Annotated in this window: 50 protein-coding genes, 10 tRNA genes, 4 rRNA genes and 2 other annotated features (2 of these 66 cut by a window edge); all 64 genes read right to left on the bottom strand. The window is 53.1% G+C overall.

Annotated features, from left to right (window positions below; genetic code table 11):
* Positions 1–459 carry the 5' portion of a 50S ribosomal protein L10 gene (gene rplJ / locus GHH_RS00605; protein ID WP_011229610.1) on the bottom strand. It extends 42 nt beyond the left edge of the window, so 459 of the gene's 501 nt are visible here — the first part of the coding sequence; the start codon lies at positions 457–459; its stop codon lies beyond the left edge, outside the window.
* A gap of 47 nt (positions 460–506) precedes the next feature.
* Positions 507–670 (bottom strand) — a sequence feature (ribosomal protein L10 leader region).
* 47 nt (positions 671–717) lie between these two features.
* Positions 718–1,419 (bottom strand): 50S ribosomal protein L1, encoded by a 702-nt coding sequence (gene rplA / locus GHH_RS00600; protein WP_012820483.1) that lies wholly within the window; start codon positions 1,417–1,419, stop codon positions 718–720.
* Between the two features lie 181 nt (positions 1,420–1,600).
* On the bottom strand, positions 1,601–2,026 hold the full coding sequence (rplK, locus tag GHH_RS00595) for a 50S ribosomal protein L11 (protein ID WP_011229608.1): 426 nt from the start codon (positions 2,024–2,026) through the stop codon (positions 1,601–1,603).
* Positions 2,027–2,260: 234 nt separating this feature from the next.
* Positions 2,261–2,794, bottom strand: a complete 534-nt coding sequence (gene nusG, locus GHH_RS00590) for a transcription termination/antitermination protein NusG (protein ID WP_012820482.1) — start codon at positions 2,792–2,794, stop codon at positions 2,261–2,263.
* Between the two features lie 112 nt (positions 2,795–2,906).
* Positions 2,907–3,089, bottom strand: coding sequence for a preprotein translocase subunit SecE (gene secE, locus GHH_RS00585; protein WP_012820481.1), 183 nt, complete (start codon positions 3,087–3,089; stop codon positions 2,907–2,909).
* 40 nt (positions 3,090–3,129) lie between these two features.
* Complete coding sequence (gene rpmG / locus GHH_RS17780) at positions 3,130–3,279, bottom strand: 50S ribosomal protein L33 (RefSeq protein WP_075261442.1); 150 nt, start codon at positions 3,277–3,279, stop codon at positions 3,130–3,132.
* A 92-nt stretch (positions 3,280–3,371) separates the two neighbouring features.
* Positions 3,372–4,001: an RNA polymerase sporulation sigma factor SigH gene (gene sigH, locus GHH_RS00580; protein WP_020278980.1), complete on the bottom strand. Its 630-nt coding sequence runs from the start codon at positions 3,999–4,001 to the stop codon at positions 3,372–3,374.
* Between the two features lie 90 nt (positions 4,002–4,091).
* The gene (locus GHH_RS00575) at positions 4,092–4,604 is read right to left on the bottom strand and encodes an NYN domain-containing protein (RefSeq protein WP_012820478.1); all 513 of its coding nucleotides are present in this window, start codon (positions 4,602–4,604) and stop codon (positions 4,092–4,094) included.
* A gap of 3 nt (positions 4,605–4,607) precedes the next feature.
* Positions 4,608–5,345, bottom strand: a complete 738-nt coding sequence (rlmB, locus tag GHH_RS00570) for a 23S rRNA (guanosine(2251)-2'-O)-methyltransferase RlmB (protein WP_011229602.1) — start codon at positions 5,343–5,345, stop codon at positions 4,608–4,610.
* Positions 5,345–5,770 carry a Mini-ribonuclease 3 gene (locus GHH_RS00565; protein WP_012820476.1) on the bottom strand — a complete coding sequence of 142 codons (426 nt, stop codon included), beginning with the start codon at positions 5,768–5,770 and terminating at the stop codon, positions 5,345–5,347. Before GHH_RS00565 ends, rlmB begins: the two co-directional genes overlap by 1 nt.
* Positions 5,771–5,776: 6 nt before the next feature.
* Positions 5,777–7,177 carry a cysteine--tRNA ligase gene (gene cysS, locus GHH_RS00560; protein ID WP_014194590.1) on the bottom strand — a complete coding sequence of 467 codons (1,401 nt, stop codon included), beginning with the start codon at positions 7,175–7,177 and terminating at the stop codon, positions 5,777–5,779.
* Positions 7,155–7,892, bottom strand: coding sequence for a serine O-acetyltransferase (gene cysE / locus GHH_RS00555; protein ID WP_020754402.1), 738 nt, complete (start codon positions 7,890–7,892; stop codon positions 7,155–7,157). The genes cysS and cysE overlap by 23 nt, the downstream gene beginning before the upstream one ends.
* Positions 7,890–8,125, bottom strand: a binding site (T-box leader). (Overlaps the previous gene by 3 nt.)
* A gap of 72 nt (positions 8,126–8,197) precedes the next feature.
* Positions 8,198–9,670, bottom strand: coding sequence for a glutamate--tRNA ligase (gltX, locus tag GHH_RS00550; RefSeq protein ID WP_011229598.1), 1,473 nt, complete (start codon positions 9,668–9,670; stop codon positions 8,198–8,200).
* Between the two features lie 201 nt (positions 9,671–9,871).
* Entirely contained in the window at positions 9,872–10,348 is a 477-nt protein-coding gene (ispF, locus tag GHH_RS00545) for a 2-C-methyl-D-erythritol 2,4-cyclodiphosphate synthase (RefSeq protein WP_013143976.1), read from the bottom strand.
* A gap of 14 nt (positions 10,349–10,362) precedes the next feature.
* Complete coding sequence (ispD, locus tag GHH_RS00540) at positions 10,363–11,049, bottom strand: 2-C-methyl-D-erythritol 4-phosphate cytidylyltransferase (protein WP_015373720.1); 687 nt, start codon at positions 11,047–11,049, stop codon at positions 10,363–10,365.
* Positions 11,050–11,070: 21 nt separating this feature from the next.
* Positions 11,071–12,165 (bottom strand): PIN/TRAM domain-containing protein, encoded by a 1,095-nt coding sequence (locus GHH_RS00535; protein WP_012820471.1) that lies wholly within the window; start codon positions 12,163–12,165, stop codon positions 11,071–11,073.
* A 308-nt stretch (positions 12,166–12,473) separates the two neighbouring features.
* Positions 12,474–13,847, bottom strand: coding sequence for a DNA repair protein RadA (gene radA, locus GHH_RS00530; protein ID WP_015373719.1), 1,374 nt, complete (start codon positions 13,845–13,847; stop codon positions 12,474–12,476).
* 77 nt (positions 13,848–13,924) lie between these two features.
* Positions 13,925–16,357 carry an ATP-dependent protease ATP-binding subunit ClpC gene (gene clpC / locus GHH_RS00525; protein ID WP_011229593.1) on the bottom strand — a complete coding sequence of 811 codons (2,433 nt, stop codon included), beginning with the start codon at positions 16,355–16,357 and terminating at the stop codon, positions 13,925–13,927.
* Positions 16,354–17,445, bottom strand: a complete 1,092-nt coding sequence (locus tag GHH_RS00520; RefSeq protein ID WP_011229592.1) for a protein arginine kinase — start codon at positions 17,443–17,445, stop codon at positions 16,354–16,356. Before GHH_RS00520 ends, clpC begins: the two co-directional genes overlap by 4 nt.
* 5 nt (positions 17,446–17,450) lie before the next feature.
* Positions 17,451–17,999 carry a UvrB/UvrC motif-containing protein gene (locus GHH_RS00515; protein WP_011229591.1) on the bottom strand — a complete coding sequence of 183 codons (549 nt, stop codon included), beginning with the start codon at positions 17,997–17,999 and terminating at the stop codon, positions 17,451–17,453.
* 15 nt (positions 18,000–18,014) lie between these two features.
* Positions 18,015–18,476, bottom strand: a complete 462-nt coding sequence (gene ctsR / locus GHH_RS00510; RefSeq protein ID WP_011229590.1) for a transcriptional regulator CtsR — start codon at positions 18,474–18,476, stop codon at positions 18,015–18,017.
* A gap of 264 nt (positions 18,477–18,740) precedes the next feature.
* A 5S ribosomal RNA gene (gene rrf / locus GHH_RS00505) occupies positions 18,741–18,857 on the bottom strand.
* 470 nt (positions 18,858–19,327) lie between these two features.
* Positions 19,328–22,257: ribosomal RNA gene (locus tag GHH_RS00500) — 23S ribosomal RNA — on the bottom strand.
* 808 nt (positions 22,258–23,065) lie between these two features.
* Positions 23,066–24,623, bottom strand: a 16S ribosomal RNA gene (locus GHH_RS00495).
* Positions 24,624–24,969: 346 nt separating this feature from the next.
* Positions 24,970–25,042, bottom strand: a tRNA-Ala gene (locus GHH_RS00490).
* Positions 25,043–25,054: 12 nt separating this feature from the next.
* Positions 25,055–25,128 (bottom strand) — tRNA-Pro (locus GHH_RS00485).
* Positions 25,129–25,132: 4 nt separating this feature from the next.
* Positions 25,133–25,206 (bottom strand) — tRNA-Arg (locus tag GHH_RS00480).
* Positions 25,207–25,209: 3 nt separating this feature from the next.
* Positions 25,210–25,295: transfer RNA gene (locus tag GHH_RS00475), tRNA-Leu, on the bottom strand.
* Between the two features lie 16 nt (positions 25,296–25,311).
* Positions 25,312–25,386: transfer RNA gene (locus GHH_RS00470), tRNA-Gly, on the bottom strand.
* An 11-nt stretch (positions 25,387–25,397) separates the two neighbouring features.
* Positions 25,398–25,482: transfer RNA gene (locus GHH_RS00465), tRNA-Leu, on the bottom strand.
* A gap of 10 nt (positions 25,483–25,492) precedes the next feature.
* Positions 25,493–25,568 (bottom strand) — tRNA-Lys (locus GHH_RS00460).
* 546 nt (positions 25,569–26,114) lie between these two features.
* A tRNA-Val gene (locus tag GHH_RS00455) sits at positions 26,115–26,190 on the bottom strand.
* 8 nt (positions 26,191–26,198) lie between these two features.
* Positions 26,199–26,315: ribosomal RNA gene (rrf, locus tag GHH_RS00450) — 5S ribosomal RNA — on the bottom strand.
* The 16S, 23S and 5S rRNA genes sit together here with 8 tRNA genes alongside, the layout of an rRNA operon.
* A gap of 289 nt (positions 26,316–26,604) precedes the next feature.
* Positions 26,605–27,972, bottom strand: a complete 1,368-nt coding sequence (locus GHH_RS00445; RefSeq protein WP_015373718.1) for an ISLre2-like element ISGsp3 family transposase — start codon at positions 27,970–27,972, stop codon at positions 26,605–26,607.
* Between the two features lie 282 nt (positions 27,973–28,254).
* On the bottom strand, positions 28,255–29,739 hold the full coding sequence (lysS, locus tag GHH_RS00440; RefSeq protein ID WP_015373717.1) for a lysine--tRNA ligase: 1,485 nt from the start codon (positions 29,737–29,739) through the stop codon (positions 28,255–28,257).
* 329 nt (positions 29,740–30,068) lie between these two features.
* The gene (gene dusB / locus GHH_RS00435; RefSeq protein WP_011229588.1) at positions 30,069–31,070 is read right to left on the bottom strand and encodes a tRNA dihydrouridine synthase DusB; all 1,002 of its coding nucleotides are present in this window, start codon (positions 31,068–31,070) and stop codon (positions 30,069–30,071) included.
* A gap of 16 nt (positions 31,071–31,086) precedes the next feature.
* Positions 31,087–31,308 carry a helix-turn-helix domain-containing protein gene (locus tag GHH_RS00430; protein WP_011229587.1) on the bottom strand — a complete coding sequence of 74 codons (222 nt, stop codon included), beginning with the start codon at positions 31,306–31,308 and terminating at the stop codon, positions 31,087–31,089.
* Positions 31,260–31,787, bottom strand: coding sequence for a 2-amino-4-hydroxy-6-hydroxymethyldihydropteridine diphosphokinase (gene folK, locus GHH_RS00425; RefSeq protein WP_015373716.1), 528 nt, complete (start codon positions 31,785–31,787; stop codon positions 31,260–31,262). The genes GHH_RS00430 and folK overlap by 49 nt, the downstream gene beginning before the upstream one ends.
* On the bottom strand, positions 31,788–32,177 hold the full coding sequence (folB, locus tag GHH_RS00420; RefSeq protein WP_014194586.1) for a dihydroneopterin aldolase: 390 nt from the start codon (positions 32,175–32,177) through the stop codon (positions 31,788–31,790). It abuts the gene before it with no gap.
* Positions 32,140–32,991, bottom strand: coding sequence for a dihydropteroate synthase (gene folP, locus GHH_RS00415; RefSeq protein ID WP_015373714.1), 852 nt, complete (start codon positions 32,989–32,991; stop codon positions 32,140–32,142). Before folP ends, folB begins: the two co-directional genes overlap by 38 nt.
* On the bottom strand, positions 32,991–33,866 hold the full coding sequence (pabC, locus tag GHH_RS00410) for an aminodeoxychorismate lyase (protein WP_015373713.1): 876 nt from the start codon (positions 33,864–33,866) through the stop codon (positions 32,991–32,993). Before pabC ends, folP begins: the two co-directional genes overlap by 1 nt.
* Positions 33,867–33,871: 5 nt before the next feature.
* Positions 33,872–34,447 (bottom strand): aminodeoxychorismate/anthranilate synthase component II, encoded by a 576-nt coding sequence (gene pabA, locus GHH_RS00405; RefSeq protein WP_015373712.1) that lies wholly within the window; start codon positions 34,445–34,447, stop codon positions 33,872–33,874.
* 5 nt (positions 34,448–34,452) lie between these two features.
* On the bottom strand, positions 34,453–35,874 hold the full coding sequence (pabB, locus tag GHH_RS00400) for an aminodeoxychorismate synthase component I (RefSeq protein ID WP_015373711.1): 1,422 nt from the start codon (positions 35,872–35,874) through the stop codon (positions 34,453–34,455).
* Positions 35,875–35,989: 115 nt separating this feature from the next.
* Positions 35,990–36,916, bottom strand: coding sequence for a cysteine synthase A (gene cysK, locus GHH_RS00395; RefSeq protein WP_011229580.1), 927 nt, complete (start codon positions 36,914–36,916; stop codon positions 35,990–35,992).
* Between the two features lie 86 nt (positions 36,917–37,002).
* Entirely contained in the window at positions 37,003–37,893 is an 891-nt protein-coding gene (gene hslO / locus GHH_RS00390; protein WP_015373710.1) for an Hsp33 family molecular chaperone HslO, read from the bottom strand.
* Between the two features lie 8 nt (positions 37,894–37,901).
* Positions 37,902–38,678 carry a type III pantothenate kinase gene (locus GHH_RS00385; protein WP_011229578.1) on the bottom strand — a complete coding sequence of 259 codons (777 nt, stop codon included), beginning with the start codon at positions 38,676–38,678 and terminating at the stop codon, positions 37,902–37,904.
* A gap of 126 nt (positions 38,679–38,804) precedes the next feature.
* Positions 38,805–40,703, bottom strand: a complete 1,899-nt coding sequence (ftsH, locus tag GHH_RS00380; RefSeq protein WP_015373709.1) for an ATP-dependent zinc metalloprotease FtsH — start codon at positions 40,701–40,703, stop codon at positions 38,805–38,807.
* 94 nt (positions 40,704–40,797) lie between these two features.
* A complete protein-coding gene (gene hpt, locus GHH_RS00375) occupies positions 40,798–41,343 on the bottom strand; it encodes a hypoxanthine phosphoribosyltransferase (protein WP_012820458.1) in 546 nt (181 codons plus the stop codon).
* Between the two features lie 11 nt (positions 41,344–41,354).
* Positions 41,355–42,749 carry a tRNA lysidine(34) synthetase TilS gene (tilS, locus tag GHH_RS00370; RefSeq protein WP_015373708.1) on the bottom strand — a complete coding sequence of 465 codons (1,395 nt, stop codon included), beginning with the start codon at positions 42,747–42,749 and terminating at the stop codon, positions 41,355–41,357.
* A 67-nt stretch (positions 42,750–42,816) separates the two neighbouring features.
* On the bottom strand, positions 42,817–43,791 hold the full coding sequence (locus GHH_RS00365; protein WP_015373707.1) for a serine/threonine protein kinase: 975 nt from the start codon (positions 43,789–43,791) through the stop codon (positions 42,817–42,819).
* A complete protein-coding gene (locus tag GHH_RS00360) occupies positions 43,754–44,530 on the bottom strand; it encodes a VWA domain-containing protein (protein WP_020754013.1) in 777 nt (258 codons plus the stop codon). The genes GHH_RS00365 and GHH_RS00360 overlap by 38 nt, the downstream gene beginning before the upstream one ends.
* Before the next feature lie 29 nt (positions 44,531–44,559).
* A complete protein-coding gene (spoIIE, locus tag GHH_RS00355; RefSeq protein ID WP_012820456.1) occupies positions 44,560–47,040 on the bottom strand; it encodes a stage II sporulation protein E in 2,481 nt (826 codons plus the stop codon).
* A gap of 197 nt (positions 47,041–47,237) precedes the next feature.
* Positions 47,238–47,309: transfer RNA gene (locus GHH_RS00350), tRNA-Glu, on the bottom strand.
* Between the two features lie 12 nt (positions 47,310–47,321).
* A tRNA-Met gene (locus GHH_RS00345) sits at positions 47,322–47,398 on the bottom strand.
* A 173-nt stretch (positions 47,399–47,571) separates the two neighbouring features.
* Positions 47,572–47,970: a S1 domain-containing RNA-binding protein gene (locus GHH_RS00340; protein WP_011229571.1), complete on the bottom strand. Its 399-nt coding sequence runs from the start codon at positions 47,968–47,970 to the stop codon at positions 47,572–47,574.
* 118 nt (positions 47,971–48,088) lie between these two features.
* Complete coding sequence (locus tag GHH_RS00335; protein ID WP_015373706.1) at positions 48,089–48,460, bottom strand: septum formation initiator family protein; 372 nt, start codon at positions 48,458–48,460, stop codon at positions 48,089–48,091.
* A gap of 16 nt (positions 48,461–48,476) precedes the next feature.
* Complete coding sequence (gene yabQ / locus GHH_RS00330; protein ID WP_012820453.1) at positions 48,477–49,109, bottom strand: spore cortex biosynthesis protein YabQ; 633 nt, start codon at positions 49,107–49,109, stop codon at positions 48,477–48,479.
* Positions 49,106–49,411, bottom strand: coding sequence for a sporulation protein YabP (yabP, locus tag GHH_RS00325; RefSeq protein WP_012820452.1), 306 nt, complete (start codon positions 49,409–49,411; stop codon positions 49,106–49,108). Before yabP ends, yabQ begins: the two co-directional genes overlap by 4 nt.
* A 122-nt stretch (positions 49,412–49,533) precedes the next feature.
* Entirely contained in the window at positions 49,534–49,815 is a 282-nt protein-coding gene (locus tag GHH_RS00320; protein ID WP_012820451.1) for an RNA-binding S4 domain-containing protein, read from the bottom strand.
* A 13-nt stretch (positions 49,816–49,828) separates the two neighbouring features.
* A complete protein-coding gene (gene mazG / locus GHH_RS00315) occupies positions 49,829–51,289 on the bottom strand; it encodes a nucleoside triphosphate pyrophosphohydrolase (protein WP_011229566.1) in 1,461 nt (486 codons plus the stop codon).
* Between the two features lie 6 nt (positions 51,290–51,295).
* Positions 51,296–52,846 (bottom strand): oligosaccharide flippase family protein, encoded by a 1,551-nt coding sequence (locus GHH_RS00310; RefSeq protein ID WP_015373705.1) that lies wholly within the window; start codon positions 52,844–52,846, stop codon positions 51,296–51,298.
* Positions 52,847–53,121: 275 nt separating this feature from the next.
* Positions 53,122–53,658: a stage V sporulation protein T gene (spoVT, locus tag GHH_RS00305; protein ID WP_011229564.1), complete on the bottom strand. Its 537-nt coding sequence runs from the start codon at positions 53,656–53,658 to the stop codon at positions 53,122–53,124.
* A gap of 208 nt (positions 53,659–53,866) precedes the next feature.
* On the bottom strand, positions 53,867–57,400 hold the full coding sequence (mfd, locus tag GHH_RS00300; protein WP_015373704.1) for a transcription-repair coupling factor: 3,534 nt from the start codon (positions 57,398–57,400) through the stop codon (positions 53,867–53,869).
* A gap of 89 nt (positions 57,401–57,489) precedes the next feature.
* Positions 57,490–57,671, bottom strand: the 3' portion of a protein-coding gene (locus tag GHH_RS00295; protein ID WP_011229562.1) for an anti-sigma-F factor Fin family protein. 49 nt of this gene lie beyond the right edge of the window; only the last 182 of its 231 coding nucleotides appear in the window; its start codon lies beyond the right edge, outside the window — the gene reads right to left on this strand; it ends in the stop codon at positions 57,490–57,492.

The raw sequence follows: 57,671 nt of genomic DNA, 5'->3' as shown, positions 1-57,671 counted from the left end.
CGCAAGCGCAAAGTTGCGGATCGGGGCTTGAAGAACGCTAAGCAACATCGAAAGCAACCCTTCGCGGGACGGGAGTTTCGCCAACGCATCGATTTCTTCTTTGCTGGCGATGTTCCCTTCGATGACGCCGCCTTTGATTTCCAATGCTTCATGCGTTTTCGCAAACTCGCTTAAAATTTTTGCCGGCGCCACGACATCTTCATTGCTGAAGGCGATGGCATTTGGACCGGTGAACACTTCATCCAGTCCTTCCAAGCCGACTTCCGCGAGCGCCCGGCGGGTCAAGGTGTTTTTGTACACTTTAAACTCGACGCCTGCCTCGCGCAGCTGTTTGCGCAACTCGGTCATTTCCGCCACGTTCAAGCCGCGGTAATCAACGATGACGGTTGCCTTGCTGGCCCGGAATTTGTCTGCGATTTCCGCGACCACTTGTTTTTTCAGTTCAATCGCGCTCGACACGTCCTGCACCTCCTGTAAGGAAAATGAGAGAATACCACTTATACCGTCTGCTCAATAAAAAACCTCCATGCCGCGTAGACATGGAGGTGTCGTTCAACGCACCGCCGCTCGTCCCCGACGCAGGGCGCGCTGTTCTATCGTCCACATACCTCGGTAGGAAATTAAGCCTCAAACAGGCACCTACTGTCTACGGTACAAATGATATTCATTTGTTCAGCCAAATGGCATTTTAACAGACGGACAAACAAAAGTCAACGGTTATTGTGCAACAGCAACCGTGGACGGGTCAACCTTGATGCCAGGGCCCATTGTCGATGTAATCGTGACGTTTTTCACGTACGTCCCTTTTGCCGCCGCCGGTTTGGCTTTCAAAATTGCTTCATAGACGGCCGCGAAGTTTTCAGCCAATTTCTCGTTGTCAAACGACACTTTGCCGATCGGAACGTGGATGTTGCCCGCTTTGTCGACGCGGTATTCCACTTTACCAGCCTTGATTTCCTGCACCGCTTTTGCTACGTCAAACGTGACTGTTCCGGTTTTCGGGTTTGGCATCAACCCTTTCGGCCCTAAAATGCGGCCGAGTTTCCCGACTTCACCCATCATGTCCGGCGTAGCAACAACGACATCAAAGTCAAACCAACCTTGCTGGATTTTGTTGATATATTCTGTATCGCCGACATAGTCAGCGCCAGCCGCTTCTGCTTCTTTCGCTTTTTCCCCTTTCGCGAACACCAACACGCGCGCCACTTTCCCTGTGCCGTGCGGCAGGACGACGGCGCCGCGAATTTGTTGGTCCGCTTTTTTCGGGTCGACGCCCAAACGGAACGCCACTTCCACCGTGGCATCGAATTTCGCGATGTTCGTTTTTTTCACGAGCTCGATTGCTTCAGCAATCGGGTATGCTTTGGAGCGGTCGACGAGCTTCAATGCTTCTAAGTATTTCTTTCCTCTTTTCGGCATGTGAAAAATCCTCCTCGATTGTGGTTTTAGCGGAAAAACCTCCCACATTGAACGTTCTTCGCTTCTTTCGAAAACGAAGAAGCGGACGGATGCCCATTCATCGGGCCCGTCTTGCTGTTTTTGTTCATGGAGAGAGAGGTTGCCCAATGACGCAACCTCCCCTACAAACGACGCACCGGCTTTAGTCTTCAATCACAATGCCCATGCTGCGGGCCGTGCCTTCGATCATGCGCATGGCCGCCTCAATGCTCGCCGCATTCAAATCCGGCATTTTCAGCTCAGCGATCTCACGTACTTTGTCGCGTTTAATTGTCGCCACTTTGTTGCGGTTCGGTTCGCCGGAGCCCGATTCAATGCCCGCCGCTTTTTTCAGCAATACAGCGGCTGGCGGCGTTTTCGTGATGAATGTAAATGAACGGTCTTCAAAAACCGTAATTTCAACCGGAATGATCAACCCTGCTTGGTCCGCCGTGCGGGCATTAAACTCTTTGCAAAACGCCATAATATTGACACCGGCTTGACCCAACGCAGGACCTACTGGCGGCGCCGGATTCGCTTTCCCTGCAGGAATTTGCAGTTTGACGACCTTGATTACTTTTTTCGCCACGAGACACACCTCCTTAAGTCCGTGATGTGGTATTAGGGATTGCCCCTCCCACTCATCCGGCTCCGGTCTACTGAGCCGTTTTCCTATCTCCCGTTCAGTTGAGAGGATCAGCGTAAAAACAAAACGGCTCCCTTATACAAGTGTATAAGTTCACCGCCATATGTCTCCGTTTAAGAGACATACTGACTTTAAAATAGTATCACTTTTCCCTATCAATTGCAAGTTCTTTATCCATTAGATTTTTTCTATTTGCGAAAACTCAAGCTCCACCCGTGTTTCGCGCCCAAACATATCGACAAGCAGCTTCACTTTATGTTTATCCGGGTCAATCGCTTCAATTTTCCCTGTAAAGTTCGCAAACGGACCTTCTTTGATCCGCACCGTTTCATTTACCTCATAGTCTACGTCAACCTCGGCAAGCGGCATGCCCATCCGCTTCAAGATCATTTTTACTTCTTCCTCCATAAGCGGCGTCGGTTTCGAACCAGCTCCGCTTGAGCCGACAAATCCAGTGACGCCCGGCGTGTTGCGCACGACATACCATGAGTCATCCGTCATGACCATCTCAACGAGCACATAGCCAGGGAACACTTTCTTTTTCGTCGTTTTCCGTTTTCCGTTTTTGACGTCCGTCTCCGTCTCTTCCGGAACGACGACGCGAAAAATTTTATCTTGCATTCCCATCGATTCGACGCGTTTTTCCAAATTGGCTTTCACTTTGTTTTCATATCCCGAATATGTATGGACAACATACCAGTTTTTCTCCATCAACAAGCCTCCCCAAGGCGGTTTTCGTTTTGTTTTTTGCGCAAAACAAAAACCCGTTGCCGGGTTCCATACGCGCACGATTATCTTTCATTATAACATATCCTTCGTCCGCTTATTCAAACACGAGGCGAATCAACTCAGAAATGCCGAGGTCCACAACGGCAAAAAAGACGGTGAAAAACGCCACCGTGGCCAACACGACCGCCGTGTAGTTCACTAACTCCTTCCGGTTTGGCCAACTCACTTTTTTCAGCTCGCGTACGACTTCTTTTAAAAAGTTGATTACTCGCTGCATCACTCGTACCTCCATCATCGTTCAAAACTATCTCCACCGTCTATTTCGTTTCACGATGGATTGTATGTTTGTTGCATGTTGAGCAAAACTTGTTGGCCATAAGGCGCTCACCAAGGCGACGTATCTGTTTTGCTGCCGTATAGTTTCGGCTTCCGCACTGCACGCAAGCCAGCGTCACTTTTTGGCGCATCAGCATTCCACCGTTCCTGCGAGATGTCCATAAAAATTTATCATATTGGCTGTTTCGCTGTCAATGACATCTTTTGATGCGGCGTTGCGATGCTATAAACTGATCTCGCGGTATTCCAAATATTTCTCGAGCTTCCGCTTGACGCGTTGCAACGCGTTGTCGATCGACTTGACATGGCGGTTCAGCTCTTCGGAAATTTCCTGGTATGAGCGTCCATCCAAATACAAAGCGAGCACTTTCCGCTCGAGGTCGCTGAGCAGTTCCGCCATCTTTAGTTCAATATCATCGACTTCCTCGCGGTTGACAATCAATTGTTCCGGGTCCGTCACCTGCGTGCCGGACAACACATCCATCAGCGTCCGGTCAGATTCATCGTCATAAATCGGCTTATCCAAGGAAACGTAAGAGTTGAGCGGAATATGCTTTTGGCGGGTCGCCGTTTTAATCGCGGTAATCATTTGCCTTGTGATGCAAAGTTCTGCAAACGCTTTAAATGAGGAAAGCTTGTCCCCCTTAAAATCACGGACGGCCTTATACAGACCGATCATTCCTTCCTGCACGATATCTTCCCGATCAGCTCCGACTAAAAAATAGGAGCGAGCTTTGGCGCGCACAAAGTTTTGATATTTATGGATTAAAAAATCAAGTGCTTCCCCATCCCCTTCGTGAACGAGCGCAACAAGCTGCTCATCGTCCAGCTGATGATAACCTTTCCCTTTCATTGCTTTCAAGCATTCCCCCACGCTGATCCCCCCGACCGCATCAATCGCTAACATGTATTATACAGGACAAATTTTTACAGCGTCAACCGCTCATTTTTCTCCTCTTCGCCATTTTTCAAAAATTTCAGCAATTCTATCATTTAGCGGAACTTTGGAGATCGGAGTGCGTTGCCGCATCGCTTTTACTTTTTGGGAAATGTCCCGCTCAACCGTCTCGACTTCATCCAATAGCTCGCGCGCCGACTTGCGCAGGGCGCCTTGGCCGAACACCGTCCATTGTTCGGTGTAGTCGGAGGTAGCGACATACACTTTTGTGCGCGCATTCATCAATGTTTTCGCCAACCGTTCAATTCGCTCATCGGCCGTCTCATGTTCCTTTGTAAAAATGACATCGACGTCGTAATGTTTATACTTTTTCTCGTTTCCTTGCACGAGGTGGGCATCGAATACGATCACGACATGGTCCCCGGTGAATCCTTTGTAGTCAGCCATTTTTTCAATCAATAAATCCCTTGCCGCTGCCAGATCGCCCTCTTCTTTCAGCCGGCGCAGCTCCGGCCAAGCACCGATGATGTTATAGCCGTCGACAATCAAAATGTTCATTCGCTATTCTCCCAACGGATACCGCTTCCGGTACACCTCGTACATGAGCAGGCTGGCGGCGACAGAGGCATTGAGTGAGGTGACATGGCCGCGCATCGGCAACCGGAACAAGAAATCGCACTTTTCAAGCACTAGGCGGCTGATCCCTTTTCCTTCGCTCCCGATTACGAGCGCCAACGGCATCGTGCCATCGAGCGAGCGGTAGTCGTCTTGAGCCGATGCATCCGTTCCGGCTACCCACACTCCGCGCTCTTTCAGCTCGTCAATCGTCCGCGCCAAGTTTGTCACACGCGCGACCGGAACGTGCTCAATCGCCCCGGTCGACGCCTTCGCCACCGTTTGGGTCAGCCCGACCGAACGCCGCTTCGGAATAATGAGGCCGTGCGCCCCGACCGCATCAGCGGTGCGCATGATGGCCCCTAAATTATGCGGATCCTCAAGCTCATCCAAGATGAGAAAAAACGGCGCCTCGCCCCGCTCGGCGGCGCGAGCGAACAAGTCATCAATTTCATAGTAGCGGTAAGCCGCCGCCTGAGCGATCACCCCTTGATGAGCTCCTTCAGCCATCTGATCAAGCTTGCGCTTCGGGACATATTGGACGAGCACGCCCCGCCGCTTTGCCCATTCAAGCACAGGTTCGACGGTATGGCGCTGCGCCCCTTCCGCGATCCAAATTTTATTGATGTCGCGCCCGGCTTTGAGCGCTTCAATGACCGGATTTTTGCCGATAATGTAGTCCATCATTCCAACGCCCTTTCTTCCCTTTCAATAATGGCAAACGAACGGCCGATCAGCTCATCAACCCGCTTTTCATTATTAACCAAAAAATGATAACCGATGAGCGCCTCAAAGGCCGTGCTATGCCGGTATGTTTGCACATCCGTATTTTTCGGGATTGTGCCTGATTTGGCATTGCGGCCGCGGCGGACGATGTCCTTTTCCTCCTCGGTCAGGACGCCCTCGTCAAGCAACGCCAAAATCACTCGCGCTTGCGCCCGCGCCGACACATAGCGGACCGCCCGCCGATGCAGCTCATGCGGCCGCACGCTGCCGCCAGCAAGCAAATGGCGTCGCACATACACCTCGTACACGGCGTCGCCAATATAGGCAAGCGCCAGTCCATTTAACTGCTTCACATCGTTGACCGTTTCAAACTCCGCCATCATCGCGTGCTATCCCCGTTTCCATCTCGTTCCTTGCGGCGTGTCTTCCAAAATAATGTTTTTCGCTCTCAACTCGTCGCGAATGCGGTCGGCCAGCGCAAAATCGCGGTTTTTCCGCGCTTCATTGCGCTTTTGGATCAACGCCTCGATTTCCTCATCAAGCAGCTCATCCTGCTTCAAGGTGAGTCCAAGTACGTCCGCCAGCTGTTCGAACTCGCGCAAAAACGCGTGAATGACCTTCTCGGATGTCGTTTTTTCCTGCAAGTACAAGTTGGCCTGCTTCGCCAGTTCAAACAATACGGCAATGCCGTTCGCCGTGTTGAAATCGTCGTCCATTTCACGGATGAACGAGGCGCGGATGTCGGCAATGCGCGAAACCCATTCCTCGTCATTGTCCGTTAAGTTCGTGCTTGCCTGCAGGCGATGCTGCAAATTGCCATACGCCGTCTTCAGGCGCTCGAGTCCGCGCCGCGCACTCTCAAGCAGTTCCTCGCTGTAGTTGATCGGATGGCGGTAATGCACCGACAGCATGAAAAAACGCAGCACTTGCGGGTCGATCTCCCGGATGATATCGTGAACGAGCACGAAATTGCCAAGCGACTTCGACATTTTTTCGTTGTTAATATTTAAATACCCATTGTGCAACCAATATTTCGCGAACGGTTTGCCGGTCAGCGCCTCCGACTGGGCGATTTCGTTTTCATGGTGCGGGAATGTCAAGTCCTGGCCGCCGGCGTGGATATCGATCGTATCGCCCAAATATTTGCGCGCCATCGCCGAGCATTCGATATGCCAACCAGGCCGCCCTTTCCCCCATGGACTGTCCCAACAAATTTCTCCTTCCTTCGCTGCTTTCCAAAGGGCGAAATCAAGTGGATCGTCTTTTTTCTCTCCAATTTCGATGCGCGCCCCAGCTTGCAGCTCATCGATCGATTGATGAGACAGCTTGCCGTATTCGCGGAACTTGCGCGTCCGGTAATACACGTCGCCGTCGACTTCGTAGGCATATCCTTTGTCAATGAGCGCCTGAATGAATTCGATAATCGTATCAATGTTTTCGGTCACCCGCGGATGGATGTCCGCTTTTTTGCAGCCAAGCGCCTGAATGTCTTCAAAATACGCCTCAATAAACCGCTCAGCGATCGCCGGCACGCTCTCGCCGAGCTCGCGGGCCGCTTTGATCAACTTGTCATCAACATCGGTAAAGTTCGATACATACGTCACATCATAGCCGCGGAACTCCAAATAGCGGCGGATCGTGTCAAAAACGATGGCGGCCCGAGCATTGCCGATGTGAATATAATTATAGACGGTCGGGCCGCACACATACATTTTCACTTTATTCGGTTCCAGCGGCTCAAACGGTTCTTTTTTTCGCGTCAACGTATTATAAAGCCGGATGCTGCTCATACTCGTTCTTCCTTTCTTGTTGTTTCAATGCCTCAAGCTCGCTTTTCAGCCGGGCGATTTCCTCTTCAAGCTCCCGAAACCGGTCGGCGATCGGGTCAGGAAGGTCGGTATGGTTTAAATCTTTCTTCACTTTCACCCCGTCGCGCACAACGACGCGGCCCGGAATGCCAACGACGGTCGAATTGGGCGGTACGTCTTTTAACACGACCGACCCAGCGCCGATTTTCGAGTTTTCCCCGATCGTAATCGAACCGAGCACTTTTGCGCCGGCAGCGATCAAACAGTTGTCTTTGATCGTCGGGTGCCGCTTCCCTTTTTCTTTCCCTGTCCCGCCTAATGTGACCCCTTGATAGACGGTGACATTGTCGCCGATTTCGCACGTTTCGCCGATCACCACGCCCATGCCGTGGTCGATGAAAAAGCGGCGGCCGATTTTCGCGCCCGGATGGATTTCAATGCCAGTGAAAAAGCGGCTGATTTGCGAAATCAAGCGGGCAAGAAAGTAAAATTTCCGCTTGTAAAGCGCATGGGCGATCCGATGCGCCCAGATGGCATGCAGGCCGGAATATGTTAAAATGACTTCCAAATAGCTTCTCGCCGCCGGGTCTTGCTCAAAAATGACCTCAATATCCTCTTTTAACGTTTTAAACATCATGTCCTCCCTCCATCCCTCTAAGTTGTCTTGAATAAAAAAGCGTCCCTGTGCCGAAGACACAGAGACGCTTTTGGCGCGGTTCCACTCTGTTTAGCGAAACGGGGCGCCGTTTCGCTCACTCGATTCCGATAACGGAGATGCTCCGCTCCCCTCTACTGCAGAACGTCTCTGTTCCGGTTCGAAAGGAGACTCCGAGGCGCACTTCAGACAGCACCGAACATAAGCCGCTTCCAGCCAAGGCGGCTCTCTCTGGGATGCCGATGCTTCCTACTTCTCCTCGTCAACGCTTTTTCTTTATGCACTTGTTCCATCGAAATTTTATATTATTATACCACATCCATCATGCAAACGTGCATAGAGGCCGATTAAAATTTTTCTTGCAACGCCCGCTCCAGCCGCTCGATCACTTTTTCTTTGCCGAGCAACTGAATGGCAAACGGCAGCTCCGGTCCGTGCGTTTGTCCCGTCACCGCCGCGCGGATCGGCATAAACAACTTTTTCCCTTTTTGCCCGGTCGCCTTTTGCACCGCTTTAATGGCCGCTTTAATCTCGTCTGCCGTAAACGGCTCAAGCTCACGCACGCTCTCAAGGAAGGTGGAAAGCACAGCCGGCACTTGCTCTTCAGCAAGCACTTGACGCGCCTCGTCCTCGTAGTCGATTTCTTCTTTAAAGAACAGCTCAGACAGCGGGACGATCTCCGCCCCGTAGCTCATTTGCTCTTGATACAAAGCAATTAAATCGCGCGCCCATTGCCGCTGTTCGTCCGTCATATCCGCCGGCAGGCGCCCGGCTTTCACTAAATGCGGCAAGGCCAGCTCGACAAGCCGGTCAAGATCAAGCTTTTTGATATATTGGTTGTTCATCCATGTCAGCTTTTTCGTATCAAACATGGACGGCGATTTTGACAGCCGGGAGACATCGAACATGCGGATCAGTTCGTCTTTCGTAAAAATTTCTTCCTCTCCTTCCGGCGACCAGCCAAGCAAAGCGAAAAAGTTGAACATCGCTTCCGGCAAATAGCCAAGTTCTTTGTATTGCGAGACGAACTGAATGATGGATTCATCGCGCTTCGACAGCTTTTTCCGCTGCTCGTTGACGATCAACGTCAAGTGCGCGAACTGCGGCGGCTCCCAGCCGAAGTACTCGTATACCATGAGCTGCTTCGGCGTATTGGACAAATGTTCCTCACCGCGAAACACATGGCTGATTTCCATTAAATGGTCGTCGATGACAACAGCGAAATTGTATGTCGGAATGCCATTCGCCTTGACAATCACCCAATCGCCGCCGACATCTTTCGATTCAAACACCACTTTGCCGCGCACTAAATCGTAAAATTCGTACGTTTTCCCTTCCGGCACCTTCAGGCGGATCGTATACGGCTTCCCTTGCGCCTCGAGCTCCGCGACCTGCTCCGGCGTCAAATGGCGGCATTTGCCGCTGTACTGCGGAGCGGCGATGCCGGCCGCCCGCTGCGCCTCCCGCTCGCGCTCGAGCTCTTCCGGCGTGCAAAAACATTTGTACGCATGCCCTTGCTCAAGCAATTCATTCACATATTTTCGGTAAATATCGAGCCGCTCCGTTTGCCGGTACGGCCCGTAGCCGCCATCTTGATCAATCGATTCATCATAATCAATGCCGAGCCATTTTAAGTTTTCGAGCTGCGACTTTTCGCCGCCTTCGACGTTCCGTTCAATATCCGTATCCTCGATGCGGACGATCATTTTTCCACCGTGATGGCGGGCAAACAAATAGTTAAACAGCGCTGTCCGCGCCCCGCCGATATGCAAATGGCCGGTTGGGCTCGGCGCATAGCGCACGCGCACCTCTTTTGCCATCATCCAAACCCTCCACTTCCATCAAAGCTTGTGCTATTATTGTACCGTTTATCGCGGCAAAGTTCAAAACAGACAGCTCTCACCTAAGCCGCACCACGCCGCCGACGCCCCCCTTTACACCTCCTAGCCAGGACGGCGAACAAAGCGCTTATGTATTAAAGAACGAGGCCTTCCCAAATGATGCTGCCAAAGGCCGCTCCATTAGCTTTTTTGCAGCAAGACGACCGCCTGGGCGGCAATGCCTTCCTCCCGCCCAGTGAATCCAAGCTTCTCCGTCGTCGTTGCCTTCACATTGACTTGCGAGCGCTCGGCTTCCAGCAACCGAGCGATCACCGCCCTCATTTCTTCAATATACGGCGCCATCTTCGGCTTTTGTGCGATGATCGTGCAGTCGGCGTTCACGAGCCTATACCCTTCCTGCCGAGCGAGCGCCCATACGTGCGCCAACAGCTCAGCCGAGTCGGCATCTTTAAAGCGCGGATCTGTGTCCGGAAAATGCCGGCCGATATCGCCGGCGCCGATCGCCCCAAGGCATGCGTCCGCCACCGCATGAAGCAGCACGTCGGCATCTGAGTGGCCGAGCAGCCCCTTTTCATACGGAATGGTGACGCCGCCAATGATCAGCGGACGCCCTTCAACAAGCTGATGGACGTCAAACCCTTGTCCAATGCGAAACATCTCTCCACCCCCATCTATTCGGCCATCCGGCTTGCCAAAATCGCCTCAGCAAACAAAAGGTCCTCCGGCGTCGTCAGCTTAATATTGCGATAATCCCCTTCAATGATCTTCACCGGCTTGCCGATTCGCTCCACAAGGCTGGCGTCATCCGTGCCGAGATAGCCAGCCTGTTTCGCCGCTTCGTGCGCTTCCATGATCAAAGACAGACGAAAAGCTTGTGGCGTCTGCACCGCCCACAAGCTGGAACGATCAATCGTCTGTTCGACAAACAAACCGTTCGCTTTTTTGATCGTATCTTTCACCCGCACTGCCGGGATCGCCGCCCCGTACTGAACAGCGGCGTTCACGAGCTCGTGCAAATGATGGACGCGGACAAACGGGCGGGCGCCGTCATGGATGAGAACAATCTCCTCCCCCGCGAGCGCCTGCAATCCGTTGTAGACGCTATGCTGCCGCTCCTCGCCGCCGTCGGTAAGCGCGGCGACTTTTCGAATGCGAAAGCGGGCGAGCAGCTGCTCAAATCGGCTTCGCTCGGCTGGGTTGACGACGAGCACGATGCGGGTGCACCGCTCATCGCGCTCAAACACGTTCAGCGTCCGAACGATGAGCGGCTCACCGCCAAGCTCAAGGAATTGCTTGTTCATGCCGGCGTTCATCCGCTTTCCCCGCCCGGCCGCCAAGACAATCGCTTCGTAATTCATTGGCCGTTTCCCCTATTCGTTTTACAACGCTTTTTGCAGCAGTTTCAATTTGGCAAAAATCATTCTCCCCGCAGATGTTTGTAACACGCTGGTGACTAAAACGTCAACCCGTTTGCCGATATATTCTTTGCCATCTTCGACGACGATCATCGTCCCGTCGTCCAAATAGGCCACGCCTTGGTTATGCTCCTTCCCATCTTTAATGACGTGTACGTTCAGCTCCTCGCCTGGCAGCACGACCGGTTTGACGGCATTCGCTAAATCGTTGATATTCAAAACACGCACGTTTTGCAGCTCACATACTTTGTTTAAATTGAAATCGTTCGTCACGACAACGCCTTGAAGTTGCTTCGCCAGCTTGACGAGTTTGCTGTCGACTTCCTGGACGTCGCTGAAATCCGCTTCATGGATTTCCACTTTCATCGCCATTTCTTTTTGGATGCGGTTCAAAATATCCAAGCCGCGGCGGCCGCGGTTCCGCTTCAGCACATCGGACGAATCGGCGATATGCTGCAATTCTTCGAGCACAAACCGCGGAATGACAAGCGGCCCTTCCAAAAACCCGGTTTGGCAAATGTCTGCGATCCGCCCGTCGATGATGACGCTCGTATCCAAAATTTTCACAGCACCGCCCTTTGACGGTTCGTTTTCCGCTTCTCCACCTTTTTTCTTCGCCATGCGGTTGGACAAGGAAAATAAGTTCATCAACTCATTCCGTTTCTTTAAACCGACGCGAAACCCTAAGTAGCCAAGCAACACCGTCAAAAAAATCGGCAACACCGTATTCAACACTTGAATGTGAAACGACTGCAACGGCATGACAACGAAAAACGCGATAATAAGACCGAAAATCAGCCCGAGACTGCCAAACAGCACGTCGGCGGCCGGCGCCTTCACGAGCGTTTCCTCCACCCAGCGAATCATGTCGACCACATAATCGACAAGCCAAAACGTCAACAAAAAGAAAACGACTGCCCCCAGCACCGCAAGCGTATAAGAATTATTGAGAAGCGGCATGCCGCTCACATTCATCAGCTTAAGCAAGTCAGGAAAAAACATGGCGCCTAACGTTCCGCCCACGGCGAGGAAAAATAATTGCACAATGCGTTTGACCATCAGCCCATCTTCACCTCCCTATTTAACATTATAAACAGTTTCCAATGTTTGAAACCAATTGGAAGACAATTTTTAATCGTTTTTGAACATTCGACATCTGCTTGTAACAATAGCGAAAAACGCCGGCCAAACGCCATAGTTGTTTCGGATCACCCTACTATTTTTTACGTACATCAGAGCGAAAAGGTTCAATCCTTTTAGGCTGTTTATGCCTCTGCTTAAACACTTAAGAATGAAGAGGCGATGAATTTTTGATCGCTCATATCCCCTTGGGCGCGAAGAACCGGGTTGCGCAGGTGAAAGAGCGATTAACACATTGTATGCTCAAGCGCCTCGGCCACATGCGAAACACCGATCACTTGCACACCTTTTGGCGGCTGCCAGCCAGCTAAATTGTTTTTTGGCACAATGATGCGGGAAAAGCCTAATTTTACCGCCTCCTGCACGCGCTGTTCGATGCGCGAGACGCGGCGCACCTCTCCAGTTAAGCCGACTTCGCCGATAATGACATCCGCCGGATTCGTCGGCCGATCGCGAAAGCTCGAGGCGATGCTGACAGCGACCGCCAAGTCAATTGCCGGCTCATCAAGCTTCACGCCGCCCGCCACTTTCAAATAAGCATCTTGGTTTTGCAACAGCAGCCCAACCCGCTTTTCGAGCACGGCCATCAAAAGCGACACACGGTTATGGTCAAGGCCGGTTGCCATCCGTCTCGGGTTGCCGAAGCTCGTCGGCGAGACGAGCGCCTGGATTTCCACGAGCACCGGCCGCGTCCCTTCCATCGCCGCCACGACCGTCGAGCCAGCCGCTCCGCGCGACCGTTCTTCTAAAAACACTTCTGATGGGTTTTCCACTTCCTTCAGCCCAATGTCGCGCATCTCAAAAATGCCGATTTCGTTCGTTGAGCCAAAACGGTTTTTCACCGCTCGCAAAATGCGATACGTATGGTGTCGCTCCCCTTCAAAATAGAGAACGGTGTCCACCATATGTTCGAGCAGGCGCGGCCCGGCGATCGCCCCTTCCTTCGTCACATGACCGACGATAAAAATGGCAATGCCTTTTGTTTTCGCCAGCTTCATCAGCTCGGCCGTGCATTCGCGCACTTGGGCGACGCTGCCCGGTGCAGAGGAAATATCGGTGCGATACACCGTCTGAATCGAATCAATGATGACACAAGCAGGTTGAACCGTTTCAACCGCTGCCACAATGTATTCCAAATCTGCTTCCGCCAACACGTACAGCCGATCGCACTCCGCACGAAGGCGTCCAGCGCGCAGCTTTACTTGTTTGACCGATTCCTCACCGGAGACATACAGCACTTGATGCCCAGCGGCGGCCAGCTGCGCCGATGTTTGCAAAAGCAACGTTGATTTGCCAATGCCAGGGTCGCCGCCGATCAAAACGAGCGAACCTTTGACGATTCCACCGCCCAACACGCGATCGAGCTCCGCGCTGTTCGTTTTCATGCGCGGCTCTTGCACCGCCTCCACGGCTGTAATCGGGACCGGTTTGGCCGAACCCGCCCGCTCCGAATGAAGAAATGCGCCGCGCACAGTCGGTTTCTCCTGCTCCATTTCCTCAACAAACGAATTCCATGTTTGGCATCCCGGACAGCGTCCAAGCCATTTGGCCGACTCATATCCACACTCTTGGCAAACGAACTTCGTTTTCTTCTTCGCCATCGATCTTAACCCTTTCTGTAACGTTTTCCAACGAAAAAAAGGCATGGGCAGGAAGCTGCCGCATGCCTTTTCTTCCCTCACACGACCGCCTGTTTCGACAATACGACAAACTCCCCGTCTTTGACATCCACGACGACTTTTTGCCCTTTGGCGATCGTGCCTTTTAACAATTCTTCGGACAAACGGTCTTCAACATGCTTTTGCAAGGCGCGGCGCAGCGGACGGGCACCGTATTCTGGATCGAACCCTTCGGCGGCGATTTTCTCAATGGCGGCCTCCGTCAGCTCAAGATCAATGTCTTGCTCTTTCAGCCGCTTCACGAGCGTATCGGCCATCAATCGGACGATTTGTTTCAGATGGTCTTTTTCGAGCGAATGGAAGACGATGATTTCGTCGATCCGGTTTAAAAACTCTGGACGGAATGCTTTTTTCAGCTCATCCATCACTTTGCTTTTCATATCTTTGTATTGCTGGTTCCCGTCTTGAATGTTGAAGCCAACGTACTTATTCCGTTTCAGCGCATCGGCGCCGACGTTGGATGTCATGATGATGATCGTGTTGCGGAAGTCGACCGTCCGCCCTTTCGAGTCAGTCAGCCGCCCATCTTCCAACACTTGCAGCAAAATATTGAACACGTCCGGATGCGCTTTTTCCATCTCATCTAACAGGACAACCGAATACGGCTTGCGGCGCACTTTTTCCGTCAGCTGGCCGCCTTCTTCATAACCGACATACCCCGGCGGCGACCCGATGAGCCGCGATGTCGAGTGTTTTTCCATATACTCGGACATATCGATGCGAATGAGGGCGTCTTCATCGCCAAACATCGCTTCTGCCAAGGCTCGGGCCAACTCCGTTTTCCCAACGCCGGTCGGACCAAGGAAAATGAACGAACCGATCGGGCGTTTCGGGTCTTTCAGGCCAGCACGGGCGCGGCGCACCGCTTTGGCGACCGCTTTGACCGCCTCGTCTTGGCCGACGACACGCGAATGCAAAATTTCTTCCAGCTTGAGCAGCCGCTCCGTTTCCGTCTCAGCGAGCTTCGATACTGGAATGCCGGTCCAACTCGAGACGACCGCGGCGATGTCTTCGACCGTCACTTCCAAATTTTCTTGGCCTTGTTTTTCTTTCCACGCACGTTTCGTTTCCTCCAGTTCTTCGCGCAGCCGCTGTTCCATATCGCGCAGCGATGCTGCTTTTTCAAATTCTTGGCTTTGCACGGCCGCGTCTTTTTCTTTCCGCACTTCCTCGAGCTTTTGTTCAAGTTCTTTCAATTTCGGCGGTGCGGTGAACGAACGAAGGCGCACTTTCGAGCAAGCCTCGTCGATCAAATCGATCGCCTTATCCGGCAAGAAACGGTCGGTAATGTAGCGGTCGGACAATTTGACGGCTTGCACGATCGCCTCGTCGGAAATCGAAACGCGGTGGTGCGCTTCATACCGATCGCGCAACCCTTTTAAAATTTGGATCGATTCTTCCACTGTCGGTTCATCAACGTAAATCGGCTGAAAGCGGCGTTCAAGCGCGGCGTCTTTTTCAATATATTTCCGGTATTCATCGAGCGTTGTCGCGCCGATGCATTGAAGCTCCCCGCGCGCCAACGCCGGTTTCAAGATGTTCGACGCGTCGATCGCTCCTTCTGCCCCACCGGCGCCAATTAATGTATGCAACTCATCGATGAACAAGATGATGTTGCCCGCTTGACGAATTTCATCCATCACTTTTTTCAGCCGGTCTTCAAATTCCCCCCGGTATTTCGTTCCGGCGACGACCGTCCCCATATCGAGCGTCATGACCCGCTTGTCGCGCAGCGTTTCCGGCACTTCGTTATTGACGATTTGTTGGGCTAACCCTTCAGCAATGGCCGTTTTCCCAACGCCCGGCTCGCCGATCAACACCGGATTATTTTTCGTCCGCCGGCTTAATACTTCAATGACGCGCTGAATTTCTTTACTGCGGCCGATGACCGGGTCCAGCCGTCCTTCGCGGGCAATCGCTGTCAAATCACGGGCGAGGCTGTCAAGCGTCGGAGTGCTCACATGCGACGCGCCGCCGCCATGGCCTGACATCGACTCATTGCTGCCGAGCAGCTGCAACACTTGCTGGCGCGCTTTGTTCAAGCTTACTCCCAAGTTGTTCAGCACGCGGGCGGCCACCCCTTCGCCTTCGCGGATCAACCCAAGCAAAATATGTTCTGTGCCGACGTATGAATGGCCGAGCTTCCGCGCTTCATCCATCGACAGCTCAATGACTTTTTTCGCCCGCGGTGTATAGTGGATCGTATGCGACACTTCACTGCCACGGCCGATGAGCGATTCGACTTCTTTTTGAATTTTATCTGGGCCGAGCCCAAGCGCCATGAGCGCCTTAGCCGCGATCCCCTCGCCCTCGCGGATGAGGCCGAGCAAAATATGTTCTGTGCCGATATTGTTATGGCCGAGGCGAATGGCTTCTTCCTGCGCCAGCGCCAGCACTTTTTGCGCCCGTTCCGTAAATCTGCCAAACATCATCGTTCATCACCCTCCATCTTTCTTCGTTCCTCCATCTTTAAACGCTCCCGGATCAGCGCCGCGCGGCGGACGTCCCGTTCTTCAGGGCGAAGCGCCCCGCCGGCATATTGCTGCAAAAATCCCGGCTGCGTCAAAATCATCAGCTCATTTAAAATGTTGCGCGAGATGTTCTTGATATATCCTAGATCAATCCCTAAGCGAACATCGGACAGACATTGCGCCGCTTCTTTCGATTCGATGACGCGGCAGTTGGCCAGTATGCCGTATGAACGGAACACCTTGTCTTCTAATTGTATGCCCAAAGTTTTCACTAATGCCTGACGAGCCGCTCTTTCTTGGGCGATCAGCTGCTGAACGATCGTATGCAAATCAGCAACAATGTCTTCCTCCGATTTCCCAAGCGTGATCTGGTTGGAAATTTGGAATATATTTCCCAACGCTTCACTCCCTTCACCGTATGTTCCACGGACAACAAGCCCAAGCTGGTTGATGGCAGGAATAATACGGTTAATTTGTTGCGTCAGCACAAGCGCCGGAAGATGCATCATCACCGAAGCCCGCAATCCCGTCCCGACATTGGTCGGGCAGCTCGTTAAATAACCAAGCCGCTCGTCAAAGGCATAGTTGACATACCCTTCAATCCAATCGTCCAATTCGCTCGCCGCCTCGAGAGCCTCAGCAAGCTGCAACCCCGGGAATAGGCATTGGATGCGGATATGATCCTCCTCGTTGATCATGATGCTGATTTCTTCATTTTCCGAAAGCAGACAAGCGCCAAACGGCGAATCCTCAGCCAGATGCGGACTAATTAAGTGTTTTTCTACCAATACCCGTTTTTCAATCGGCTGAAGCTCCGACATTTTCAACAACTCGAAGCGGCCTGCCCCTCCGTAAGAACGATGGGCGAACGTCCGTTCAAACAACGCGACGATTTGCATCGCTTCTTCACTGCTAAACAGCGTTGGAAAACGAAAGTCAACGATGTTGCGCGCCAGTCGGATGCGACTGCTTAAGACGATGTCCGAATCCGGCCCCTCTTGGCTCATCCACGCGCTGACCGCCGTATTGAAAAACTTCTCGAACGACATACCGCTTACATATCCCCCTCTCCGCGTCGACGCAGTTCATCCTCCAACGAGCGGATTTGGTCGCGCACCTCGGCCGCCCGCTCGAATTCCTCACGAGCGACGAGCTCCTGAAGCTTTTGTTTCAACATAGCAAGTTGCTTGCGCAAATGGAGAACGCCGCCTTTTCGCTTCGGAATTTTTCCTGAATGAGCGGTATTGCCGCTATGGAGCCGTTTCAAAATCGGCGGCAAGTAGCGTGCAAACGTCCGGTAGCAGTTAGCGCAGCCGAACCGCCCGATTTGTGTGAATTGATGGTATGTCATTTGGCACGTCTCACATTGAAGTACATCCGGGTTCGGAAACGCGTTCGCCGTCATCTCTTTCATCGGCGCTTGAAAGTTAAGAAGCCCCGCCAACAAGTTGTTGAGTGAAAAATCATCATTGCCGTAGAACGTAAACATATGGCCATGCTCTCTGGCGCATTGCTCGCAAAGATGGAACTCCGTTTTCTCTCCGTTTACAATTTTTGTAAAGTGCATCGTGGCCGGCCGCTGCTTGCATTCTTGGCAAATCAATGCCTCCCCCTCCCCCTATTTGTATTTCAGCGACGTCAGCATCGCTTTTAACATGCGGGCCCGCAGTTCGTCCCGCTCGGGCAAATCGATATATAAAACAGAACGATCCATAGCGCTTAACATAATTTTCGCTTCCCGCTCCGAAATTACCTTTTCTTCAACGAGACGTTTTACCACATCTTCAGCATTCGATTGGCTGATGCGGTGGCCGACAAGCTCGAGCAGCTGGTCAATAAGCTGTGCTTCACTCTTTGTCTTCACTTTCATAATGCGGATATACCCACCGCCACCGCGCTTGCTTTCGACGATGTACCCTCTTTCAAGGGTAAACCTCGTATTGATGACATAGTTGATCTGCGACGGAACACATTGGAATTTATTAGCGATTTCGCTTCGTTTAATTTCAACGATATCTTGGTCGCTCATATTGAGCACTTGCTTTAAATATTGCTCAATGATGTCGGAAATGTTCGGCACTCTACCTACCACCTTCCTTACAACCAAGCTGCCTGGCGATGGGCCGTCCGCTGACAAGGACACCCCACTGCCTATTCGTTGACTTTGACTATATTTGACCTTACTCTTACTATACAATGTATTACGGAAAATTTCAAGAGTGACCAAAGAAGGAAAACTAACTATAGAATATCCGTTTTTCTGGACAATAAAACGTCAAGCAGCCGAATAAATGAAAAAGCACGCCTTTTCTTCCAAGGAAAGAAAAGACGTGCTTTCCATTTTGCCTAGCAGCGACCTACTCTTGCAGGGGCGCTGGCCCCAACTACCATCGGCGCTGGAGGGCTTAACTTCCGTGTTCGGGATGGGAACGGGTGTTTCCCCTCCGCCATAGCCACTAGGCAACAATGGACAAGTCTTATTATAAGGAAAGTTGACCTGTTGTCAAGACTTTTTCATTCCCTCAAAACTAGATAACCGTGCTCAGGAAGAAGCCGCTCGCCTGCGCTTTTCGCATTGTCCAGCTCCGGCTCGCCGCCGCTCGGGGTCAAATAACCTTCGCCTTCGGGATGTGAACATCCCTGCAGGCGAAGAACATTTGCCCGTCGCGGCGACCCGCTCGCCTGCGCTTTTCACTGTCTAGTTCCGGCCGCCATCGGCTCGCGACGCTTCGGTCCTGCTGCGGCGGCGACAGCCTCCTCGCAGGCCCTCCAGCGCACCTCGCCGATAAGCGGGCGGCCTCCACTTTTCTTGCTGTCCAGTTCCAGCGCCTAGCTCTCTTCTGCCAAATAACCTTCCCCCTCGGGGTGCAAGCACCCCTGCGGGTGAAGAACATTTGGCTTCGAGAGCTAATCGCGGCGCTTCCACTTTTCTAGGTTAAGCCCTCGATCGATTAGTATCCGTCAGCTCCACGTGTCGCCACGCTTCCACCTCGGACCTATCGACCTCGTCATCTTCGAGGGATCTTACCCGCTTTGCGCGGTGGGAAATCTCATCTTGAGGGGGGCTTCACGCTTAGATGCTTTCAGCGCTTATCCCGTCCGCACATAGCTACCCAGCGGTGCCCCTGGCGGGACAACTGGTACACCAGCGGTGCGTCCATCCCGGTCCTCTCGTACTAAGGACAGCTCCTCTCAAATTTCCTCCGCCCGCGACGGATAGGGACCGAACTGTCTCACGACGTTCTGAACCCAGCTCGCGTACCGCTTTAATGGGCGAACAGCCCAACCCTTGGGACCGACTACAGCCCCAGGATGCGATGAGCCGACATCGAGGTGCCAAACCTCCCCGTCGATGTGGACTCTTGGGGGAGATCAGCCTGTTATCCCCGGGGTAGCTTTTATCCGTTGAGCGATGGCCCTTCCATGCGGAACCACCGGATCACTAAGCCCGACTTTCGTCCCTGCTCGACCTGTCCGTCTCGCAGTCAAGCTCCCTTGTGCCTTTGCACTCTCCGAATGATTTCCAACCATTCTGAGGGAACCTTTGGGCGCCTCCGTTACCTTTTGGGAGGCGACCGCCCCAGTCAAACTGCCCACCTGACACTGTCTCCCACCCCGCTAAGGGGTGCGGGTTAGAATTTCAATACCGCCAGGGTGGTATCCCACCGCCGCCTCCACCGAAGCTGGCGCTCCGGCTTCCCAGGCTCCCACCTATCCTGTACAAGCGATACCAAAATTCCATATCAGGCTGCAGTAAAGCTCCACGGGGTCTTTCCGTCCTGTCGCGGGTAACCTGCATCTTCACAGGTAGTATAATTTCACCGGGTCTCTCGTTGAGACAGCGCCCAAGTCGTTACACCTTTCGTGCGGGTCGGAACTTACCCGACAAGGAATTTCGCTACCTTAGGACCGTTATAGTTACGGCCGCCGTTTACTGGGGCTTCGGTTCGCACCTTCGCTTCCGCTAAGCGCTCCCCTTAACCTTCCAGCACCGGGCAGGTGTCAGCCCCTATACGTCGCCTTTCGGCTTCGCAGAGACCTGTGTTTTTGATAAACAGTCGCTTGGGCCTTTTCACTGCGGCTCTTCAGGGCTCTTCACCCCAAAGAGCACCCCTTCTCCCGAAGTTACGGGGTCATTTTGCCGAGTTCCTTAACGAGAGTTCTCCCGCGCGCCTTAGGATTCTCTCCTCGCCTACCTGTGTCGGTTTGCGGTACGGGCACCTCTTCCCTCGCTAGAGGCTTTTCTTGGCAGTGTGAAATCGGGGACTTCCGGATCACTCCGTCGCCGTCACCGCTTGGCCTTATGATCCGCGGATTTGCCTGCGGATCAGCCTCACGGCTTGGACAGGCTCTTCCAGCCGCCTGCTCGCCCTATCCTCCTGCGTCCCCCCATCGCTCAAACGGGAAGAAGGTGGTACAGGAATCTCAACCTGTTGTCCATCACCTACGCCTTTCGGCCTCGGCTTAGGTCCCGACTAACCCTGAGCGGACGAACCTTCCTCAGGAACCCTTAGGCTTTCGGCGCAGAGGATTCTCACCTCTGTTTTCGCTACTCATACCGGCATTCTCACTTCTAAGCGCTCCACCAGTCCTTCCGGTCTGGCTTCTCTGCCCTTAGAACGCTCCCCTACCGATGACCAACGGTCATCCCGCAGCTTCGGCGGCACGTTTAGCCCCGGTACATTTTCGGCGCAGAGTCACTCGACCAGTGAGCTATTACGCACTCTTTAAATGGTGGCTGCTTCTAAGCCAACATCCTGGTTGTCTCGGCAACTCCACATCCTTTTCCACTGAACGTGCACTTCGGGGCCTTAGCTGGCGGTCTGGGCTGTTCCCCTCTCGACCACGGATCTTATCACTCGCAGTCTGACTCCCGGGCATAAGTCGTTGGCATTCGGAGTTTGACTGGGTTCGGTAACCCGGTTTGGGCCCCTAGCCCAATCAGTGCTCTACCTCCAAGACTCCTAAACCCGAGGCTAGCCCTAAAGCTATTTCGGGGAGAACCAGCTATCTCCAAGTTCGATTGGCATTTCACCCCTACCCACACCTCATCCCCGCACTTTTCAACGTGCGTGGGTTCGGGCCTCCAGCCGGTGTTACCCGGCCTTCACCCTGGACATGGGTAGATCACCTGGTTTCGGGTCGACGACGACGTACTCACACGCCCTGTTCAGACTCGCTTTCGCTGCGGCTCCGCCTCTCCGGCTTAACCTCGCACGCCATCGTCACTCGCCGGTTCATTCTACAAAAGGCACGCCATCACCCATCAACGGGCTCTGACTACTTGTAGGCACACGGTTTCAGGTTCTCTTTCACTCCCCTCCCGGGGTGCTTTTCACCTTTCCCTCACGGTACTGGTGCACTATCGGTCACTAGGGAGTATTTAGCCTTGGGAGATGGTCCTCCCTGCTTCCGACGGGATTCCTCGTGTCCCGCCGTACTCAGGATCCGCTCGGGAGGGAACGAAGTTTCGACTACAGGGCTCTCACCTTCTCTGGCCGGCCGTTCCAGACCGGTTCGTCTACCCCGTTCCTTTCTTACTCCCATCGTGAGCGGTCCTACAACCCCAAGAGGACACGCCTCTTGGTTTGGGCTGTTCCCGTTTCGCTCGCCGCTACTCAGGGAATCGCGTTTGCTTTCTTCTCCTCCGGGTACTAAGATGTTTCAGTTCCCCGGGTGTGCCCTCCATGCCCTATGGATTCAGGCATGGATACTGCCCCATTACGGACAGTGGGTTCCCCCATTCGGACATCTCCGGATCAACGCTTGCTTACAGCTCCCCGAAGCGTTTCGGCGTTTGCCCCGTCCTTCATCGGCTCCTAGTGCCAAGGCATCCACCGTGCGCCCTTTCTAGCTTAACCTATTGCGCTCTCGGCTTCTTCCTTTGCTTTATCGGTTATCTAGTTTTCAAGGAACGAGACTGCTTCTTGAATTTGCTTCTCTGCAGTCTTGCATCGAGGAATCCTGCTTCCTCGAATCTGCTAGAAGACGCAGATGCAAAGTAGCTCCTTTGAATTCGCTTCTTTGCAGCTTTGCGCCGAGGAATCCAGCTTCCTTGAACCTGCTGGAAGACGAAGGCGCAAAGTAGCTCCTTTGAATTCGCTTCTTCGCTGGTTTGCATCGAGGAATTCGGCTTCTCCGAATCCGCTTGTAGACGCAGACGCAAACGAGACTACTTCATTGAATTCACTTCTCTGCAGTCTTGTGCCGAGGAATCTTGCTTCCCTGAACCTGCTAGCAGACGCAGGCACAGGCGCTTTTGAAGGAACTTTTCATTCCTTCAAAACTGAACGAAGCGACTGCCTTGAGTCTGCTTCCTTGCAGCTTTGCGCCGAGGAATCCAGCTTCTCTGAATTCACTTGTAGACGCAAAGCGACTTCTTTGAACAAACTTCCTTGCGGCTTTGTGCCGAGGAATCTTGCTTCCCTGAACCTGCTAGCAGACGCAGGCACAGGCGCTTTTGAAGGAATTTCTCATTCCCTCAAAACCGAACGAAACGAAAGCGCTGTGTATCGACAGTTGGCCATTGCGGCCTCCGCTTTTCGGATTGTCTAGCTCCGGCCGCCATCGGCTCGCGACGCTTCGGTCCTGCTGCGGCGGGCTAAGCCCGCTCGCAGGCCCTCCAGCGCACCTCGCCGATAGGCGGGCGACCTCCGCTTTTCTCCTTAGAAAGGAGGTGATCCAGCCGCACCTTCCGGTACGGCTACCTTGTTACGACTTCACCCCAATCACTTGCCCCACCTTCGGCGGCTGGCTCCCTTGCGGGTTGCCTCACCGACTTCGGGTGTTGCAAGCTCTCGTGGTGTGACGGGCGGTGTGTACAAGGCCCGGGAACGTATTCACCGCGGCATGCTGATCCGCGATTACTAGCGATTCCGGCTTCATGCAGGCGAGTTGCAGCCTGCAATCCGAACTGAGAGCGGCTTTTTGGGATTCGCTCCCCCTCGCGGGTTCGCAGCCCTTTGTACCGCCCATTGTAGCACGTGTGTAGCCCAGGTCATAAGGGGCATGATGATTTGACGTCATCCCCACCTTCCTCCGACTTGTCGCCGGCAGTCCCTCTAGAGTGCCCAACTGAATGCTGGCAACTAGAGGCGAGGGTTGCGCTCGTTGCGGGACTTAACCCAACATCTCACGACACGAGCTGACGACAACCATGCACCACCTGTCACCCTGTCCCCCCGAAGGGGGAACGCCCAATCTCTTGGGTTGTCAGGGGATGTCAAGACCTGGTAAGGTTCTTCGCGTTGCTTCGAATTAAACCACATGCTCCACCGCTTGTGCGGGCCCCCGTCAATTCCTTTGAGTTTCAGCCTTGCGGCCGTACTCCCCAGGCGGAGTGCTTATCGCGTTAGCTGCAGCACTAAAGGGTGTGACCCCTCTAACACTTAGCACTCATCGTTTACGGCGTGGACTACCAGGGTATCTAATCCTGTTTGCTCCCCACGCTTTCGCGCCTCAGCGTCAGTTGCAGGCCAGAGAGCCGCCTTCGCCACTGGTGTTCCTCCACATCTCTACGCATTTCACCGCTACACGTGGAATTCCGCTCTCCTCTCCTGCACTCAAGTCCCCCAGTTTCCAATGACCCTCCACGGTTGAGCCGTGGGCTTTCACATCAGACTTAAGGGACCGCCTGCGCGCGCTTTACGCCCAATAATTCCGGACAACGCTCGCCCCCTACGTATTACCGCGGCTGCTGGCACGTAGTTAGCCGGGGCTTTCTCGTGAGGTACCGTCACCGCGCCGCCCTCTTCGAACGGCGCCCCTTCGTCCCTCACAACAGAGCTTTACGACCCGAAGGCCTTCTTCGCTCACGCGGCGTCGCTCCGTCAGGCTTTCGCCCATTGCGGAAGATTCCCTACTGCTGCCTCCCGTAGGAGTCTGGGCCGTGTCTCAGTCCCAGTGTGGCCGGTCACCCTCTCAGGCCGGCTACGCATCGTCGCCTTGGTGAGCCGTTACCTCACCAACTAGCTAATGCGCCGCGGGCCCATCCGCAAGTGACAGCCAAAGGCCGCCTTTCAACCAAAGACCATGCGGTCTTCGGTGTTATCCGGTATTAGCTCCGGTTTCCCGGAGTTATCCCGGTCTTGCGGGCAGGTTGCCCACGTGTTACTCACCCGTCCGCCGCTGACCAAACCAGAGCAAGCTCCGATTTGGTCCGCTCGACTTGCATGTATTAGGCACGCCGCCAGCGTTCGTCCTGAGCCAGGATCAAACTCTCCAAAAGAAAGTTGATTGACTTTTCGGATTGTCCAGCTTCGGCCAAAGCGGCCTCCGCTTTTCGTCGCGCTTCGTTTCGTTCAGTTTTCAAGGAACGAGACCTCTTCTTGAACTTGCTTCGTTGCAGTCTTGCGTCGAGGAACCCAATTCCCCCGAATTCACTAGAAGACACAGGCGCAAAGTTGCTGCATTGAAACAACTTCTCTGCTGGTTTTCGTCGAAGAATCCCGCTTCTCTCCATTCACTTGCAGGACACAAGGTTGCTACTTTCGTTTGCTTCTCTGTAATCCTACCGAGGAACCTCACGTCTTCAAATTCCCTTGCAAGCGGCAGGCACAGACATAAAGCAACAGTGGAGCCTATCGGGATCGAACCGATGACCTCCTGCGTGCAAAGCAGGCGCTCTCCCAGCTGAGCTAAGGCCCCATATATCCGCTATCGGGAAGACAGGATTTGAACCTGCGACCCCATGGTCCCAAACCATGTGCTCTGCCAAACTGAGCTACTTCCCGCCAACGCGCTCGAGAGGATTCGAACCCCTAACCTTCTGATCCGTAGTCAGATGCTCTATCCAATTGAGCTACGAGCGCAAGTGCCGAGGGCCGGACTCGAACCGGCACGGTAGTGACCTACCCCAGGATTTTAAGTCCTGTGCGTCTGCCAATTCCGCCACCCCGGCTAAATGGGCAAATAAATGGAGCGGAAGACGGGACTCGAACCCGCGACCCCCACCTTGGCAAGGTGGTGTTCTACCGCTGAACTACTTCCGCTCGAATCAACATGCGGGTGAAGGGACTCGAACCCCCACGCCCGTAAAGGGCACTAGACCCTGAATCTAGCGCGTCTGCCAATTCCGCCACACCCGCAAATCAATTGTGGTGAGCCATGGAGGACTCGAACCTCCGACCCTCTGATTAAAAGTCAGATGCTCTACCTACTGAGCTAATGGCTCATAGTCAAGTATACACTCACAGTGAACGATGTCCCTTCCTCTGCTAGCATATTCGAAGATGTCGGATGCGTCGGGACAACTCGAAGCAAATCCGAAGATGCTTCGCTCGTTGCTCTACCTACTGAGCTAATGGCTCATAGTCAAGTATACACTCACAGTGAACGATGTCCCTTCCTCTGCTAGCATATTCGAAGATGTCGGATGCGTCGGGACAACTCGAAGCAAATCCGAAGATGCTTCGCTCGTTGCTCTACCTACTGAGCTAATGGCTCATAGTCAAGTATACACTCACAGTGAACGATGTCCCTTCCTCTGCTAGCATATTCGAAGATGTCGGATGCGTCGGGACAACTCGAAGCAAATCCGAAGATGCTTCGCTCGTTGCTCTACCTACTGAGCTAATGGCTCATAGTCAAGTATACACTCACAGTGAACGATGTCCCTTCCTCTGCTAGCATATTCGAAGATGTCGGATGCGTCGGGACAACTCGAAGTAGATTCAAAGATGTAATACTCGTCACTGAACTAATGGCTCATAATAGGTGATGGTGGAGGATGACGGGATCGAACCGCCGACCCCTTGCTTGTAAGGCAAGTGCTCTCCCAGCTGAGCTAATCCTCCACAAGATTGCCTAGCGACGACCTACTCTTGCAGGGGCGCTGGCCCCAACTACCATCGGCGCTGGAGGGCTTAACTTCCGTGTTCGGGATGGGAACGGGTGTTTCCCCTCCGCTATCATCACTAGACAATCAACAGACAAGTTATATTATAATTAAATTTATTTATTTGTCAATAGGTCCTTGTTTTTGATTAGTGCTGTCGTTTCAACGTGCTATCATAATATAACACGTTGGGAGTGGTTTGTCAACTCGACTTCCTGTGTGGAGTCAGTCAAGACTTTGTGGAGAACATTTTTTCGGTTCACTACGGGCGTTGTCAATCACTAGTTAGCGAACCATTTTCAGGAATTAATATCGTAAGCGCTTTCGGACTCTCATCCCTCATCTTGAGGCGATGATACGATATTCCATTTTTTTACACCCAACCACCATCCCGGAGCGCCGACAACGCTTGATGGATCGGTGTCCCGGATGACCGCTGCAGACACGGTAGATTCTGACGCACCACATCTGCCCATAACCGTCCGGCCTTCCGTTTGGCCTGTTCGATCCGCTTGGACTTTGTTGAGGCCGAGGCCGCCGTTCGGGTCTCTTCTTCCTCCACCAACTGCCCATTTCTCCGCCAAATCCCGTCGATTCGGGCCGCCATCGCCCTCAGAAACGCCCGAAGCCCTTGGTCTTTCCAGCTGCGGCGGGATTTCACCCGATGCGCAAACCGGCTCATCACGCTCTCGGCGTGGCCCATCGGACGCATGCCGGTCGTCTCCACCCCTTGCTCCGACAGCCACTCCCGATAGTCCCGGATGCATCCCGGCATCGACTCGATCCGGCGGATCATGGCAGCCATCTGCTTCTCTTTCGCTTCGTCCTCCAACGTGCCGACCGCGCTGTTCAGCTCCACGAGAAGCCCCTCTTCGTCTTGTTTCGCCAGCTTCTTCCGCACCTCCCGCCAACGCGGATGGCCGGACAGACACTGACGCAGCTCCCGCGCCACATGAAATCGATCCAGCTGAAAGCACGCCCGCTTCCCAAAATACTCCCGGCAGGCCGTGATCCACGACGCCGCGTCGCCGTTGATGATCAACAGGTCCCGGCACGGATCATAGGCATATTCGTTCATCAGCCACTCTTCGAACCGTTCCCACACGTCTCCCTCCCCTTCATGGAGGTAGTGGCGCCGGTTCAGGAGCTGGAGCTGCGAACCGTTTCGTTTCCATCCCTCGTGAACCGCCAGGATTTTCTCTTCTTTCGCCCGTTTCCCTTTCCCCTGGCGGGAAATAAACAGTCCATCCGCCTCCACAAACAGCACCCGGCCGTGCCGTTGGGAAACAGGGCGGTGCAGCGAGACAGGGGCCTCCAGCACCAGTTGGCGAATCGCCTCGTGGCTCATGACCGCATACCCCACGATCGACTCCAACGTACGGGCCGCTTTGCGGTAGGAAGAGCACTCTACGGCCAACTCGACCGCCGTTTCCTCGAGGCAAGGACTGATCGATCGGGCCCCATCAAAGCCTAATTCGGCATCCAGCAAGAAGGTATAGTTCCCCGTTTGCCGGTCATAGTAGTAGTTCCGTCGAAACGTCACTTCTCCAAACAGCGTTTGGATCGTAGTCGGCCGTTTGTCTTTCAGCTGATACCGGCGCTTGTCCCGCGCTTCCGCCAGTTGTTGATCAATCTCCTCCAAAAGGGCCGCCAACAAGACAGCGAACACCTTTTGAAGAGTTCTGACTAATTGTTCCTCCAGCTCTTTTAATAAAGGCCATTCTGTGGTAAGATGTTTCATGGACTCTCTCCCTCCTGTTTTCGGTTGATGTTGACAATCACCATCATAGCAGGGAGAGAGTCCTTTTTGCATGACATTTGCTTTTTTCTACCGCGCTTCGCTTGGTGGCCCCGACGAGCGTCGCGAACAAAAGTTCGCAACCCTCGTCGGGGATCATTTCGGAATGTCACCCACAAATATTTTACTCACACTCCTGTGTTTGTTTTTCAACAAAACAACGACAACTATTTTTACATAAATGAAAAGCCCCCTGCTGCTTGTCTTTGCAGGGAGCGATCAAATTTATTTATGACGCATTTGCGGGAAAAGCAACACGTCGCGGATCGACGGCGAGTTCGTCAGCAGCATGACCAGACGGTCGACCCCGATGCCAAGCCCGCCTGTTGGCGGCATGCCGTACTCGAGCGCTTCAAGGAAGTCTTCGTCCATTTCATGTGCTTCATCGTTTCCTTGTTCACGCTCTTTCAGCTGCGCCTCAAAGCGTTGGCGCTGATCGATCGGATCATTCAATTCGGTAAAGGCGTTGGCATGTTCACGCCCGACGATAAACAGCTCAAATCGGTCGGTAAAACGCGGGTCGTCCGGATTTTTCTTGGCCAACGGTGAAATTTCAACCGGATGGCCATAAATGAACGTCGGCTGAATGAGGTGAGACTCGACTTTTTGTTCAAAAAATTCGTTGACAATATGGCCAAACGTCATATGTGGAGCAACTTCCACTCCATGTTCTTTCGCCAGCTCCCGCGCCTCTTCGTCGCTCATCTGCCGCCAGAAGTCGACGCCGACATATTCCTTGATCGCATCGACCATATGGAGGCGCCGCCACTCGGGCGTTAAGTCGACGACATGCTCGCCGTATTGAATTTTCGTCGTTCCAAGCACTTCAGTGGCAATGTGGGCGATCAAGTTTTCCGTTAGTTCCATGATGTCACGGAAATCGGCGTACGCCTCGTACAATTCGAGCATCGTAAACTCCGGATTATGGCGGGTGGAAATGCCTTCGTTCCGGAAAACGCGGCCGATTTCATACACTTTTTCCAAACCACCGACGATGAGCCGTTTTAAATGGAGCTCGATGGCGATTCGCATATAAAGGGTCATATCCAATGCGTTATGATGCGTAATGAACGGGCGCGCCGCAGCGCCGCCAGCAACGGCGTGCATCATCGGCGTTTCAACTTCCAAATAGCCACGGCTGTCGAGATACCGCCGCATCGATTGGATGATGAAACTGCGGGTGATGAACGTCTTTTTGCTCTCCGGATTCATAATTAAATCGAGATAACGCTGGCGATAGCGTTGCTCTATGTCTTTCAAACCATGGTATTTTTCCGGCAGCGGACGCAGCGCTTTCGTCAAAAATTCGTACGACGACACTTTGATGGAAAGTTCACCAACTTTTGTTTTAAACATTGTGCCGCGCACGCCGACGATATCGCCAAGGTCAGAGATTTTAAACAGTTCGTACTGCTGTTCGCCAACATCGTCTTGACGGACGTAAATTTGAATCTGCCCGGTGACATCCTGGATATGGGCGAACCCGGCTTTTCCTTTGCCGCGCTTTGTCATGATGCGGCCGGCGACGGCGACTTCAATTTGCTTTTCTTCAAGTTCCTCTTTCGACAAATCGCCGTACAGTTCGAACAGTTCTTGCGCTTTATGAGTGCGCTCGAACCGTTTGCCAAACGGGTCGACACCCAATTCCTCAATTTTTTTCAGCTTTTCCCTGCGGACGCGCAGTTGGTCGTTCAATTCTTCATGACTCATACCTCATTCACTCCATTTAGCGATTTTTTACGAAAAATACTGCCAGCGCTCGCTGGCAGTCCTCCGCTGCATGAACGTCATCTCCGTTGTGTGAACTACCCACACCTACGCTTCGCTTAGAGGTGGAGGCTTCAAGCGACTTGTGCGTGTTCGCCGAACGGTAAGCCACACACAAGAACCCTTTACGCTTCCCTTCGTTCCGAAGGTGTCCGTTCTAGCCATATTCTATCCTATTCGTTGGCTAACGCCAACCGACATTCATCTCCCACCTACTCACTGGGTTACACCCTTCGCGTTCCTTGAGGTGGGAGACTTCTTTCGGAAATCCGTTAAACGGCTTCGGCGTTCGCCGCTGCTTGGACTTCCGCTTCCTCCGCCACGCGAAGCAACAGTGCGGCCAGTTCGTCCCGCGTTTCACATTCATTGATGGCGTTCCGGATTTTCGCTGCGCCGCGAATGCCTTTTAAATACCAAGCAGCGTGTTTACGCATTTCTTTGACGGCGATATATTCGCCTTTTAAGGCAATTAATCGGTCTAAATGCAGCAGGCAGACATCGATTTTTTCCCTCGGCGTCGGTTCCGGGATGAGCTCTCCAGTTTCTAAATAACGGACAGTGCGATAGATCATCCAAGGGTTTCCAAGCGCCGCCCGTCCGATCATGACGCCGTCGACCCCTGTTTCTTCAAGCATCCGCTTTGCATCTTGAGGCGTTTTGACATCTCCGTTGCCGATAACCGGGATGTTGACGGCTTCTTTCACTTGCTTGATGATGTTCCAGTCCGCTTTTCCTTCATACATTTGCACCCTTGTCCGTCCGTGGACGGCGACGGCCTTCCCGCCGGCGCGCTCAACGGCTTGAGCGTTTTCGACGGCGTAAATGTGCTTTTCATCCCAACCGATCCGCATTTTCACCGTGACCGGTTTTTCAACGGCATCGACGATCGCGGCAACGACATCATAAATTTTATTCGGGTCAAGCAGCCATTTCGCTCCAGCGTCGCAATTCGTAATTTTCGGCACTGGGCAACCCATGTTGATGTCGATGATATCTGCATTCGTATTTTTATCGACAAATTTCGCCGCTTTGACGAGCGTTTCTTTCTCGCCGCCGAAAATTTGCAAGCTGATCGGCTTTTCCCGTTCATCAATATATAACATGTTTAACGTCTTTTCGTTGTTGTATACGATTCCTTTGTCGCTTACCATCTCGGCGCATACAAGCCCGGCGCCGAATTCTTTGACGGTCAGGCGGAACGCGGAGTTGCATACGCCTGCCATCGGAGCGAGCACGACGCGGTTTTTAATTTCGACATCGCCAATGCGAAACATCGCAGATGCCTCCTTTCTACTTGTTCGATTCGAGTTTCGGCGGCGCCAGTTCTTCCACCGATATATTCAGCCGTTCGGCGATTTGTCCAACGAGCGAATCGGACGGCATCCGGTTCCCCCGTTCAATTTCACCAAGGATCGATACGGAAATGCCTAGTTCTTTCGCCAGTCTTTCTTGCGTATATCCTTTCAACTTTCGAAAAGCGCGAATACGTCTTCCCCATCTTTCCGCTTCCATACATGAACTCCTTTTTTGTCAGGTAGTCGGCCAATGATGTCGATTAACGGCTCGGAAAGGTTCGGTATTGCCACGTGGGAGTTGACTTCAAACAACGGGATGAGCACGAACGCCCGCTCCGCCATGCGCGGATGCGGGATCGTCAGCTGCTCTGTTTCAATATTTTCATGATTATACAGCAAAATGTCAAGGTCTAACGTCCGTGGTCCCCAGCGAATTTCCCTTTTTCTTCCAAGACGTCGTTCGATTTGCTGGGTCACGTCAAGCAAGGCAAACGGCGACAACGTCGTCGCCACCTCGATCACCATGTTTAAAAACTTGCCTTGGTTGACATAGCCGACCGGATCGGTTTCATAAATCGATGAGCTCGATGTGATCAAAATTTCCTGATGATGATGGAGCGCTTCAATGGCAGAACGCAAATAGGAAACACGATCTCCGAGGTTGGAGCCTAAAGCGAGATATGCGATGTTTTCCATTTAACGACCCCTATCAATTTCGACTGCGACATGTTGATAATGGCCGCGAATCGGCGGATTCGGCTTCGTCACTTTGACAATGCAGCGCTCGACAACAGGAAAGGCAGCGAGCAAGTCGGCGGCGATCGCTTCAGCGACCGCCTCGATCAAGGCGAACGTCCGCTCCTCAACGATCGCCCGGCAGCGCTCGTACACATCGGCGTAGTTGACGGTATACTCAAGACAATCGCTCCGCCCGGCGGGCTGCAAGTCGAGCTCCAACGTCACATCGACCAAAAATCGCTGGCCAAGGATGTTTTCTTCGCGAAACACCCCGTGGTAGCCGTAAAACTCCATGCCTTGCACATAAATTTTATCGATGACCGCTCTCTCCCTTCCCAAGCATAGCATCCATCATTTTGGCCATGCGGGCAATCGGCAATACATCATGGACTCGGACGATGTGCACCCCTTTCATGATGCCGAGACAAACGGTCGCTCCTGTTCCTTCGACCCGCTCCTCGACAGGCACGCCGAGCACATGGCCGATAAATCGTTTGCGCGACGTGCCAAGCAAAAGCGGATAGCCGAGAGCGGCAAATTCATCAAGGCGCCGCATCACCTCCAAGTTATGCTCGACCGTCTTGGCGAAGCCGATCCCCGGATCTAAAATAATGTTCTCATCTTTCACACCCGCCTCTTTGACAATGCGAATGCTTTCTTTCAAATCGGCGATCATGTCGGAAATCAAATCGCGATAGGCCATATCGCGGCGGTTGTGCATTAAAATGATCGGCGCGCCGTACGTGGCGGCAACACCGGCCATATCAGGGTCCGCCTTGGCTCCCCAAACGTCGTTGATGATGTGCGCCCCAGCCTCCATGGCTTGCCGCGCCACTTCCGCTTTGTACGTGTCAATTGAGATCGGCACACTCACCGCCTTAGCAATCGCTTTTACCGCCGGAATGACGCGGCGCAATTCTTCATCAAGCGGCACTGGATCCGCCCCCGGACGAGTTGATTCACCGCCGATGTCAATGATGTCTGCTCCTTCCGCCACGAGCCGCTTCGCGTGCTTGACCGCGTTTTCCACGTCGTAAAACCGGCCGCCGTCGGAAAACGAATCGGGCGTGACGTTGACAATGCCCATGATCAACGTTTTTTTGTTTAAGTCAAGCTCATGCCCGCGGCATTGAAGCCGAAGAGGGCGCATCGATGTTGTCATCAGTCGTTCATCCTTTCTGCCAATTCGTTCCTCGTCCATAGCCGATGGGTCAAGCGTCGGTAATGGTGCTGCAAGGCCCGGACCACCGGACCATTTTTTCCTTGGTAAACGCAATGGCCAATGCGGCAAAGGGGTACAATTTCCTGCACAGAGTTGGTGATAAATGCTTCATCAGCCTGCAACAAATGGGACAGCGGATATACCCCTTCTTCAACTGGGATGCGCAACTGCTTGAGCAAAGCAATGATGAATTGTCTTGTGATGCCGTTTAATATGCCGACAGCCGGCGCTGGCGTGTAGACGATGCCGTCTTTCACCCAAAAAATATTGGAAACGATCCCCTCCGCTACCGCACCATCTGAATTCAAAAAAATTCCTTCCGCATGAGGTCGATGTCCGAGCTCCCATTTCCCAATCATATTGTTTAAATAATGGTGCGACTTTAGTCGCTCATTGCCTTCCGGGCTGTTTCGCCTTGCCGCGAGCACCACCCCTTCTTTTCCTTCCGGAGGGACGGACGGCGGAAGCGGCTTCATATAGACGATGACGGTCGGGTTTCGGTAACGTTCGATCGGCAAGCCGAGATCGCCGACCCCGGCCGATACATTGAAGCGCACATAAGCGTCGCGCAAGCCATTGGCCTCGAGCAACTGCTCGATGATCGCCACCACTTCGGCGCGGCCGAACTGCCTTTCGATGTGAAGCTCAGACAGCCCTTTGTTCAATCGGGCCAAATGATCGTCAAGCAAAAAAGGGTGGCCGCTATACGTGCGGAATGTTTCAAATAAGCCGAGCCCATATAAAAAGCCGTGATCAAACGCTGATAACTGCGCTTCTTCGCGCGGAACGACCGCGCCGTTGATATACACGTACATGACTGTCACGCCTTTTTATACGTGTTGATAAAGTTTTTCAACAGCTGCATCCCATGGCTTGTCATAATCGATTCCGGGTGAAACTGCACGCCTTCCACCGGCAGCGTTTTATGGCGAATCGCCATCACTTCACCCTCTTCCGTCCAAGCCGACACGACGAAACAGTCCGGAAGCGTCTCTTTCTCGACGATAAGGGAATGGTAGCGCGTTGCCGTAAACGGGTTCGGCACGCCGCGGAAAATCGTCTCCCCATCATGGTAGACGGACGATGTTTTCCCGTGCATCAGCCTTGGAGCGCGGACAACGCGGCCGCCGAACGCCTGGGCGATGGCTTGATGTCCGAGGCAGACGCCGAAAATCGGAATTTGGCCGGCAAAGCGATCGATGACTTCCAGGCTGACCCCTGCCTCATTCGGTGTGCATGGACCGGGGGAAATCATAATAAAATCAGGGCGGAGTCGTTCGATTTCAGCCACCGTAATTTCATCATTCCGTTTGACAATCAGCTCTTCTCCCAACACGCCCAAATATTGCACCAAATTGTACGTAAATGAATCGTAGTTATCAATCATGACGATCATCATTCTCACCTCATGCTCGGAAATAATGCCTCTGCTTCGCTCAGCTCTTTCGCTTTCCAAAGGGCAGCCGCTTTCTTTAAACATTCCTTGTACTCATGCTCTGGGTTGGAATCGATGACGATGCCCGCTCCTGCCTGTACATGCGCCAATCCGTCTTTGACGACCATCGTTCGAATGGCGATGTTTAGCTCCATGTTTCCTTGAAAATCGATCCAACCGATCGAGCCCGTGTACAAGCCGCGGCGGACCGGTTCCAACTCTTCAATAATCTCCATTGTTCGCACTTTCGGAGCGCCGGTGATCGTCCCGCCGGGAAACATGGCGCGAATGACGGAAAACGCATCGTGCTCCGTCGTCATGGTGCCGGATACGTGAGAAACGATATGCATCACATGAGAATACTTTTCGACGGTCATCCATTCGTCAACTCGAACCGTCCCGTATGCACAGACGCGCCCAAGGTCATTCCGTTCAAGATCAACGAGCATGGCGTGCTCGGCCCGCTCCTTTTCACTCGCAAGCAACTTGCGAGCAATTTGTTCATCCTCTGCCGCCGTCCGACCGCGCGAACGTGTGCCGGCAATCGGCCGCGTCTCAAGACGCCATCCCCGCTTGCGGACGAGCAACTCCGGCGAGCCGCTGACGACTTGAAATTCCGGGGTATGCAAATACGCCATGTAAGGGGACGGGTTCAGCATCCGCAACTGCTTGTAGACGGCAAATGGATGCGTCACCAGCGGCTGCGACTGACGCACCGATAAGTTGACTTGAAACACATCGCCCGCCGCAATATAGCGTTGCACGCGGCGAACCGCATCCATAAACCTCTCTTTTGTCATGGAAACAGACGGCGCAGCTGTCGAGGCAGCAAGCGGCCAGACCAGCGCTTCATTCCGATCCTCGAGCCACATCCGTGCTTGCCGCGCAAGCCGCCGGTTTGCTTCGCTTTCCTCCCCTTCATTCGCGTAGGCAAGCAAATGAAGCTGTTCAGTTTGGTGATCATAAATCGCTACGTCGTCAAAGAGGAAAAAATACATGAGCGGCAGCCGCAAATCATCTTGCGCGAGCACCGGGAGCCGTTCCAGATAGCGAACCGCATCATAGCTAATGAAACCGATCAGCCCGCCTTGGCAAGGCAACGACTCCCCCTCATCCGGCACGGCGAAACACCGAAGCCATTGCCGGAGCCCTTCGAGCGGCGAGCCATCCAGCACCGTTTCAACCCCGCGCTGCTTGATGATGAGCCGCCGCTCGTCAGCGCGGATCACTCCGATCGGGTCAAGGCCGATCATGCTGTACCTTCCCCCTTGGCCGCTCTCAAGCAACACATGATGAGGCCGGCTATAGGCCAGCTGTTCGTACTGGCGGAACCAATCCCGTCCGCGATAATCGATAGTTCGTTTCAGTCGCCTGCGCCGCTGTTCCATCCTCGTCAGCTCCTTACGATGTCCATAGTTACTTTTATTGTACAATGATTGTCCGTCTGGGTCACCATCCTCGTAAAAAAAATTCGACAGGGTTGCCCCTGCCGAAAAAGTCTGCTTAGTCTTCAAATTGGTAAAGAGGCGTGCTCAAATAACGTTCGCCGTTGCTCGGGATGATGGCGAGCACTTTTTTCCCTTTGCCGAGCTCTTTCGCCACTTTCAATGCCGCATGAATCGCAGCGCCGGACGAAATGCCGCCGAGAATGCCTTCCTCGCGAGCCGCGCGGCGGGCCGCCGCAAACGCTTCTTCCGTCGTTACCGTAATAACCCCATCGTAAATGCTCGTATCCAAAATATCTGGAACAAAGCCAGCGCCGATCCCTTGGATTTTGTGCGGGCCCGGTTTTCCTCCCGACAAGACTGGGGAATCGGCCGGTTCAACGGCGTAAATTTTAATGTTTGGGTAAGCTTCGCGCAACACTTTGCCTGCTCCGGTGATCGTTCCGCCCGTGCCAACGCCGGCAACAAACGCATCAAGCTGGTCGCCCATTTGCTCCACGATCTCTTTCCCGGTCGTCAAGCGATGGATTTCCGGGTTCGCCTCGTTTTTAAATTGCTGCGGCATAAAGTAGCCGTGCTCGCGGACGAGCTCTTCCGCCTTTGCGATTGCTCCGCGCATCCCTTGTGCACCCGGTGTGAGCACAAGCTCGGCTCCATACGCCCGCAGCAGGTTGCGGCGCTCCAAGCTCATCGTATCCGGCATGACCAATACAGCCTTATATCCTTTCGCCGCCGCGACCATCGCCAATCCGATCCCAGTGTTGCCGCTTGTCGGCTCAACGATCGTGTCGCCCGGCTTCAGCTTGCCCGCTTTTTCCGCCGCTTCAATCATCGCCAACGCAATCCGGTCTTTGACGCTGCTGCCTGGGTTCATAAATTCCAGTTTCAAATACACATCCGCGCTGTCTTCATCAACGATGCGGTTCAGTTTCACGGCCGGCGTATCGCCGATCAATTCGGTTATCGAGTTGACTGTGCGTGCCATTGTTCCACCTCTAATCCCCATTAATTTTATCGACTTTGTCTCCAATGTATCAACTATTGGCGTAATTGTCAATCATTTTACTGTTTTCATTCTTTTTTTGCGAGTTGTTTCAACTGTTCCAGCTCCGCTTTGTCGAAATGGTACGTTTCATTGCAAAAATGGCACGAAGCTTCCGCCTGCCCTTCTTTGTCGATGATGTCTTGGATTTCCTCGGGCCCTAGGCTGATAAGGGCATCAGCGATCCGCTCGCGCGAACAGCGGCAGACGAATGACACCGGCATCGTCTCGAGCACACGGACGCCTCCATCTCCCAACAGTTGTTCGAGCAGCTGTTCCGGGCTGAGCCCTCTTTCGATCATGCGCGACACGGGCGGAATTTGTTTCAGCCGCTCTTCAATGCGAGTGATCGTGTTCTCCTCCGTCCCGGGCATCAACTGGATCATAAATCCTCCGGCGGCTCGGATGGTATGGTCGGGATTGACGAGCACCCCGACGCCAACCGATGACGGAATTTGTTCGGACGAAGCAAAATAATACGTAAAATCATCGCCAAGCTCCCCGGAGATAAGCGGCACTTGTCCGGTGAAAAAGTCGCGCAGCCCAAGATCCTTCACAACCGTCAACATCCCATTTTTTCCGACCGCCCGTGCCACATCAAGTTTCCCGTGCTCGTTCAGCTCAAAATGCACATGCGGATTCGTTACATAGCCACGCACTTCCCCTCTGGCGTTGCTGTCGACTAAAATGACGCCGATCGGGCCGCCGCCGTCAATTTTAATCGTCAACGTTTCCTCGCCTTTCAGCATCGCTCCCATCATAACACCAGCGGTCAACGCTCGACCAAGGGCCGCTGAGGCGGTCGGCCATGTTTGGTGGCGGCGTTGCGCCTCGGCGACCGTTTCCGTCGTTCTTGCGGCATACGCTCTCACTTGTCCATTGTAAGCGAGTGCTTTGACTAAGTAGTCTCCCATCTTCATCAAGCCTTTCATCCTTTTTTCTCGGTGTTTTTCTCGTACAACAATTTTAAGCCAGTCAGCGTCAAAAACGGATCAACGACATCGATGATGTCCGATTCGCTGGCAATGAGCGGAGCCAAACCGCCAGTAGCAATCACCTTCGGCGGGATTTTGCTTTTCGCCTTCATTCGCGACACGATGCCTTCCACTTGTCCGACATAACCGTATAAAATACCGGCTTGCATGGCGCTGACCGTATTTTTGCCGATGATATCATCCGGGCGGGCGATTTCAATGCGCGGCAATTTCGCCGCCCGCGCAAACAGAGCCTCTGTCGAGATCATAATTCCCGGGGCAATGGCCCCTCCCATATATTGTTTATGTTCATTAATATAACAATACGTCGTCGCCGTGCCAAAATCGACGATAATCAGCGGACTGCCGTACAAATGGATGCCGGCGACCGCGTTGACAATCCGGTCGGCGCCCACCTCACGCGGATTGTCATATTTGATGTCGAGCCCGGTTTTAATGCCCGGACCGACGATGAGCGGTTTGATATGGAAATATTTTAGACACATGCGTTCAAGAGCAAACATAATCGGCGGCACGACCGAGGAAATGATGATGCCTCGAATGTCGGAAAACTGCAAGCCGACATGGTTCAAGAGCGCTTTGATCATCATGCCGTATTCGTCTTCCGTTTTCGAGCGGCTTGTTTCAATGCGCCAATGATGTTTCAGTTCGTCCCCGTCATACACCCCTAACACCGTGTTTGTATTGCCGACGTCCAATACAAAAATCATCGCTTCATTCCTCGCTTTTCCTCGATAAATTCCCATTCTTTATCATATCATACTTACGGGAAAAAAACTGTCCTTCTTTCCCTGGGCCGCCGGCAAAAAAAAGATGCCTCCGAACAGAGACATCGATTACTCCTCTTTCTTTTGGATGTTGATTTTCACATCGCCGTCGCTTTTGCCGGACTCCTCGCGCCCGTTCCGGTCTTTGGGCAGCGTGCCATGTTCGAACAAATGTTTAATTTGCTCCGCATCGAGCGTCTCGACTTCTAACAGCGTGTTGGCGATCAAATCCAATTTGTCCCGATGTTGGGTCAAAATTTGTTTCGCTTTTTCATAGCACTCTTTAATGATGCGCTGAATCTCTAAGTCAATTTCATAGGCGATTTTGTCGCTGTAGTTTTGCTCGTTGTGTAAGTCACGTCCTAAAAACACTTGCCCGCTCGGTTGGCCGAATTGAAGCGGACCAAGCTTTTCGCTCATGCCAAACTCCGTCACCATCCGGCGCGCGATGTTTGTCGCCCGCTGAAAATCGTTATGGGCCCCTGTACTCACTTCATTGAACACGATTTCCTCGGCAACGCGCCCGCCGAGCAGTCCGGTGATTTTATCCATCAGTTCGGCTTTCGTCATAAAGTAGCGGTCTTCTTTCGGCAGCATGACCGCATAGCCTCCGGCTTGGCCGCGCGGCACAATCGTCACTTTATGCACCATTTCCGCATCGGCGAGCACCATGCCGATGACCGTATGCCCAGCTTCGTGAAACGCGACGATGCGCCGTTCTTTTTCCGAAATGACGCGGCTTTTTTTCGCCGGTCCGGCAATCACCCGGTCCGTCGCCTCGTCGATGTCGCTCATATCAATTTTCTTTTTGTTGCGGCGCGCTGCAACGAGCGCCGCCTCATTCAGCAAGTTTTCCAAGTCGGCGCCGGAAAATCCAGGCGTCCGCATCGCGATCGTCTTCAAGTCAACCGATTCATCGAGCGGCTTGTTGCGGGCATGCACGCGCAGCACCGCTTCGCGCCCTTTGACGTCCGGGCGGTCGACGGTAATCTGCCGGTCGAAGCGCCCCGGGCGCAACAGCGCCGGGTCTAAAATGTCCGGCCGGTTGGTGGCCGCGATAATAATGATCCCTTCGTTGCCGTTAAAGCCGTCCATTTCGACAAGCAGTTGGTTGAGCGTCTGCTCACGCTCGTCATGGCCGCCGCCAAGGCCGGCGCCGCGCTGGCGGCCGACGGCGTCGATCTCATCAATGAAGATGATGCACGGGGCATTTTTTTTCGCCGTTTCAAACAAGTCGCGCACCCGCGATGCCCCGACCCCGACGAACATTTCCACGAAATCCGACCCGCTGATCGAGAAAAACGGCACGCCCGCTTCTCCGGCAACCGCGCGCGCCAACAGCGTTTTCCCGGTTCCGGGCGGCCCAACGAGCAATACCCCTTTCGGAATGCGGGCGCCAAGTTCCGCAAACTTGCGCGGATCTTTTAAAAACTCGACGATTTCCACCAACTCTTCCTTTTCCTCATCTGCCCCAGCCACATCGCGGAAGCGGACTTTCCGCTTGTCATCCGTATACAGCCGCGCCCGGCTTTTGCCGAAATTCATCACCCGGCTGCCGCCGCCCTGTGCCTGGTTCAAAATGAAGAAGAACAAAATAAAAATAATCACAAATGGGATGATGGAAGTGAAAAACGTCACCCATCCGCTCGTTTCGTCCGCTGGCACGACTTCCACCCGCGTCCGCGCCGCCGCCGCATCGATGCGGTCAAGCACTTTGTCACTGTTCATGACGTAGGTGGAAAAGTACTGCCCTTCGCTATATGTTTTCAACTGGCCTTTGATTTCATATACGCCGCGCTCCGGCTTAATGGAAAACGACTTGACATCCCCGTTTTCCAGATGAGTGATGAACGCATCGTACGTCATCGGCTCCGTTCGCTGGTTCGTGCCGTTAAAAAAGCTGACGACGCCGATCACGACGAGGAAAATCAGCAAATAAAAGATGGTATTGCGGAAAATCCGGTTCATTTCTTGCCTCCTCCCATATGAAACACACTATACTCAATACTATCATAGAAATTTGTTTCAATACAAACAATTCGGCCGTCGCCCAGCAACCGTTCTACTTTTGGTACACTTCCGGCTTTAAGACGCCGATAAACGGGAGGTTGCGGTATTTTTCCGCGTAATCGAGCCCATAGCCGACGACGAATTCATCGGGGACGGTAAATCCGGTGTAATCGGCTTGAATGTCCGCCTTCCGTCCAGACGGCTTGTCAAGAAGCGTGACGATTTTGATCGAATTCGCCTTCCGGTAGCGAAACAAGTCGACCAAATAGCTGAGCGTCAGCCCGCTGTCAATAATATCCTCAATGATCAAAATATCCCGTCCTTCGACGGATGTGTTCAAGTCTTTGACGATTTTCACTTCGCCGGATGAAACGGTCGCATTGCCATAGCTTGATACGTCCATAAAATCCATTTCTAAATATGTATCAATATGTTTGAGCAAGTCGGCCATAAACGGCATCGCCCCTTTGAGAACGCCGACAGCGAGCGGAAAACGGCCTTCATATTCTTTCGTTAACAAACCGCCGAGTTCTTTGACTTTTGCCTGAATTTCCTCTTCCGTGATCAACACTTTTTGAATATCGTCTTTCATCCCCATCTTTTTTCCTCCTAGCTGTTCATCGCCTGATATTGCAGCAAAATATAGCGAGCTTGCCCAAGGTTTTGCGCTTCGAAAGCCGATTTTTTCAAGCCAGGCACCCAAAGGATGCGACCGTCGGCATCTTCGACAATCGGCCAGCGATCCCTTTCCATCCGCGGAATTTTTGCTTCAATGAAAATTTCTTTCAATTTTTTTGTGCCTCCCGTCCCCTTGAGCACCATCCGGTCGCCGCGCCGACGCGTCCGCACGCGAAGCGGCAAGGAGACGGAAGCAGGATCCACGACGAACCAATCATTCCCGGCCTGCTTTCTTGGATAGTGTTCCCCAAATTCACTGATGATTGCATAGCCGTTTGGGAGGGGCAATAGCGCCGGAACCGGCAGTTCAAACCAATAGCCTTTCTCGCCGCTTTCTGCGTCAAACGTAAACAAACAGCGGTCGTACGAGCGAATCACTTTGAGCCCTTTTGGCAAATCGATCATTCCGGAAGGGCGGCCGCGCTCACAAAGCATCAGTATATGGCCGATATGTACGGAAGTCAATGTCGGCGGAACGCCGTCATAAAGACGGAGAAGCAACAGCTGCAGCACCCGGCGCTGCAGCGGTCGCGGCAGCGCCAAAAATGGTCCGATGGAAAGCGCCGCATCGCGATGTTGTTTTTCCATTACTTTATTCAGCGCGTCCGCGGCTAATTCCTCCAAAAATTGCTCATCTTCCGCCATCATTTCGCTGTATTGCTGAAACCGCTCGTGCAGGCGCGGATTTTCCTGCCGCAGCAACGGGACAATATGATGGCGGAACCGGTTGCGCGTATAATCGTCTTTTTCATTGCTCGGATCGCGGCGTGGAGACAGCTCCATCTGCCGGCAATACGCTTCAATCTCCGCCCGGCTGACAGCCAAAAACGGACGGATGAGATAGCCGCCGTGAAACGGCCGTTTGACGGGGATACCAGCGTATCCTTTGCTTGTGCTGCCGCGCACAAGCCGCATTAAAATCGTCTCGACTTGATCGTCGCCATGATGGCCTACGGCGACGTACCCCGCTTGATGCTTTTCCATTAGTTCGGCAAAAAAGCGGTAGCGGCAGATCCGCGCCGCCTCTTGGGCGCCGAGACCTGCGCTGCGCTGAAAGGCCGGGACGTCGATTTGCGCAGTCTCACATAAAATACGGCGCTCCACGCAAAAACGTTTCACAAACTCCATCTCTTCTTCTGACTCCCGCCCACGAAACATATGGTCAACATGGGCCGCTATGACCTGAAGCTTCCATTCGTCGCGCAGCGACAAAAAAACGTGCAGCAACGCAAGCGAATCCGGGCCTCCGGAGACGCCAACGATGACGGCCGCTCCTTCTGAAAGCAGTTGATGCCTGTGGATAAAGGCGCGCACTTTGTCGATCATCCGAGCCAACCTCTTTGCGTTTCGTTCAGCTTCATCGTAACACGTCCGCCCTGTTTTCTCAAAACAATTACATCGCCAGCTGCCAATATATATAAAAGGCATAGGCGCCCAGCAATGCGGCGGCGATGACCACCGTTTCGACAATCCCTCTCGCTTGGCGGCGCCGTTTCACCTGCCGCCCCGACCGACGGCTTGGCACTGCCTTTCTTTCGTTTTCCGCCGATGTATGGCGGGAAGAGGCGGCCAATAAGTCGCGACGCATATCGGCCGCCTTTCGATATCGGCCGTCAAGCGCCTTTTGCAGCACCTCCTTGTATCGGGTTAAAAAGCGGTCCGTTTCGATGATGGACAACAGCTGCGCCCGACCGTCACCCTTTTTCTCAATCGGCCCCGGGCAGCAAGAAGAAATCATCACCATCGCCGCCGCAAACAAGTCGTAAGATGGCTCCGCTTTGCGCGATCCAAGCCCCCAATAGCCGCGGTCATACAGCTCAGTAAACTCTTTTACCGCCCTTCCTTGCAGCGTCGTCCCGCCCACATCAAGCAACCGAACCGACGGCGGCGACCCGGTAACGATCAAATTATCCGGCTTTAAATCCCCAAATACCCATCCTTCTTGATGAAGCCGATCAAGCACCGACAACAGCTGCATCATGAGCACGGGCGCCCATTCTTTTCCACGGCGGCGGATGAAAGCAGCGAAATTCTCCCCTTCAATATACTCCATCACATAAAACGGGATCGTCTCCCGCGCAAACGGGCTTTGCCAGTCATCGGCTTCCAGCAAAGAAGGCCCGAGGGCGGCTCCCTGGACCTTAGCAAAACGGCGCAATATATTCATTTCCGATGCCAATGACGCATAGTCATCGCTCAACTTGACGGCGACGCGAGTCCGGCCGTTCTCCGCCAAATAGACGACGCCGTTCGCCCCGCTGCCAAGCCGCCGCAGCAGCCGGTAGGAACGGCCATGCCATTTCCCAGTGATGACCGTACCAGGCGGCAAATTACAAAGACGATTCTTCGATGTATGGCTCATCGCCATCGCCGATCCAGCTCCTTAACGACCGTTTACGCTCAAAATAGGCGATTGCCTCACGCAGCGCCGGTCCGGTCGGCGTCAGCCCGCCCGACGCCAATTTCGGAAAGATGGTGGACAACTCTTCAATCCTTGGCGTCCAGTCGATCATTTTTTCGGCGTGCGCCCGTTTTCCCGGGAAGATGAACACCGAAAAGCGGTTTTCGCCCATGCGCGCATTTAAGCTGAGCGATAAATCGATGAGCGCCTCTTTGACGGTCGGCAGTTTTGTTTTCATGCTCCCGCTCGTATCGATCAAAATGAGCACATCAAGGGCAACCGTTTCCCCGAGTTCATCGACGACTTCCATCACTTGGCCGCGCTTGTCCGGCGGCAAGTCCTCAAGCGAAACGTCAGAACCAAAGATTTGTTTCAACTCGCGATTGACGAGCCCTTGCAACGTCTGAGTCATCGCTTGGCGCGTCACCATTTGCACGGTTTGCGACAGCTGTTTCGCGTACACGACTTGGCTCATCCCGCCGCCAGCCGCGGCGATCGCTTCAATTTCCCGCCGTCCGTTTTCATCCATCGCACCTTGATCCAAGATGCCGATCACGTTCACCGTAATGCCTTGCTCACGGGCTAGCGCCGCCATGGCGGCTGGGTCCTCACCATGGTTGGAGCAGCCATCGGTAATGAGCAAAATTTGCCGCAACGTTCCCTTTCGCACGTTCGTTCCCCTCCTTGGCGAATGTATTACCATCATCGCCGCAGGGGAACGTTTTTATACGCTAGCTATTGCGCCTTTTTCATATACATGTATGCCGGAATCGTCGCCCATTTCGGCGTATTGTGCCGAACTTTGGCGACAACGACGGTCATATCGTCTTCAATCTCGCCGCCGCATTGGCGAATCACTTCTTCCATGATCAAATCGGCGACTTCCTGCGGGTCGTTCGTCTTTAATTCTTGAATTTTCCGCTTCATCCAAACATCATGGTTTTCGACGTTCATCGGCCCTTCAAACACACCATCGCTCATCATAATGAGCAAGTCGCCCGATTTCAGCTGCTCGGTGACAACGTCAAATTCCACTTCTTTAATGATGCCCATCGGCAAGTTGCTCGCTTCCACTTTCATCACCTTGTCACCGCGCTTAATAAAGCTTGGCGTCGATCCGATTTTCAAAAACTTCGTCGCCGCGTTTTGCAAGTCAATGATGGCCAAATCGAGCGTCGCATACATGTCTTCTGTCGTCCGCAATGCCAAAATCGAATTGATCGATTTGATGGCAATCGACTCGTCCATTCCCGTCTGCAAAATCTTTTGCAACAGGCGCAGCGTCTCGCGGCTTTCGTCATGCGCCCGCTCCCCATTGCCCATGCCATCGCTGATGGCAACGGCGTACTTGCCGGTAGCAAGTTCAATCGTTGCATAACTGTCGCCAGAAATGAACCCCCCTCCTTTGGCGGCAAACGCGACGCCCGTTTCGACGACGAACGCTTTCGTCGAGCCGAAGGCGACGCGGCAGTAGCCGTTCGGGTAGGCGGCGCACTCTTCGCGCTTGACGACGATCGTCTCTCCTAAAATATCTGACAGCATCGGCGCGATCAGTTTTTCGCACTCACCCCGCCCTTCGCAGTAAGGAATGCTCATTTCAATATCGATATTTCCTTTTTCCAAACTGTAAATGTCGACATGGCCCACTTCGATGCCAAACTCTTGCAGCGCATGGTAAATTTGTTCTTCCTGCAAATAATGGTTTTCCTGTTCTTTCTGCATTTCTTTGGCGAAATCGTCCATCACTTGCGAAACGCCCAACAGCTGTTCAGCGACAAGCTTCCGGCTTTCGTGGATTTGCCGTTTGAGCTTGCGGTTTGCTTGATAAGCAACCATCTCTTTTTCAATCGCGTCGACGACTTTGCCGGCCTTGACGCAATACCGCTCCCACTCGCGCAGCAACTGATGGTTTTGCGACAATGTTTTTTCGTCCGCCTCGCCCATCATTTGCTTCATGTACGCATAGGTTGTACGAAAGTTGTCCGCCCAGCATTGCGTCTTCTTAAAGCACGTTTGGCACGTTTTTTCCGTGATGTCGCTCAAAAAATAGTCGACTTCACGGTCGCTGTATTCATTGGCATCCGGAAGCGGTTCGGGCGAAAAGCTTTCCGCCAGCGCCTGAAAGACGTTGGAAAACTGCGAGACGCGTTGCACCGTCATATCGCGGATTTTCCGGACGTATTGTTGTTGCTCATTGATATATTCTGCCGTGCCGGGAATGTATTTGGCGATTTTCTCCGTCAGTGAACGGGATGTACCAAAAAACAGCATAATTGCGATGCCGGATTCAAGCAACGTCGGCACAAGCTCACTCTTCCCTTCGCCGTATAAACCAAGCAACAACGTCGCGACGAGGAGGCCGAACGCCACCCCAAGTTTTTTCCCTTCCCTCAGCAACCCGCCAAGCAGCCCGGCGAAAGCAAGCAAACTCATTTCCGACAAGTTGCCGACATTTGCCAAGCTCAGTACAAGCCCGGTGACAACGCCGACGGTGGAGCCGGTCGCCGCCCCGGCGACAAACGCGAACAACAAAACGAGGTAGCGCGACATCACATGCTCAAGCGACAAACCGTACACAGCCCAACCGATCATCCCGGTCAACATCGAGGCGAGCAAAATGATCAACGAAATGATCTCTTCCGCTCGCAACGCATGTTTATGCTTCTGCACTGTCAACAACGGGATGCTTTGCATAAAAATCAAGGTCAATACAAGCGACAGCCCGGCTTCGACGACCGCCATGGCGGCGCCGTAGACCGATCGCTCTCCGAGCCAATAATAGGAGATCAGCCATTTGGCGGAAAGAGACAGCACAAACACAACAAATGGAACGATTTTCAGTGACTCACTGATCACCCTCCGCACCCATCCGTAAATAAAGAGAAAGCCAAAAATGGAAATGCCGACAAACAGCGCCACATCAAGCGACAGCGTCAAAGCACCGGCCAACAGCGAGATCAACGCAAAAGCGGCCTTGTCGCGGCGCAGCATATAGACCGAAACGAAAAATGGCAAAGCGAACGGGGTCAGCTTCGATAAAATCAACGCTCGTCCAAGCAAAAAGCCGACAAGAAGAAGCAAAAAGCCTTGATGGATGAACAGATGACCAAGGCGCAGCTTCACATGGCGCATCCAGCGCGACACCGTTGCTTGCGTGTCATGAATCGGCACTTCCGAAATGCTGCGGCGCACCGTCCCTCTTTCTACTCTTTCCATTCCCGATCCTCTCCTTTACCTTTCTATTACCCCCTATTATATAGCTTGAATTGTCAGAAATTTGTCAAAACCACAGAGAAAAATAAAAAATCGTTCGACGTTTTCCACGGCAAAACGCGGTCAACAGGCTTGTTCCGACAGAAAGAGACAAAAAAGAAAAACGAGCATGTCGCTTGATGGCGCATGCTCGTTTGCGATGACCCGTACGGGATTCGAACCCGTGTTACCGCCGTGAAAGGGCGGTGTCTTAACCACTTGACCAACGGGCCATGTTTGATTGTTGGTGGCGGTGGAGGGGATCGAACCCCCGACCTCACGGGTATGAACCGTACGCTCTAGCCAGCTGAGCTACACCGCCGTGTGACAACAGTTTATATCATAACGGAGGAGATGACGATTGTCAATACATATAGGCGGAAAATGCAGAGGGGAAATATATCCTCTTATTCCATACAGAAACAAAAAAGCATCCATAGCGACGGATGCTTGTTTCCTAATTTGTCATCCTTCAAACAATCTTTCAGCAGCAAGTTACCCTCGTCTCGCTCCACGACCTCCCCGCTTCGACTCCGTATGACGGCGCAACGATGCCAATCGGTCTTCACTCTCTTTTAAGAATCGGCTGATTTTTTGTTCTAAGCTGTCCGCCGCGGAGCGGTCGTTTGTCCGATGGCGCGGCCGCTGCGAAGAAGGCGTGTCTTTTGCTTTGCGAATGGACAGGCCAATTTTTCCATCTTGACCGACGTTGATGACTTTGACATACACCATATCGCCGACTTTCAGATGATCGTTGATGTCTTTGACATAGTTATCGGCTACCTCGCTAATGTGAACGAGTCCTGTGACCCCCTCCGGCAGCTCCACAAACGCCCCAAATTTCGTAATGCCCGTGACCTTGCCTTGTAACTTGCTGCCTACTTCAATCGACATAAAAAAAGTGCTCCTCCTTAAAACGCTTTAAAGATGGTGTTTTTTTTATTATAGCGAATGAAAAAAATGCGTGTCAATATGACGAATGCCCATAGAAAACGGGCATTCGCAGGCAAAATTATTTTTCCGGCAAGACGAAAATAATTTCTCCATCTTTCGATAAGTAATATTTTTTCCGCGCCAGCTCGGCGATATAGTCATCATCATGCAACTTTTTCATTTCCTCTTTCAGTTGCTTTTCCTTCCGTTTAAGCTCCGCAAGCTGCTCTTTCAGCTTTTGCTGTTCCGCCGTTTTTACATCGATCGCCTTCGCTTGCGAGTGCAAGGTGTAGACAAGAGCGGAGGCGAACATCGCAAACAACAACGACCAGACAACCAAACGGACAGCGACAGCCCGCCGTCTTCTCGCCGCCTTCTGCTTTTTCTCCTCATGCTCAGCTATGTACGTCGACGACAGCTTCGTCACATTCGTTCTCCGGGGCACGTTCATCGCGTTTACACCTCTTTTACTCGCGCCATTTCGCAAACCACATGCTTATTTTCTCTTTTGTATTCTTGATTTGTCCAGCAAATCCTTTTAAACGTCGAAAAAATTTTTCCACCCCGGCTCGTCTTTGCGGCGGCACCCGCCGCCAAATCATGATGCCCGTCCAACGCAGCGGAGCAAGCAAAAGGCGGATCATCTTCCAAACAGCCAGCAGCACAAACCGAACGATCCACAACAAAAGCCGCCAAGCGAACAATAGAAGTGCCAGCGCCATTTGCCCAAGGAGGATGAGCGGGCGCATGACCATGAGGCGGAACAGCTGAACGAGCGTCTGTCCGAGTCTTACCGCAAGCCCAATGAACCACTCGAGCACCCGAACATAAAAGGAGCGGAGCAAGCTTTGATAAGCGGCATATCCGCATAAAAGCGCGAGAAACAAATAAAAGCGAAGCTCGCCTTCATTGACGAAAAGAAGCACATAAAACACGATGAGCGCCTGCACCGCCCAAAACAGCACGTCATTCACAAAGACGAGCCAGTGCGCCCGCTCATGCCGTTTCAACATCCGGCTGTACGTATCCCACGCCAGGCCAAGCCAGCCGCCCATGCCAATCATCGCCAGCATGGTGTACAGCTGTATGCTGACATTCATTTGAACAACTTGCTAAAGAATCCTTTAGCCTTCTCCTGATGGTCATCTAAATAAACGAGGTCGAAAATGCGCCCTTTAATCGAAACAACGCCTTTGTCGACATCTAAGTTTTTCATCTGCAAGTTTTGCCCGCGGATGGCCAAAAAGCCCATGACCGTCTCAAGCAAAAACTCCTCGTTGTCAAAGCTCTCGACTTGTTTCACCCCGGTGATGTCAAGAAGGCGCCGGCCGCGCATGATCACATCATGTTCCTGGACCGGACCTTTGTTCGTGCTTCCGCCAAATTCATCGTGTCGACTCATGTTCATCCCCCGCATTTCCATTTAGTATAGAAAGCCGGCAAGGCCAACCGCCTTTTCTCATCCGTTGTTTGTACCATATGTATGTCAGCGGGGGATGGTTTAGAACAAGCCTGCAGGACAAATTAGACGTCGTCTTGTTCCGGCGCCGGGGTGGTCCGTTCTTCGCGGATCAATTCGTACAGCCCGGTTGCCTCCTCTTTTTTCGTTGTTTCTTTTAGATCCGTCACTTTTACCGTTACCCGCTTTTGCCCAAATTGAATCGTCAATTCATCGCCGACTTTCACATCAGAGCTCGCTTTGGCGACATGGCCGTTGATCCACACTCTCCCTTGATCGGCGATTTCCTTCGCCAACGTGCGGCGTTTGATGAGGCGGGACACTTTTAAAAATTTATCAAGGCGCATTGCATGATCCCCCTTACCGTTCGTTTTCTTTGGCTTCTTCCCAAAAACGATCGAGTTCGGCAAGCGAAAACGAGGTGATCGATCGGCCGCTTTTTCGCACTTGTTCCTCGATATAAGCGAAACGGCGGGCAAATTTGTCGTTGGCCATTTGCAACGCTTCTTCCGGTTGAATCCCGTAATAACGGGCAAGGTTGATGAGCGCGAACAATAGATCGCCAAACTCGCCGACAAGCCGATCGCGACGGCCGCCGGACGTTTCGGCTCGAAACTCGGCCATTTCTTCTTCGACTTTTTGCCATATCGGCGCGGCATCATCCCAGTCAAACCCGACTTTCGCCGCTCGTTTCTGCAGCTCGTACGCCCGCATCGTCCCCGGCAGACTTTTCGGAATGTCGGCAAGAATCGATTCCGAAAGCCCGCCCCCTTTTTCTTTCTCCTTGATCTTCTCCCAGTTGGCAACGACTTGTTCGGCCGTCTCGGCCGTGACATCGCCAAACACATGCGGGTGGCGTCGGATCATTTTCGCCGTCAGCGTGCGGATGACGTCGTCGATCGAAAACAACCCTCGGTCGGCGCCGATTTGCGCATGGAGCATCACTTGCAGCAATACGTCGCCGAGCTCCTCGACCATATGATCATCGTCACCCTCGTCAATCGCCTCGAGCAGCTCATACGCCTCCTCAAGCAAATAGCGCTTCAGCGACGCATGCGTCTGCTTCCGATCCCATGGACAGCCGTTCGGCCCTCTCAGCGTGGCGATGACGCGGCGCAGCGTCTCAAACCGGTGGTAAAGCAACGGCTCGTCCTTCACCGGCGGCACGTAGACGCTTGTCAAGTTGTCAAGCTCCGTCTCGCGGTCCAACTCATAAAGCGGCACGCGCTTTACTTGCTCGTCCTTCGTGCCTGCCGCGGTGACAATGTAGATCGGGTAATCGTCGGGAAGCTGCTCCATCAAAGAAAGCTTCACGTTCGAGGCCACAAACGAATCGTACACTTGACAAAAAACAGCATGCAGTGAAGGCGACCATTCTTCTCCTCGAAAAGTCGTCGCATCAAGCAATTGAAACCCTTCAATTGGATCGATGCGCACCGCCGTAAACAGCGCATCCAAAAAGCTTTGACCACCTTCGATCACGATTCGGCAGACGCCGCGCCGCTCAGCTTCGAAAAGAAGCTGCACCGTCCGCTCGGCAACAAGCGGATGGCCGGGAACAGCGTAAAACACATCGCCGCGCTTCGCCTGTTCCGTCAATTGATCGACGATGTCAGCGTACACATCAGCAAACTGCTCGTGTTTTTCATACACTTCATCAAATGACGTAAACGCAATCCCTTCCTCCGTAAGCCATTTGACCACCGGGTGTTCTTTCGTCCGCAAAAAGAGCGGATGCGCCCGCTTTAGCTTTCGGTACACACCGATCGGCAGCTGTTTTACATCTCCGGCGCCGAGGCCGAACACATAAATCGTATTCATCGCCGATCACCTGCCTCCTAATCGTAGACGGAATTTATTAGCCAATGGGAAAGCTGCCAACTCCTGTTCAGAAAAAACATGTCCTTTCACAATACACGCAAGGTAAACGACAGCACCGATGGCAACGCCGCCAAGCGCCTCGGCAGCCGCCCATAGCCGCCCCTCGCTCGAGCTGTCCATCAGCCACCTATACCCATGCAAGACGACGGCCATCATAGCGGCCGCTTTCACGGTTGGGTACATGTATTTCCGGCCCGCCGTCCGATATTCACGCGGCAAAAAGGCGCATAAAAAGCCTGCCATGAGCGCATAAGCACCCGTCGTCGCCGCGGCGGCGCCAAGCGCTCCAAACCGCGGAGCAAGCCAATGCATAAGCGCGGCCTTCCCCGCCACTGCCAACGCCACGCCGGCAGCGGCCGTCCATTCCCTCCCCATTCCTTGCAATAATGCAGAGGCGGTCAACGCGATCGTAGTAAAAAAGACAGAGGAGGACAAGACGGCGAGAACCGACGAACCGTAGTCATTCTCGAACAACATCGCATTGATCGGTCGAATGAGGCAAATGAGCCCTAACGAAGCACCAAGCCCAATGACAACGGCAAGCCGGATGGACAGCGCTCCATAGGCGAAAACGGCACCTTGGCGGCGCGCTCCGGAAAGAAGTGGAACAAGCGCCAATGAAAACGACGTGCCGACGACCGTGCCGAGCTGAATGAGCGGCTGACCGCGGTCGTACACTCCTTTTAGCCGCTGCACCTCATCGAGCCTTGCCCCCGCTTCCTGTAGAAGCGGAACGAATAAAAATGAATCGACGAGTGGAATCAGCGTCAACGCCATATTCGTCAAGCAAATGACCGTCCCCGCCGTCAATAAACGCCGGCCCACCTGTCGATCCCAAGCTGGCGGCGTGCGGCCCGACGTTTTTAGGCGCCGACGCCGGGACAGGAAGAAAAGCAAAATGAAAAGCGCCGCCGCCATGCCTATTAGCGTCCCTGCGACCGCTGCCATGCCGCAAGCATAGACGTCGGCGCCGCGCTGCACCGCTCCATACGACAGCCCTAAAATCGCCGCCACCCGCACGAATTGCTCGCCAACTTGGGACGCCGCCGTCGGCGTCATATCATGCCGCCCTTGGAAATAGCCACGCAACAACGCGATGGGCGGAAACAGCAAAAACGAAAATGAAAGCAAGCGCACGAGCGGCGTAAGCCGTCCATCGCCCATCGCCGAGGCAATCACCCCCGCCCCTAGATACAGCGAAGCAAACAGGATGACGCCAAGGACGCTTAACACCAACAAGGCGACGCGCACACTAGCGGCAGCGCCCGCTTCATCCTGTCCCGCCAACCGCTCGGCGACAAGCTTCGAGACGGCAACCGGGTAGCCGGTCAGCGAGAGTGCGACGACGATGCCATAAATCGGGTATACTTGTTGGTAAATATAAAAACCAATGTCCCCGACCATATTTTGATACGGAACACGGTACAAAGCGCTTAATAGTTTTGCGGCCAAAGCGGCGGCCGTTAAGATCGCCGCCCCTTTCCATACGTTTCCCATCCAGTTTCTCCCCTCGCATAGACAACCCACTCAAACCTAGACGCCGGAGGGCAATAGAAGCCGCCAAGCGCCATGATGGCTACGCTCGATATTATAGCGCAACTTCCGCCTGTTGGACAAAGGTGATGGTCAACTCGCACGGCTTCATGCGCTGTTCCGCAAGCCAGGCGGACGAAAAAAGCAGGATGTGGAAGCGATTCCGGGATTCAAGGCATCTCGCCCCCATTTGCCGGGCGGAAAAAAAGGCAGCCTGTGAAGCTGCCTTGTTGTTTCGCCTATTGTTCCATTTGTCGAGCCAAAAAGCTGGCGGCTGTTTCTACTGCTTTATGCTCCACTTCACCAAGCGTTTTCTCCCGCGATAAAATGATGACGGCTCCGATCGGATCGCCGTTGGCGACAATCGGGCCGATCGTATACGATTTCAACGTTTCCGTCATCCCGTCAACGAGCTCGACTTCCCCTTCCTCCGTATGGAGGATGGAATTGCGGTCTTCCATGGCTTTTTCCACCAACGGGCTGACGCTTTTGTTCATATACTCTTTTTTCGAAACGCCGGCGACAGCGATGTATACATCGCGGTCGCAAATGAGCACAGGCTGGCCGAGGCTGTCAAACAGCGCTTCGGCGTACTCTTTGGCAAAGTCGCCTAATTCACTGATCGGCGAATATTTTTTCAAAATGACTTCTCCATCGCGGTCAACAAATATTTCGAGCGGATCTCCTTCGCGAATGCGCAACGTTCTGCGAATTTCCTTCGGAATAACAACTCTCCCTAAATCATCAATGCGACGAACAATACCGGTTGCTTTCATGCCTTGTATACCCTCACTTTCATCTAGGATTTGAAGGATACTCCGATGAACCCTTGCAATGGGGAATTCACCATTGTTGTCATTAGTATCCTTCACAATCCACGTTCTATACGTGATGAAAGTGATTTTGGCCATTTTAGATAAAATTGCCCATCCTTCATTATCGCCACATGCAGGAAACGATAAACATCATAAAACTTTTTCTTGATTATGCCGTCACCGACTTCTCTTTTTCCACCCCAGACAGCCGCCGCAGCGTCTCTTCTAAAATCATCAGCCACTCGTGCGGCTTCATTTCCTTGATATAGAGCACAATTTTCAACTTCGCTCCGTCCATGCCAAACCCGAATAAGCGGCCATGCCGGCGTCCAATGTCAGATAGACGCTGGATTTCCACCGTTTTCGATGCCGGTTCAGTAAACAAGATGTCAATTTGCTGCTTATGTTGCTTCATCGATTCGACGCCAAGCTGCTTGGCCAACACCTTCAACTCCGCAATTTGGAACAAATACGCAACTTCATCTGGATAATCGCCGAAGCGGTCGACCATTTCCTCACGCAGCTCCTCAATGTCTTCGAGCGTCTCCACTGCCTTAAATCGCTTGTACATCTCGATCTTTTGCAATTCGTCTGCAATGTATGTGCTCGGAATATAGGCGTCGACTTCGACATCGATGACGACATCCGGCTGCTCGTCTTCTCGCTTGATGCCGCGCCGTTTCTCGATCGCTTCTTTCAACATTTGCGAATACAAATCGAATCCGACCGAGTCGATAAAGCCATGCTGTTCGGCGCCGAGAATGTTGCCCGCGCCGCGGATCGACAAATCGCGCATGGCAATTTTAAAACCAGAGCCGAGCTCGGTAAACTCTTTAATGGCTTGCAGCCGCTTTTCTGCCGCTTCATTGAGCACTTTATCTTTCCGATAGGTGAAATACGCATAAGCGACGCGGTTGGAGCGGCCGACGCGCCCGCGCAGCTGGTACAGCTGCGACAATCCCATCCGGTCGGCGTCATAGACGATGAGCGTGTTGACATTCGGAATATCGATGCCCGTTTCAATGATCGTCGTCGTCACCAGCACATCGTATTGCCCTTCCAAAAACGCCAAAATGGTCGATTCGAGCTCCGTTTCCGACATGCGGCCATGCACGTAAGTGACGCGCGCTTCCGGGACAAGCTGTGCGATTTCTTCCGCTTTCAAATCGATGTCTTCAATATGGTTGTAAAGGAAAAACACCTGCCCGTCGCGGGCGAGCTCACGTTCAATCGCCTCTTTGACGAGTTCGGGCGTATATTCCATGACATACGTTTGCACCGGGAATCGGTTTTCAGGCGGCGTCTCGATGATCGACAAATCGCGCACGCCGATCATCGACATATGCAACGTACGCGGAATCGGCGTCGCCGTTAAGGTGAGCACGTCGATGTTCGCCTTCAGCTGCTTGATTTTTTCTTTATGCGCCACGCCAAACCGTTGCTCCTCGTCGATAATGAGCAAGCCTAAATCTTTAAACTTCACGTCTTTCGACAGCAGCCGATGCGTGCCGATGACCATATCGATCGTGCCGTCCTTCAACCCTTTGATTGTCTCGGCTTGCTGTTTTTTCGTGCGAAATCGGTTTAACAGACCAACCTTGATCGGAAACCCTTGAAACCGTTCGCGCACCGTTTCGTAATGCTGTTGGGCTAGGATCGTCGTCGGCACAAGAAAGGCCACTTGTTTGCCGTCCATAATGGCTTTAAACGCCGCCCGCAACGCCACTTCCGTCTTCCCGTAGCCGACATCGCCGCAAAGGAGGCGGTCCATCGGTTTGTCGCTCTCCATATCACGCTTAATTTCCTCAATCGACCGAAGCTGATCTTCCGTCTCTTGATACGGAAACGCCGCTTCAAATTCGCGCTGCATCTCGGTGTCCGGCGAAAACGCATATCCTTTGCTTGCCTCACGCTCGGCGTACAGCTTGATTAAATCTTCAGCAATATCCTGGACGGATGATTCCACTTTCCTTTTGACCTTTTTCCATTCCGAACCGCCGAGTTTGTAAATTTTTGGCTCTTTTCCTTCCGAGCCGACGTATTTTTGCACTTGATCGATTTGGTCGACCGGAACATACAGCGTATCGCCGCCTTGGTACTGGATATGAATATAGTCTTTATGCACCCCGTTGATTTCTAACGTCTCGATGCCTAAATATTTCCCGATGCCATGGTTGACATGGACGACGTAGTCGCCGACTTGCAATTCGGCGTAGCTTTTGATCCGCTCGGCGTTGGACAGCTTTTGCCGGCGCACCGGGCGTTTGACCCGTTTTTTGAACAGCTCTTCTTCTGTGATGACGGCAATTTTTTGCAACGGCAATTCAAACCCGGTATTTAAATCTCCTTCAAGGAGCTGGCATTTGCCATGCAGCAAAGCCGCATCGCGCGCGAGCGGCAGCGCGTCAATCTCATAATCTTGAAGCAATGATTGCAGCTTTTTCACCCGCTCTGCATTTGGCGCCAAAAACACGACCGCATAGTTTGCCTTTGTCCATCGCTCGACTTCGGATTGAAGAAGCGCCATTTGCCCATGGAAGTTTTGCATCTGTTTGCACGTAATATTGACGACGTTTTGTGGGTGGGCATACGGAACATGGCGCAAAAACAACGATAAGTATACCCGCTGGAATCGATGTTTTTGCAATAATTCAGAAAACGAATGCGAAAGCGGCACGCCATGAATCATTTTCCCGCCGTCAAGCAAACTCGTATACCATTCCGCCTCTTCGCGGTCCAACCGTTCCGCCGCCTCTTGCAGCCGGCTCATTTCATCCATGAGCAGCACGCCGTCTTCTGGCAGGTAATCTAGCAAACTCGCAACCTTTTCATAAAAAAGGGACATATATTTATATTGTTGCTCGATTTCCTGCCCCTCGCGCAATTGCTCAAGCTCAGCGTGAATATGTTCATACATCCGCTGTTTGGCGGCCTCATCTTTCATCGTCTCCAAACTCGACGCAAGCCCCGCTTCAATCCGCTCGATTCCTCGGCGCCGCGTCTCACCATCGAGAATGATTTCATCGGCCGGCCCGATCATGATGCGCTCGATTTGCCCTTGCGAACGTTGGTCGTCAGGGGTGAACGTCCGAATCGATTCGATTTCCGTATCAAACAGCTCGATGCGGTACGGAAGCTCAGCGGTCAATGGATAAATGTCGATGATGCCGCCGCGGACGCTGAACTCTCCGGGGGCGGAAACGGTGCCGACCCGTTTGTACCCCATTTGCACAAACTTCTGTTTACAACGTTCTACATCGAACTCTTGTCCAACGGAGAAGGTGAACAAATACTGCTTCCAAAGCGACGGCGGCGGCAACAAACGCCGCAAGCCGGCGACCGGGCAGACGACGACTCCTTTTCCGCCTTGCGCCCAATGGTTCATAATCTCTAGGCGCTGTGCCTTCAGCTCCGGGCTGGCGACCGCCATCTCAGCGGCGATCACTTCGTTTACTGAATAAAGGAACACGTCTTCCGGCCCGAGCAACGAAACGAGATCGTCATACATTTTTTGCGCCTGAAACAAATTGTGAGAGACGACTAACAGCGGCCGGCCTGTCTCCTTGTAAAGCGTGGAAATAAAAACAGACCGGGCCGATCCGGACAGCCCGGCGACAAGCTGTTCCTTCAAACGGACATGGAGCCCCTCGATGATCGTACGGACATCTTGGTTTTCAGCTAAATAGCGATGCAACGAAAGCACCCCTATTCTCCCTCCTCTCAACGCCAGTTTCTTTCCGTCTCACTATTCTTTCGCAAACGCAAAAACGCTTTGGTCGCCCAAAGCCGCCCTTAATGGATGAATTTTTCGTATTGATGCCATTCCGGGTTTCGCGCCAACGCCTCTTGACAGTCTTCGCAAATCGTTTTCACATGAATGTCACCGTTCGGTTCATACGAAATCATCTCGAGCCGTTCCTCTTCCGTTAAGTGGTGGAATCCCAGTTTCTCGCTGTATATCGGCATTTGCTCAA

This window comes from Geobacillus sp. GHH01 (assembly GCF_000336445.1).
Lineage (GTDB): Bacteria > Bacillota > Bacilli > Bacillales > Anoxybacillaceae > Geobacillus > Geobacillus zalihae.
The sequence above is the reverse complement of the archived record's forward strand: the minus strand, read 5'-3'. Positions and strand labels throughout refer to the sequence as shown.

Coding starts and splice junctions, on each gene's coding strand:
- ftsH (WP_015373709.1), bottom strand. CDS start 40,703: ATGAACCGGATTTTCCGCAATACCATCTTTTATTTGCTGATTTTCCTC.
- yabQ (WP_012820453.1), bottom strand. CDS start 49,109: ATGAATGTCAGCATACAGCTGTACACCATGCTGGCGATGATTGGCATG.
- GHH_RS00310 (WP_015373705.1), bottom strand. CDS start 52,846: ATGGGAAACGTATGGAAAGGGGCGGCGATCTTAACGGCCGCCGCTTTG.
- GHH_RS00360 (WP_020754013.1), bottom strand. CDS start 44,530: ATGATGGTAATACATTCGCCAAGGAGGGGAACGAACGTGCGAAAGGGA.
- mazG (WP_011229566.1), bottom strand. CDS start 51,289: ATGAATACGATTTATGTGTTCGGCCTCGGCGCCGGAGATGTAAAACAG.
- hslO (WP_015373710.1), bottom strand. CDS start 37,893: ATGAAGATGGGAGACTACTTAGTCAAAGCACTCGCTTACAATGGACAA.
- pabC (WP_015373713.1), bottom strand. CDS start 33,866: ATGTACGTGTATATCAACGGCGCGGTCGTTCCGCGCGAAGAAGCGCAG.
- GHH_RS00445 (WP_015373718.1), bottom strand. CDS start 27,972: ATGAAACATCTTACCACAGAATGGCCTTTATTAAAAGAGCTGGAGGAA.
- hpt (WP_012820458.1), bottom strand. CDS start 41,343: ATGGGGATGAAAGACGATATTCAAAAAGTGTTGATCACGGAAGAGGAA.
- pabA (WP_015373712.1), bottom strand. CDS start 34,447: ATGATCGTCATGATTGATAACTACGATTCATTTACGTACAATTTGGTG.
- yabP (WP_012820452.1), bottom strand. CDS start 49,411: ATGAGTCGACACGATGAATTTGGCGGAAGCACGAACAAAGGTCCGGTC.
- clpC (WP_011229593.1), bottom strand. CDS start 16,357: ATGATGTTTGGCAGATTTACGGAACGGGCGCAAAAAGTGCTGGCGCTG.
- folK (WP_015373716.1), bottom strand. CDS start 31,787: ATGGAAAACATCGCATATCTCGCTTTAGGCTCCAACCTCGGAGATCGT.
- folP (WP_015373714.1), bottom strand. CDS start 32,991: ATGACAACATCGATGCGCCCTCTTCGGCTTCAATGCCGCGGGCATGAG.
- gltX (WP_011229598.1), bottom strand. CDS start 9,670: ATGGCAAAAGAGGTGCGCGTGCGCTATGCGCCGAGCCCAACCGGCCAT.
- GHH_RS00430 (WP_011229587.1), bottom strand. CDS start 31,308: ATGGAAGCGGAAAGATGGGGAAGACGTATTCGCGCTTTTCGAAAGTTG.
- spoVT (WP_011229564.1), bottom strand. CDS start 53,658: ATGAAAGCAACCGGTATTGTTCGTCGCATTGATGATTTAGGGAGAGTT.
- ispD (WP_015373720.1), bottom strand. CDS start 11,049: ATGAATTACGAAGCGATTGTCTTGGCGGCCGGGCGGGGAAAGCGGATG.
- lysS (WP_015373717.1), bottom strand. CDS start 29,739: ATGAGTCATGAAGAATTGAACGACCAACTGCGCGTCCGCAGGGAAAAG.
- secE (WP_012820481.1), bottom strand. CDS start 3,089: ATGCAGCGAGTAATCAACTTTTTAAAAGAAGTCGTACGCGAGCTGAAA.
- tilS (WP_015373708.1), bottom strand. CDS start 42,749: ATGATCGACAAAGTGCGCGCCTTTATCCACAGGCATCAACTGCTTTCA.
- rpmG (WP_075261442.1), bottom strand. CDS start 3,279: ATGCGCCAAAAAGTGACGCTGGCTTGCGTGCAGTGCGGAAGCCGAAAC.
- dusB (WP_011229588.1), bottom strand. CDS start 31,070: ATGTTTCGCATTGGCGATGTCGAAATTAAAAACCGCGTCGTGCTCGCT.
- rlmB (WP_011229602.1), bottom strand. CDS start 5,345: ATGGACTACATTATCGGCAAAAATCCGGTCATTGAAGCGCTCAAAGCC.
- GHH_RS00365 (WP_015373707.1), bottom strand. CDS start 43,791: ATGGCGATGAGCCATACATCGAAGAATCGTCTTTGTAATTTGCCGCCT.
- cysS (WP_014194590.1), bottom strand. CDS start 7,177: ATGAGCAGCATCCGGCTTTATAATACGTTGACGCGAAAAAAAGAACCG.
- GHH_RS00575 (WP_012820478.1), bottom strand. CDS start 4,604: ATGAACATTTTGATTGTCGACGGCTATAACATCATCGGTGCTTGGCCG.
- cysK (WP_011229580.1), bottom strand. CDS start 36,916: ATGGCACGCACAGTCAACTCGATAACCGAATTGATCGGCGATACGCCG.
- ispF (WP_013143976.1), bottom strand. CDS start 10,348: ATGTTTCGCATTGGACAAGGGTTTGACGTCCATCAGCTTGTTGAAGGG.
- GHH_RS00535 (WP_012820471.1), bottom strand. CDS start 12,165: ATGGTCAAACGCATTGTGCAATTATTTTTCCTCGCCGTGGGCGGAACG.
- GHH_RS00565 (WP_012820476.1), bottom strand. CDS start 5,770: ATGATGGCGGAGTTTGAAACGGTCAACGATGTGAAGCAGTTAAATGGA.
- GHH_RS00520 (WP_011229592.1), bottom strand. CDS start 17,445: ATGTCGTTCGAGAAGTTTTTCAATACGGCGGTCAGCGCGTGGATGAGC.
- folB (WP_014194586.1), bottom strand. CDS start 32,177: ATGCTATGCTTGGGAAGGGAGAGAGCGGTCATCGATAAAATTTATGTG.
- sigH (WP_020278980.1), bottom strand. CDS start 4,001: ATGAAAGGGAAAGGTTATCATCAGCTGGACGATGAGCAGCTTGTTGCG.
- GHH_RS00335 (WP_015373706.1), bottom strand. CDS start 48,460: ATGAACGTGCCCCGGAGAACGAATGTGACGAAGCTGTCGTCGACGTAC.
- radA (WP_015373719.1), bottom strand. CDS start 13,847: ATGGCGAAGAAGAAAACGAAGTTCGTTTGCCAAGAGTGTGGATATGAG.
- GHH_RS00320 (WP_012820451.1), bottom strand. CDS start 49,815: ATGCGCCTTGATAAATTTTTAAAAGTGTCCCGCCTCATCAAACGCCGC.
- nusG (WP_012820482.1), bottom strand. CDS start 2,794: ATGGAGAAAAACTGGTATGTTGTCCATACATATTCGGGATATGAAAAC.
- GHH_RS00385 (WP_011229578.1), bottom strand. CDS start 38,678: ATGATTTTTGTATTGGACGTCGGCAATACAAACACGGTGTTAGGGGTG.
- pabB (WP_015373711.1), bottom strand. CDS start 35,874: ATGGAACAGCGGCGCAGGCGACTGAAACGAACTATCGATTATCGCGGA.
- rplA (WP_012820483.1), bottom strand. CDS start 1,419: ATGCCGAAAAGAGGAAAGAAATACTTAGAAGCATTGAAGCTCGTCGAC.
- GHH_RS00340 (WP_011229571.1), bottom strand. CDS start 47,970: ATGTCGATTGAAGTAGGCAGCAAGTTACAAGGCAAGGTCACGGGCATT.
- spoIIE (WP_012820456.1), bottom strand. CDS start 47,040: ATGGAAAGAGTAGAAAGAGGGACGGTGCGCCGCAGCATTTCGGAAGTG.